The sequence below is a fragment of the Nesterenkonia sp. PF2B19 genome, from assembly GCF_001758425.2.
Lineage (GTDB): Bacteria > Actinomycetota > Actinomycetes > Actinomycetales > Micrococcaceae > Nesterenkonia > Nesterenkonia aethiopica.
This window is the reverse complement of sequence record NZ_MDSS02000008.1, coordinates 1-56,627: the sequence shown is the minus strand read 5'-3', so window position 1 is coordinate 56,627 and position 56,627 is coordinate 1. Positions and strand designations below refer to the sequence as shown.

The following is a 56,627-nucleotide window of genomic DNA, read 5'->3' as shown; positions in this document are numbered from 1 at the left end:
AGCGCTTCGGCATGAACTGGTCGCTGCGGGCCGCTGATGCCAAGCCCCGTGTGCTGGTGATGGTCTCGAAGTTCGAACACTGCCTCAACGACCTGCTCTTCCGCACCCGGAAGGGTGATCTGCCCATCGAGATCGTCGCGGTGGTGTCCAACCATCCGGATCATCAGCGGCTGGTCGAATGGCATGATGTGCCGTTCGTCCATATCCCGGTGACCCCGGAGACGAAGCCGCAGGCCGAGCAGCAGCTGCTGGACCTGGTGGATCGCCTGGAGATCGACCTGGTGGTGCTGGCCCGGTACATGCAGATCCTCAGCGACTCCTTGGCCACTCGCATGGAGGGACGGGTGATCAACATCCACCATTCGTTCCTGCCCAGCTTCAAGGGAGCCAAGCCCTACCACCAGGCCTTCGAGCGCGGTGTGAAGACCGTCGGCGCCACGGCGCACTACGTGAACAGCGAGCTCGATGAGGGTCCCATCATCGCCCAGCAGGTGCTGGATGTGGACCACACCCACGGACCTGAGGACCTGGTGGCCGCCGGACGGGACACCGAATGCAAGGCGCTCTCCGATGCGGTGCGCTGGCACGCCGAAGGCCGGGTCATCCTCCACGGCGGCAAGACCGTCGTGCTCCGCTGAGCTGCGGATCAGCCGCAGAGCATCCGCGCCGGTGAGGGCGGGCCCCTGAACCGCTCAGGTTCAGGGGCCCGCCCTGTCTGAACAGGGCCGCGTGGCCCCCGCGGACGCGGCTGGAGCGGTCACTCGAGCATGGCGTTGACCCGCTCGTTGAGGTCGGCCAGCGTCTCGGCGTCCCGACCACCGATGTAGATCTCGTCCATGGCCGGTGTCATCAGCGCATCGATCGAGCCGAACTGGTCGGTGACCGGGTAGAACATGGTGTGCCCGGCCTCCACCAGGTCCGTGAAGGGGGCGACGTCGATGCCGCGCTCACCGAAGGCCTCGATGGCCCGCTCGGTGGACTCGGGTCGAGCCGGGAGCACGACGGCGGCGTCGCCGACGATGTTCTGACAGGTCTCCGAGCCCAGGAAGGCCACGAACCGCGCCGCCTCCTCCGGGTGATCCGTGTCGGCGCTGATGGAGTCGGCCAGCCCGTTGTACATCGACACCGGGTGACCCGCGGGCCCCGCCGGAAGCCGAGCGATGCCGACGTCGACGCCGTCGAGCCGGGTGTAGGAGTTCAGCATCCAGGAGCCGTCGGTGGACATGGCGGCCTGTTCGGAGCCGAGCTGCTGCTGGGCGTTGGCATCGCCGCCCACCTCCTCGTAGGAGGCCAGGTACCCCTTGTCCACGAAGCCGAACAGCCACTCCAGAGAGTCATGGAGTCGAGGATCGTCGAAGTTGTACTCCTGGCCCCACACATCGGCGTCGGTGAAGCGCCATCCGGTGGACCCCGCAGTCCAGGACCACATGGTCTGCCCGGAGGTGCCGCCGGAGCCCTGCGAGGCCAGCCCGTAGACGGCGACGTCGTCCGGGTCGAAGTCCTCCTCGTCTCCGCGGTTGCCGTCGGAGTCGACGGTGAGGCGGGCGACGATCTCTTCGAAGGAGCCGCCGTCATCGGGGTTCCAGTCCAGGTCCTCGAGGTCGGCGGGCGTGAGCCCGGCGTCGGCGAGCATCTGCTCGTTGTAGAAGATCGCCACCGTGTCGAAGTCCTTCGGCATGCCGTACCAGCCGCCGTCCTCGCCGACCCAGAGGTCCGCCAGACCGTCGTGGAACTCCTCGGCGTCCACCGCCGCGGTGGCCTCCAGCGCGTCGAGGTCCAGCAGCAGCTCCCGCTGCACGTACTCCGGGTACCGGGAGAGATGATCGGTGAACACGTCCGGGGCGGTGCCGGCGACGAAGCCGGCGGTGAGCTTCATCCAGTAGTCGTCGAAGCCGTACTGGCTGATCCTGACCTCGATGTCCGGGTTCTCCTCCTCGAAGGCGTCGACGCAGTGCTGATACGGCAGCAGCTGGTTCGCGTCCCAGAGCCAGTAGTCCAGGGCGAGGGTGTCCTCACCCAGGGCGATCCCGCATCCGGTGGCGGAGGTCGCCGCCAACGCGGCCAGCCCCAGTCCGACGCCGCGGCGTGCGGCACGTGACGAATGTGCGCGTCTCATCTGTGGTCTCCTCATTTGATCCCGCTGAAGCCGATGGAGCTGACGATCCGTCGGGCGAAGAGCATGAACAGCAGCAGCATGGGCAGAGCGGCGACCAGCGTCGCGGCCATCAGTCCGGCCCAGTCCGGCCCGGTCTGCGGGCTCTGCTCCGTGAAGTTGCCCAGTGCGACGGTGAGCACGCGGGAGGCGTCCGTGTAGGAGACCATCAGCGGCCACAGGTAGTCGTTCCAGGCGGTGATGTAGGTCAGGATCGACACGGTCGCGATGGGCCCCGCCGTCATCGGGATGATCAGGGTGAAGAACACCCGGACCCTCCCGGCGCCGTCGATCAGCGCCGCCTCCTCCACCTCGGTGGGGACGTTCATGAAGAACTGTCGGAGGAAGAAGATCGCGAACGGCGTCATGAACATGCTCGGGAGCATGATGCCCAGGAGGGTGTCGATCAGCCCCAGCTCGCGGACCAGGAGGAAGTTCGGCAGCAGGGTGAAGATGACCGGAACCATCAGGGAGAGGAGGAACAGCCCGAAGACGACGTCCCGGCCCTTCCACTGCAGCCGGGAGAACGCGTAGGCGGCCATGGCGGAGAAGAAGACCTGGCACACGGTGATCCCGGTGGCGACCAGGACGGTATTGACCAGGTAGCGCCAGAAGTCGATCGAGGCGCCGGAGCCGCCCTCCGCGATGGCCTGCTCGGTCTCCTGAAGTCCGAAGACCCGCTGGAAGCCTCCCAGGTTGGCGTCGGCCGGCATCAGGGAGACGGCTTCGGCATAGAGCGCGGAGTTGCTGGACAGTGCGGTGCGCAGCATCCAGAAGAAGGGGAACAGTGTGATGATCAGCAGGATGATCATCACTGTCCAAGCCAGGACGCGTCCTGGAGAGAGCCGGCGTCGGGATGTGCCTGACGGCGGCCGTGCGGCGGGGCGCGCCTCCTCGGCGCCGCGGGCGGTGGCGGTGGCTGCGGTGCTCATGATCGTCCCCTTCCTCAGTTCAGGTCCGTCTGGCCGGCCCGGGTCACCCGGTACTGCAGGACGGTGACCACCATGAGGATCACCAGCATCGCCACGCTCAGCGCGGCGGCGTACCCGAAGTTGAACTGGCCGAAGGCGTTGTCATAGATGTAGAGCTGCAGCACGCGGGAGGCGTCGACGGGGCCGCCGCCGGTGGTGACCGCCACGGTGTCGAAGACCTGGAACGAGCCGATCACCGAGATGATCAGCACCAGCCCCAGGATGGGCCGCAGAAGCGGCAGGGTGATGGTGAAGAACTGACGGATCTCGGAGGCGCCGTCCACGCGCGCGGCCTCGTAGAGGTTGCCGGGGATGGCCTGCAGACCGGCGAACAGCAGCAGGGCGGTGTATCCCATGTGGCGCCACACGTTGACCAGCGCGATCGTGGGGATCACCCAAGCCTCGGTGGTGAAGAAGCCGACCCGGCCCACGCCCAGCCATTCCAGGAAATGGTTCCCGATGCCGAGTTGGAAGTCCAGGATCCACAGGAACACCAGGGCGGCGACCACGTTGGAGACCAGGAACGGCGTCAGCACCAGCGAGCGCAGCACGATCGAGCGGCTCAGACGCTGCATCAGCACCGCCAGCACCAGGGCGACCACGGTCTGGATCCCAATGTTGATGACCACGTACAGCAGGGTCACCCGCACCGCGTTCCAGAAGACGGGGTCGGAGATCATCTCTTGGTAGTTGGCCAGTCCGACGAACCGGGCCGGGGTCAGGATGTCCCAGGAGGTGAAGCTCAGCCAGATGCCGCGGACCAGGGGCCAGAAGTAGAAGAGCAGCAGGCCGACCAGGGCGGGCAGGATGAACAGCAGGGCGAGCCGGGTGTCATCCCGGCGGCCGACGGCGCGTTTCGGTCGGAGTCGGTGGGCGCCGGACGACGTCGGGGCCGGGGCAGGGTTCTCGACAGCACTCATCACGGGTCTCCCTCAGGTCTCCGGACGCCGTTCAGCGGCCGGGTCCGTCGCCGAAGTGCGGGATGTCCATCCGGGTGCCGCCGTCGCGGGCGGAGGCGTGGGCCACGATGCCGGGGGCGGTGAACTTCGCCGCCAGCCAGGCGTTGACCGGGGGGAGCTCTCCGGTGACCACGGCGCGGACGAAGTCGTCCGCGAGGAAGTGGTGCGCGCCCTCGTGACCGTTCGGCGCGCCCTCGAAGGTGTGGGGCAGACGCGACCGGTCATGGACGGGCGCGGTGCCGGAGGTGAAGGCCGCACGCAGCGCGGGGTCGACGTCGCTCAGGTCCGTGTCCCCGCTGCTGTCCCGCACCGGCAGGAAGTCTGCGGAGATGTCGCGGGACTCGGTCTTGTCGTTCCACACCGTCTGGTGGGCGAGCTGCTCGAAGCTGGCCTCGGTGCCGAAGAACCGGAAACGGGATTCGCGGATGTGGCAGGGGTAGCCGACCCGACGCATCTCATTGGTGCGCAGGCAGCCTCCGTCCGAGAGCTCGAAGAGGGCCGTGGCATTGGAGACGTCGTTGTCGAACATGCTCACCTCGCGGTCGAAGACCCCGTCGTTCCGGCGGTCCTTCACCCCCAGGCAGCTCACGCTGACGGCGTGGGCGGGGAGGGCGCCGAGGACCCCGCCGAGCGCGTGGGTGGGGTAGAGCATGGGCGGGTAGCTCGCGGTGGCCTTCCAGTTCTCGCCGCCGCTGTACTGATAGGCCGCGTAGAAGCCGAGGTCCATGTCGTGGACGTAGTCTCCTTCGGAGTAGAAGACCTGGCCGAGCTCGTCGGAGCGGATCTTCTCCCTCATATACACGGTGGCGGGGTTGTAGTAGCTGGTCTCGCCCATCATGTAGGTGAGTCCGGTGCGCTCCACGGCGGCGATGATCTGTTCGATCTCGGTGAGCTCCACGGCCATGGGGACGGCGGAGTACACGTGCTTGCCGGCCTCCAGGGCGGCCAGGACGAGCGGGCCGTGGGTCCAGCGCTGGGTGAAGATGGCCACGGCGTCGACGTCGGAGGCCAGCATCTCCTCGAAGCTGCCCACCACGGTGGCGCCGTCGTAGTGGGCTGCGAGCTGTTCGGCGCGTTCGGGCTGCAGGTCCGTGACGGAGAGCTGGGAGACGTTCGGGTGGAGGTCCCAGAGGGTGGCGAAGCTCTTGGAGAACTGGCCGGCGCCGACGACGCCGATGCTCAGGCTCCCGGCCTCGGGGGCGAGGGGAGAGGTGGGCTCAAGGGGCAGCTGGTTCATCAGGGGGTCCTTCCGTCGCGACGAGGTGGGTGGGTATTTGTCAGGATGTCTGAGAGATCGAACATGCCTCAACATTTGCGCTCAACTATCAACGAAAAGGAACGGTGTGTCAAGGCTCACATATCGTCTGATCAGGTGAAACGATTGAATCCATCGATGTAATCATGAACAGGCCACATTTCCGCAGATGCCCGCGGTGACCAGAGAGCGGACGAGTGGGGTGGAATGCCTCAGGGGCGGCCGATCAGTAGGATCGGCCGCCCCTGAGGGGGATGCATCAGTGTTGAGTTGTGTGGGATCGACGATGTGAGGATGTCGCGGTGCCGGTGACCGCTTCAGCGCGCGGCCAGCTCGGCGACCTCCTCCGCGTCGAGTCCTCCGTGAAAGACCTTCAGCTCGTCGATCGCACCGTGGAACGGTGTGTCCCACCAGTTCACGCCGAGGGCGAAGACGCCGTCAGAGGTGGTGAACACCTCGGGGAAGCCGTCACCCGAGTGCACGAGGTCGCCGTCGAGGTGGACCTGTGCCTCGCCCTCGGACACCGAGACGGCGATGTGGGTCCACTCGTGCACAGGCAGCTGGGTGCCTGTATCACCGAGGTAAGGGGCCTGGGAACCCGACCACAGCGCAGTGTTCGATCCGGCGTCCGGACCGGCGTCGGGGACCAGGCTGACCCAGGCGGTGTCCGAGCGGGCGCCGAAGAAGGTCGTCGTGTAGGTGCTCACCGAGTCAGGGCGCACCCAGAAGCTGACCGCGTAGTCCGTGTCAGCGATCAGCCCGTCCGGCAGGCGGACCCCGGAGGTGCCGTCCAAGGCGAGCGCTTCTCCCGCGACGCCGTCGGTGAACTCGGCCGAACCGTCCTCGTGGAGGTCGTCGATCCGCTCACCGGTGAGCACGCCGTCGGCCAGGCTCGGAGAGGCGCTGGCGGGGCTGAGGTCGCCGTCGAAGGCGTAGTGAGCTACGAGCCCCGGTTCGGGACGGGCCGGCACCATGATCTCGAAGCTCGCCGACTCCTGCCGTTCGCCGAGGCTGACCTCGGCGGTCACGGTGACGTGTGCGTCCTCCTCTCCTGGGCCGGGGCGGGTGACCTGCCCGTCGGCGCCGATGACCGCCTCGTCGCTGCTGGACCAGGAGATCGTCGTCCCGCGGGTGCCGTGCTCCGGGAGATCCAGGTCCGACAGCGCCTCGTCGACGCCGTGCAGCGGCAGATCCGCGACGACGGCGGCCAGGGCGTCGTCGTCGCTCATCGGCTGCAGCTGGCTGCCCCACAGGGAGACGCCTTCCGAGGAGACGACGCTGAAGGTCAGCGCCCAGTCCTCGGCCGTGGCGTCCCATTGGTGGCTGAAGACGCCGGTGAAGATCTGGCCGTCGACGGTCAGTTCGGCGCCATGCTGTCCGGTCAGCTTCCAGCGGCCCGAGATCTCCCCGGAGATCCGGCCGTCCTGTTCCAGGGTGATGTCCACCGCCTCGGTGATCTCGTCGCTGATCGCTCGGCCGTGGTCGATGAGTCGGTAGTCGCCGACTACGTCGGGTCGGTGCACCTTCTGCGCCTCAGCCCCGGCGTAGCGATGGGGTGCCACCACGGGCCACCCGTCGGCAGTGAGGTGCATCTCATGGACGCGCACCTGGTGACGCTCGCCCTGGCCCGGGAATCGGGAGTGGAAGATCAAGTGCATCCGCCCGGTCTCCGGATCCAGATGGTGCGTGGTGTGGCCGGGGGAGACGTAGCCGACCCCGTCACCCTCGCCGGGGTCTCCCAGCTCCCGCTGGAAGAGGAAGTTGCCCATCAGTTTGGTGCCGTAGGGCTCGATGCTCTCGTCGTCGAAGATCGGCAGGTCAGGGTCGGCGGCCACCTCCCGCATATCGTGGCCCGCGGCGTCGTAGAACGGGCCGGCGGGGCTCTCGGCGCGTGCCACCCGCACGTTGTATCCGCCGAAGGAGTCGAGGCCGCCGAAGGTGGTGAACAGGTAGTAGTGGCCCGAGTCCGGGTCGTACATCATGTCGGGAGCCTCGATGCGGCTGTGATGGCCGCCCATCAGGTGCGTGCCGTACCCCTGATCCGGCTCCGGCAGGCCGGTGCTCTCGTCGAGCTCCAGGACGAAGATGCCGCCGGAATAGGAGCCGTAGACCATCCAGAGCTCGCCGTCCTCGTCGTAGAAGACGGCAGGGTCCACCACGTTCGGGTGGACGGTCGGGTCGTACGGGGTGCCGTCTTCGCTGGGCCCCTCGTCCTCGCGGTGCCCGGAGCGCAGGATGATGCCCTGATCCACATAGGGGCCCTCCACCTGCTCGGCGATCGCCACCCCCATGGCGGATCGTGGCGAATCTCCTCGGCACGCGTTGTAGTACATCGCGAACCGCCCGTCCGGCAGCTCGATCACATCCGGAGCCCAGAGCGTGTCCGTCTCGGCCCAGGCGAGGGCGTCAGCGAGCTCCTCGGTCACGTCGTCGAACAGCGGGTTCTCGGGGGTGACGTGGTTCGCCTGCTGCTCCCAGTCGACGAAGTCGGTGGTGCTCGCCGCGGCCAAGTGTGAGCCGAACACCCAGTGCTCGCCGCCAGCCGTGACCAGCGCGGGATCATGCACCTCCACCTCGGTGAACGTCGGCGGTTCGGGCAGGTCTGGGCCCGGCGGGCCCGGCGGGCCCGGCGGAGCGTGGGGTGCGGAGGACGCGGTGGGCGTCAGAGTCAGGGTCAGGGCCGCGGCGAGCATGGTCGCCGCGGTGGCCCGGGGGATGCTCCGGATGGTCACGGGGTTCTCCTCAGGGGTCGAGCGGTTGGGCAGGGTGCGACGACGGCGCAGCCGGTGACGCCGCCATCGCGTCGACGCCGCATCGCCGAGGCGGTGATGCAACGTTGTAATGTGATCGAGGTTACAACGTTGGACATCTGTGTCAAGGGTGAGGGGTGCACCCGCCGTCCGCTCCGGAGCCCGGGCGGGAGCGAGCTGCACCCCTCGCATGTGAACCCTGCGGTGATGCCGACCGAGGGAGGGTGTCAGCGGGCGGCGAGCACCTCAGATTCGAGTCGGGCATAGCTGGTCTCCATGCCGTCCACCATGCCGGTGCCCAGCACCGTGTCCCGCAGCTCCCGGTCCGGATAGGTGATGACCAGGCTCAGCAGTGTGCCGCCGTCGACCGGGGTCAGGGTGAGCTCGTTGGTCGTGCCGGGGCCGTCCATGCCGATCATCTGCTCGGAGGTCACCTCCCGATGGGGAGGCTGGGCCTCCAGCAGCTCCCCGGTGAAGCCGAAGCGCTGCTGACCGTCCTCCGACTCCCATTCGTAGCGATAGGTGTCTCCGGGCTCCTCGGCGACCTCGCAGACCGGCATGGTCCACCCGTCGGGGCCCAGCAGCCAGCGCTGCAACAGGTCCGGGCGACGGTGAGCCTCGGAGACGTCCTCCAGGGACCCGGAGATCACCCGGCTGACGCGCACCTGGGTGTCGTTGAGCAGCTGGGAGCGGGCGGGCCGAGGTGGCGTGCGGTCGCCCGCATCGTCGAGGACCTCCTCGATCTGGCTCATCGCGGAGACGGTGCCTTCCTCCATGCCCATCCTCAGCAGCTCGTCCAGATCCTCGGCGGAGGTGAACACCGCACGGACGACCAGGCGGGATCCGTGGGCCGTCTCCTCGAAGGTGAATCTCATGCGGGTGGTGGGCATGTCCTGGGCCGGCTGGCCGTCAGGGCCGGCGAATCCGTCCAGGACTTCGAAGGCGTGCGGGGGCTCTACGTCGAGGAACTCCCACCATCCGCCGGCGCTCTCGCCGTCGGGACCGGTCATCACGTAGTGGGAGCGCCCGCCGGGGAACATGTCATGGCGGGTGAAGGTGGCGGGCCATTCGCGCGGCCCCCAGAACCGCTCGAGCTGCCGGGGGTCTGCGTAGGCATCCCAGAGGCGGCGGACCGGCACGGGGAAATCGGCGGTGATGGTCATCGTCAGGGCGTCGAGGTCCTTCTCGACTGCGGTGATGGGCATGGTGCTGCCTTTCAGGCGGGCTCAGTCGTCGGCGAGCAGCTGGTCGAGCCGGTCGATCCGGTCTCGCCAGAGCTGTTCGTACTGCCGCAGCAGGGACTGGGCGTGGCGGATGGTGTCGGGGCGGGCGCGGACCCGGCGCTCCCGGCCGTGGGCCGTCTTGTCCACGAGACCGGCAGAGACCAGGGTGCTGACGTGCTTCTGGACGGCGGCGAAGGACATGTCATAGGTCTCCGCCAGCGATGAGATGGATTCCTCCTCGATGAGTGTGCGGCGGATGATGTCGCGCCGCGTGGCATCCGCCAGGGCGCGGAAGATCCGATCGACGACCTCCGACGAGGGTGGTTCGGCGTCGAGGGCGACCGTGTCGTGAAATACAACCATCAGGTTGCACGTTAGGCGGTAGGGGTGGGTCCGTCAAGAGGTGTTCGCCTCGGGATCCGATGAGAAGGGGGATGAGAGGGAGTGGCCGTCCGGCGCTCGCTTTCTGGCTCGGCCGCCGTCGCCGTAGACTGTCGGGGTGACTCCCGAAGAACTCTCCGCAGCAGTGACCCGTGTGCTCTCCGAGGCCGTCGAGGCCGGCGAGCTGGCCATCGAGATCCCTGAGACGATCATCATCGAGCGACCCAAGAACAGGGAGCACGGCGACTGGGCCTCCACGGTGGCGCTGCAGCTGGCCAAGAAGGCCGGCATGGCGCCGAGGCAGCTCGCCGAGCTTCTGGCCGCCCGCCTGAGGGAGACCGACGGCGTGGCGGCGGTGGACATCGCCGGTCCCGGGTTCATCAACATCACCCTCGACGCCGCCGCGGCCGGAGAGCTGGCCCGCACCATCGTGGAGACCGGAGGCGGTTTCGGCCACAACGAGGCGCTGGCCGGGCACGTGATCAACATGGAGTTCGTCTCCGCCAACCCCACGGGCCCGCTGCACCTCGGCCACACCCGGTGGGCCGCCCTGGGCGATGCCCTGGCCCGCCTGCTGCGGGCTTCCGGCGCCGACGTCACCAGCGAGTACTACATCAACGACGCCGGCAATCAGATGAACGTCTTCGCCTCCTCCGTCCTCGCCCGAGTCCACGGCGAGGACGTGCCCGAGGGCGGCTATCCCGGGGAGTACACCCGGGAGCTCGCCGAGGAGGCGCTGGCCGCGCGCGCCGACCTCCGCGACCTGCCGCGGGAGGATGCGCTGCCCGTCGTCCGGGAGCTCGCCTATCAGGCGCAGCTCGGGCAGATCAAGGACACGCTTGCCGAGTTCGGCGTGCATTTCGACGTCTACTACTCCGAGCAGTCGCTGCACGACGAGGGTCGGATCGCGGCCGCGGTGGACACCCTCAGGGCCCAGGGGCACATCGAGGACCGTGACGGCGCGGTCTGGCTGCGCACCACCGACTTCGGGGACGACAAGGACCGGGTCCTCTTCAAGGCCGACGGCGAGCCCACCTACTTCGCCGCCGACGCGGCCTACTACCTCTCCAAGCGGGAGCGCGGCTTCGAGGAGAAGATCTACCTCCTCGGCGCAGACCACCACGGGTATGTGGCCCGGCTGAAGGCCATCGCCGCCTGTGCGGGAGACGACCCCGAGCGCAACATCGAGATCCTGATCGGTCAGCTGATGAGCGTCAAGGGCGCGAAGCTGTCCAAGCGCGCGGGCAACATCATCGAGCTCGCCGACCTCATCTCCTGGCTCGGCGCTGACGCCCTGCGCTATACGCTGGCCCGGTACCCGGCCGACTCGCCGATCGACATCGACCCGGAGCTGCTGCGCTCGAAGTCCAATGACAATCCCGTCTTCTACGTCCAGTACGCGCACGCCAGGGCGTGTGCGGCGGCCCGCAACGCGGTCGAGGCCGGAGTGGGACGCGACGGCTTCGACGCGTCCCTGCTGACCCATGCCACCGAGGAGGAGCTGCTCGCGCACTTGGGCCGGTTCCCCTCCGTGGTGGCTCGGGCCGCCGAGATGCGGGAGCCGCACCGTGTGGCCCGCCATCTGGAGACGGTGGCCGCGGCGTACCACTCCTGGTACGCGACATGCCGCATGGTGCCCCGCGCTGGCGAGGAGATCACAGACACCAACCGCACGAGGTTGTGGCTCAACGACGCCACCGTGCAGGTGCTGCGCAACGGGCTCGCCCTACTCGGGGTCTCCGCGCCGGAGAGGATGTGAGACCCATGACCGAGACAGTCGCCGGGCCCCACCCGCTGGCCCCGGAGTGGCTCCGGCCGCTCACCGACAGCGCTGCGCTGGAGGACAAGCTGTTCCCGGCTGACGCTCATCGGGACGACCAGGGGCGTCTCGTCCTCGGTGGAGTCGACGTCGAGACGCTGGCGGCACAGCACGGGACGCCGCTGTATGTGATCAGCGAAGACGATTTCCGGAGCCGCGCCCGGGCCTTCGTCGAGGCCTTCTCCGAGGCGTTCGCCCCGGAGACCGACGTGGACGTGTTCTATGCGGGCAAGGCCTTTCTGAGCACGCACGCGGCACGCTGGGCTGCCGAGGAGGGCCTGTGCGTGGACACTGCCTCCGGTGGTGAGCTCGCCGTGGCGCTGGCCGCCGAGGTCGAGCCCGCCCGCATCGGCCTGCACGGCAACAACAAGTCCGATGCCGAGATCGTCCGCGCACTGAAGGCCGGCATCGGCCGGATCATCGCTGATTCGCTCGACGAACTGGCGAGGATCGATCAGCTGGCGAGGTCCGCCGGCGTCACCGCCCCGGTGATGCTGCGGCTCACCCCCGGGGTGCACGCCTCGACCCATGAGTACATCGCCACCGCGCATGAGGACCAGAAGTTCGGACTCTCGCTGACCCCGTCCTCCGACGCCGACACCGACCAGGAGAACCCCTACGCCGGCTCGCCGGCCTGGTCCGCAGTCGAGCACGCCCTGGCGGCCGAGCACATCGAGCTGCGCGGACTGCACTGCCACATCGGCTCGCAGATCTTCGAGCCGGAGGGCTTCGAGGTGGCAGCCGCCAAGCTCATCGGCCTGCTCGGTCGGGTGCGGGCCCGGCACGGGGTCGAGCTGCCGGAGCTCGATCTCGGCGGAGGCCATGGCATCGCCTACACCGAGGCCGACTCCCCGCGGCACCCCCGGCAGATCGCCCAGGCCCTGGCCGGTGCGGTACGCACCGCCTGCGACGCGAGGGGATCGAGGTGCCACGGATCTCCATCGAGCCGGGCCGGGCGATCGTCGGTCCTGCCGGGGTGACCCTGTACCGGGTGGGCGTGCAGAAGGACGTCCAAGTGGACGGGCCTTCCGGCCAGACGCTGTCCCGTCGGTATGTGGCCGTGGACGGCGGGATGAGCGACAACGCCCGTGGGGTGCTCTACGACGCCGACTATTCCGCCGTGCTGGCGGGTCGGAAGGTGACCGGGAACCATGTGCTGTCTCGCATAGTGGGCAAACACTGCGAATCCGGAGACATCGTCGTGCGGGACGTATACTTGCCGACGACGACGGCGCGGGACGACCTCCTCGCGGTCCCCGCGACCGGTGCCTACTGTCATTCGCTCTCGAGCAACTACAACCTCCTGGCCCGTCCCGCTGTGGTCGCGGTGAAGGACGGGGCCTCCCGGGTGCTCATCCGCCGCGAGACCGAGGAGCAGATGCTCCGCCGCGACACCGGCTTCGCCGCGCAGGACTGAGTCCGATCGGCCCAGCAGGCAGGTCGACTCGGCGCTCGAGGCGACGGCAGCCCCAGACGACCTGACCACGACCGCACACAGAACGGGGTGACCATGGCCAGCGCTGCAGAACCGCTGACGATCGGCCTGCTCGGAGCAGGGAACGTCGGTGCCCAGGTGGCACGGACTCTGGTGGAGGAGCGAGAGCTCATCAGCGCTCGCGTGGGAACCCCCGTCCGGCTGATCGGGGTCGCCGTGCGCGACGTCGAGGCGCCCCGTGACTGGCGGATCCCCGGGGAGCTGCTCACCACCGACGCTGAGTCGCTGGTGGACCAGGCTGACCTGGTCATCGAACTGCTGGGCGGGCTGGAACCGGCCGGCAGCCTGATCGAGCGGGCGCTGCGCCGCGGAGCCGCCGTCGTCACGGGGAACAAGGCCCTGCTGGCCACCCGCGGCGGGGAGCTCTCCGCCGTGGCGGCCGAGACCGGCGCTCCGCTGCACTTCGAAGCCTCGGTGGGCGGGGCCATCCCGATCCTGCGTCCCATCCAGGAGTCCCTCTCGGGCGACCGCATCACCAAGGTGATGGGCATCGTCAACGGGACCACCAACTACATCCTGGACCAGATGGACACCACCGGTGCGGCGTTCGACGATGCGCTCACCGAGGCTCAGCGACTGGGCTACGCCGAAGCCGATCCGACCGCTGACGTCGAAGGCCATGACGCCGCCGCCAAGGCCGCGATCCTGGGCACGCTGGCCTTCCACGCCCCGTTCACCATCGATGACGTCCACTGTGAGGGCATCACGGCCGTCTCTGCGGCGGACATCGAGGCCGCCGCCGCCTCCGGCTACGTCATCAAGCTGCTCGCGATCGCCGAGATCTTCGACGGGGAGGGCGCCGTGCTGCGGGTCCACCCGACTCTGCTGCCACGCACCCATCCGCTGGCCAGTGTGCGGGGGGCGTTCAACGCGGTCTTCGTCGTGGCCGAGAACGCCGGGGAGCTCATGTTCTACGGCCAGGGCGCCGGCGGTGTGCCCACCTCGTCTGCCGTGCTCGGGGACCTCGTCTCCGCCGCGCGGCTTCTGCGTCACGGCACCACGGCCCTGGAGCCCTCCGAGCCGACCGAGACCGTGTCGGCGCTGCCCATCGAGAAGGCCCGGACCCAGTACTACATCGACATGGAGGTGGCAGACGAGGAGGGCGTGATCGCGGAGATCGCGCGGGTCTTCGCCGACCACCACGTCTCCATCGAGGCCATGCGCCAGCCGGGCATCGTCTCCGTCGACGGGGAGGTCGACACCGAGCAGGACAACGGCGCTGTGCTGCAGGTGGTCACGCACCCCGCCCAGGAGAAGTCCCTGGCTCAGACCGTGGCCACGCTGAAGGCCCTCGACGTCGTGCGTGCCGTCACCTCGGTGCTGCGCGTCGAGATCGAGCAGTAGCACCTGGGCCGCCCCACCGCGGGCCGCCTGCCCACCCGATAGAACCGCAGGAACAGGAGAGCAACGCTGTGGCGCATCAGTGGCGCGGAGTGATCCGCGAATACGCCGACCGGCTTCCGGTCGACGACGACACCCGCATCATCACCCTGGGGGAGGGCGGCACTCCGCTGGTGCATGCGCCCGCGCTCTCCGAACTGATCGACGGCGACGTGCACCTCAAGGTCGAAGGCATGAACCCCACCGGGTCCTTCAAGGACCGGGGCATGACGATGGCGATCACCGCGGCCGTCGCCCAGGGCGCACAGGCGGTGGTCTGCGCGTCGACCGGCAACACCTCGGCCTCGGCCGCGGCCTACGCCACGCAGGCCGGTCTGACCTGTGCCGTGCTCGTCCCCGCCGGCAAGATCGCCATGGGGAAGCTGAGCCAGGCCGTGGCCCACGGCGCCGAGCTGATCCAGATCGACGGCAACTTCGACGGCTGCCTGGACATCGCCCGCAAGCTTGCCGAGGCCTATCCGGTCTTCCTGGTGAACTCCGTGAACCCCGCGCGCATCGAAGGGCAGAAGACCGGGGCCTTCGAAGTCGTCGATGCTCTCGGTGACGCTCCTGACCTGCACCTTCTGCCCGTGGGCAATGCCGGCAACATCACGGCGTACTGGAAGGGGTATCAGGAGTACGCCGCCACCTGGACCAATCCGCATCAGGGCCAGGCCGCCCAGCCGCTGAGCCCTCGGGCCACGCGCACGCCCGCCATGTGGGGGTTCCAGGCGGCCGGCGCTGCGCCGATCGTGGCGGGCCACCCCATCACCGAGCCGGACACTGTGGCCACCGCGATCCGCATCGGCAACCCGGCCTCCTGGGAGAAGGCCGAAGCCGCCCGCGAGGAGTCGGGCGGCGTGATCGAGTCGGTCACGGACGAGGAGATCCTCGCCGCCCATCGGTGGCTCTCCTCCAAGGAGGGCGTCTTCGTGGAGCCGGCCTCGGCGGCCGGTGTCGCCGGGCTGATCCGCAAGCATGCCGCCGGTGAGGTGCCCTCGGGTCTCTCGGTGGTCATCACGGTGACCGGGCATGGGCTGAAGGATCCTGACTGGGCGTTGAAGAACGCCGACGGCAGCGACGTGGAGCCGACGAGGCTGCCGCAGGACGTGGAGACCGTGGCTCGCCAGCTGGGCCTGTGAGCGGCGTCGGCGGAATGCAGGATCCGCGGGAACCGACCGGCGACGACCGCGGCAGGCCTGACGCGCGACTGACAGAGCAGGAGAACATGGGCATCACATTGGGCCAGGGCTTCGGCGCCGAGGAGGCGCTCACCGGCGAGTCACGGTCAGCACAGCACCCGGGGTCGCCGGCGGCCCCGTTGACGGCGCCGCTGACGGCGCCGCGCAGCTTCCGCCTGCGTGTGCCCGCGACCTCCGCCAACCTGGGGCCCGGCTATGACTGCATGGGGCTCGCGCTCGATCTGCACGACATCATCGACGTCGTCGCGACTCCGCGCCGGGACGGGGACCGCCCGCAGGTCACCGTCAGTGTGGAGGGTGAGGGCGCGGCGACGCTGCCCCGCGACGCCACCCACCTGGTCGTTTCGCTCATCGAGAGGATCATGGCCCGACACGGCGTCGGGATGCCCGACCTCGAGGTGCGTGCGCACAACCACATTCCGCACAGTCGCGGCCTGGGCTCCTCGGCGGCGGCGGTGGCCTCCGCCGTCATCATCGCCGACGAGCTGCTCCCGGACGGGCTCACTGACGAGGAGAAGCTGCAGATCGGCTCCCGCGTCGAGGGGCACCCGGACAACTATGTGCCCGCCCTGCGCGGAGGAGTGGCCCTGTCCTGGCAGGAGGGGGACCGGTTCCACACCGTACCTCTGATCCCGCACGAGGAGCTGCGCACCGTCCTGGCCGTGCCCGACGTCGAACAGTCGACCGCCGAGGCCCGGGGTGTGCTGCCGGAGGTCGTGCTGCATGCCGATGCCGCGGCGAACTCCGCCCGCACCGGACTGCTGGTCCATGCGCTCACCTCCGCTCCAGAGCTGCTGCTCGCGGCCACCTGCGACCGTCTGCACCAGGAGCAGCGGCGTGCCGCCTTCGCACCGTCCATGGCCCTGGTGGACTCGCTCCGGGAGGCCGGTCACGCCGCCGTGATCTCCGGAGCCGGGCCCTCGGTGCTGGTGCTGGCGGCCGGGGACTCTGCGGCGCGCGCGGCCCGGTCGCACATCGCGGACCATGCCGCCAGGACGGACGACATGTGGACCCCGGCGATCCTGCCGATCAGCCGCGCAGGTGCTACAGTGGAGGAGTACCCGCGGTGATCACCGCGGTGTGCCCCACGGCAGCAGGCCATGCGACGATCGGTCGCATGCGGCTCTCCCGTGCACGGCGCCCCGCATCGTCACCAGGCCATCATCACCGGTCCTGGAGACGATCACCGCACTTCTTCCGCGCGAGTCGCCTTCTTCTCTGTGCGCATCATGTCCAGACTCCGGGTTTCGGCTCGGAGTGGGACGCGTCTCGCGATGTCATCATGACGTTCCGAAGATCCCAGAGAGGGTCTCTCTCGACTGTGGACGTGCGGAAGAGGACGAACAGACCGACGGCCATCTGACGAGCCGTTGAAGACACGATGCAGGACGACGACGTCGGAACGCGCCCCGAGCAGAGCTGATCTGCCCCGGTTCGCTCCGCGCCGCTCCTGCCTGACGAGGGGGAAGGAATCCTTCGTGACAGACACCACCGCTGAGACCACTCAGGCTCAGGGAGCCGAGACCGCCGTGACCGGCGGCTCGACACAGACCACCGCCGCAGCGGCCGAGGGATCGGCGCCCGCGGAGAAGAAGACGACCCGTCGTCGGGCCACGGTCCCTAAGGCGGCCCCCAAGACGGCGGACCAGGCTCCGGACCAGGCTCCGGCCTCCGGCGACGACGGCAAGGGAGGCGGGCTGGCCGGTCTGAAGCTCGCCCAGCTGCAGGCGCTGGCCCAGCAGCTCGGCATCACGGGCAGCTCGCGGATGCGCAAATCCGCGCTGGTCGAGGCGATCTCGGCTCATCAGCGCGGCGGCGCCGTCGCCGACCGGGAGGATCGTGCCAAGAAGGACGCCGGCAAGGACACAGACAAGAGCTCCGGCAAGGGCTCCGAGAAGCCTGCCGAGAAGGGCGCTGGCCAGGACACGGCCCAGGGCTCGGAGAAGGGCTCGGAGAAGTCTGAGAAGCAGGGTGGCCGCGGCGGACGCAACGGCCGTGCCGACTCGGATGCCCGCGGCAGCTCGAAGTCCCAGGACAAGGGCCAGGACAAGGGCCAGGACAAGGCTCAGGCGAAGGGCCAGGGTACCGACGCGCAGGACCAGCAGAAGCAGGACCAGCAGAAGGGCCGCGGGCGACGCGGCGACGACCAGTCCCAGAAGGGCGGTCAGGACGGCCAACGTGACCGCCAGAAGGGCGGCCGGGACGGCCAGAAGGACGGTCAGCGCGACCAGAAGGACGGTCAGCGCGGCGGTCAGAAGTCCCAGGACGAAGGGCGCGGCGGCCGCGATGGTGGTCGCGACGGCGGTCGTGACGGCCGCGATGGTCGAGACGGTCGCGATGGCGACGGCGGTCGGCGCAACCGTCGCAACCGCAACCGCAACGAGCGCGGGAACCGTCGCCGCGGACGGGGCAACCCGGAGGTCGATGACACCGAGGTCACCGAGGATGACGTCCTGGTGCCGGTCGCCGGCATCCTGGACGTCCTGGACAACTACGCGTTCATCCGGACCTCCGGCTACCTGCCGGGCCAGAACGACGTCTATGTCTCGCTGGCGCAGGTCAAGCGGTACAACCTGCGCAAGGGTGACGCCGTGCACGGCAGCATCCGGGCGCCGCGGGAGGGCGAGAACCAGAACAAGCGTCAGAAGTTCAACGCGCTGGTGAAGCTGGAGGCGGTCAACGGCCGTCCCGCGGAGGCGAACACCGACCGCGTCGACTTCACCAAGCTGGTGCCCCTGTACCCGCAGGAGCGGCTGCGCCTGGAGGGCGACCCGAAGCTGGTCGGTCCCCGGGTGATCGACCTGATCGCCCCCATCGGCAAGGGCCAGCGCGGCCTCATCGTCTCCCCGCCCAAGGCCGGCAAGACGATGATCCTGCAGTCCCTGGCCAAGGCGATCAAGACGAACAACCCTGAGGTCCACCTCATGATGGTGCTCGTCGACGAGCGCCCCGAGGAGGTCACCGATATGCAGCGCACGGTCGACGGCGAGGTCATCGCCTCGACCTTCGACCGTCCGGCCGACGATCACACCACCGTCGCGGAGCTCGCCATCGAGCGTGCCAAGCGGCTCGTGGAGCTGGGCAAGGACGTCGTCGTGCTGCTGGATTCGATGACCCGTCTGGGCCGCGCCTACAACACCGCGGCCCCGGCGTCCGGCCGGATCCTCTCCGGCGGTGTGGACGCCAACGCCCTCTACCCGCCGAAGCGCTTCTTCGGTGCGGCGCGCAACATCGAGAACGGCGGATCCCTCACGATCCTCGCGACCGCCTTGGTCGAGACCGGATCCAAGATGGACGAGGTCATCTTCGAGGAGTTCAAGGGCACCGGCAACATGGAGCTGCGCCTGTCGCGGTACCTGGCCGACCGCCGCATCTTCCCGGCCGTGGACGTCAACGCGTCCTCGACCCGCCGCGAGGAGAACCTGCTCTCTCCCGACGAGATCAAGATCATGTGGAAGCTGCGCCGTGTCCTCTCGGGCCTGGAGCAGCAGCAGGGCCTGGAGCTGCTGATCAACAAGCTCAAGGAGACCGGTTCGAACGCCGAGTTCCTCATGCTGGCCAACAAGACCACGCTGGGGGACAAGAACAAGAAGGACTAGCGTCCCGACGTCGAACGACGGCGCCGGGAGAGGGCGCGCAGCCCTCTCCCGGCGCCGTCGTCGCATCATGTCCCACGTTCCTGTCGACCCGCAGCAGAAGGCCTTCACCCCATGGCAGCCCCAGACCCCTCTCTCGAGAAGCGCATGTTCGACTCCGTCGACACCCTGTTGGCGGAGCATGTCGAGTTGCAGACGCGGCTCTCGGACCCTGACGTGCACGCCGATCAGGCGCTGGCGCGGCGGCTGGGCCGTCGCTACGCCCGGCTCAACGGCGTCGTCGAGGCCCATCGACGCTGGTCCAGACTCACCGAGGACCTCGACGCCGCCCGGGAGCTGGCGGAGGAGGACTCGGACTTCGCGGAGGAGGCGGAGCAGCTGCGCCTCCAGCTCGACGCCGCGGCGGACCGTCTGCTGCGCATGCTCATCCCACGAGACGAGAACGACGCCCGAGACGTGATCATCGAGGTCAAGGGCGGCGCCGGCGGCGACGAGGCGGCGCTCTTCGCAGGGGATCTGCTGCGGATGTACACCCGCTACGCCGAGTCGAAGGGGTGGAAGACCGAGATCATCTCCTCGACGCCCTCCGACCTGGGCGGATACAAGGACGTCCAGATGTCCGTCCGTGCCGGTGCGACCGACCCGGCCCAGGGGGTCTATGCGCACCTGAAGTTCGAGGGCGGGGTGCACCGCGTCCAGCGCGTCCCCGAGACCGAGTCCCAGGGTCGCATCCACACCTCGGCCGCCGGGGTCCTGGTGCTGCCCGAGGTGGACGAGCCCGAAGAGATCGAGATCCACCAGAACGATCTCAAGATCGACGTCTATCGGTCGTCGGGGCCCGGCGGACAGAGCGTCAACACCACCGACTCGGCGGTCCGCATCACCCATCTGCCCACGGGAATCGTCGTGGCGATGCAGAACGAGAAGTCGCAGCTGCAGAACAAGGACGCCGCCATGCGGGTCCTCCGGTCGCGGCTGCTCGCCCACCAGCAGGAGCAGATCGACGCCGAGAACGCGCAGGCGCGGAAGTCCCAGGTCAGGACGATGGACCGGTCGGAACGCATCCGGACCTACAACTACCCGGAGAACCGCGTCGCCGATCACCGCACCGGATATAAGGCGTACAACCTCGACGCGGTCATGGACGGCGACCTCGAGGCCGTCGTCCAGTCCTGCATCCAGCTCGATGAACAGGAGCGCCTGTCCGCACTGGCGGAGGGTCACGGGGCATGACCGCCGAGGTCTCTCCGACGCAGGTGTCCCTGGAGGACCTCCTGCGGGACGCCGTGGGGCGGCTCCGCGACGCTGGGGTGCCGTCTGCCCGAGTGGACGCCGAGATCCTGCTGGCCCATGTGCTCGGCGAGAGCCGTGGCCGCGCCGCCGCCCTGGCGCTGGCCGGGCGTCGGGCGGATCCCGAGACGGCAGAACGGCTGCGGTCCCTGGTGGACGAACGCGCCCGGCGGGTCCCTCTGCAGCATCTCACCGGCCTCGCTCCCTTCCGCGGACTGGAGCTGCGGATCGGCCCTGGCGTCTTCATCCCCCGTCCGGAGACCGAACAGGTCGCCCAGGCGGCGTTGGACCGTCTGCAGTGCGTCAGGGTCTCCCGGCCCCGGGTCATCGACCTGGGCACCGGCTCGGGGGCGCTGGCGGCCGCCATCGCGGCCGAGCATCCCGCTGCAGAGGTCCACGCGGTGGAGCTCAGCGAGCAGGCGGCGGCCTGGGCGCGGGTGAACCTCGAGCCGCACGGGGTCACCCTGCATCGGCAGGACCTGCGCGAGGTGCCGGCAGAATGGGAGGCCACCTTCGACGTCGTGGTCTCCAACCCGCCCTACATCCCGCCGGGGATGGTGCCCACGGAGGTGGAGGTGCGGGAGCATGATCCGGAGCTGGCCCTCTACGGCGGGGGCCCCGACGGCCTGCAGGTGCCGTGGGCGGTGGTGGACAGTGCCGCGGCTCTGCTGTCCGCCGGCGGCTGGATGATCATGGAGCATGCCGAAGTGCAGGCTGCGACGATCGCGGCGCGGTTGGCCGAGGATCCACGGTTCGCCCAGGTGCGCACCCACCAGGACCTGACCGGACGGGACCGCGCCACAAGTGCTGTGCGCACGGACACAGCTGCTCGCCAGAGTCCGTTCGACGCCATAGACATGGGAGAATGACGCGCGTGACCCAGATTGTCGACTGTCATGAACTCGATGCCCGTTCCGCAGGGATCGCCGCGGCCACGGAGGCCGTGCGGCGCGGAGAGTGCGTGGTCATCCCCACCGACACGGTCTATGGGATCGGTGTGGATGCCTTCTCCCCGCAGGCGGTGAGCATCCTGCTGGCGGCCAAGGGCCGCAACAGGACGATGCCGCCCCCGGTGCTGATCGGGCGACAGGCGGTCATGGACGCCCTCGCCGATGAGGTGCCGGAGGCCGCCCGCAGCCTGGCAGAGGCGTTCTGGCCCGGCGCGCTGACACTGATCCTGCAGGCCCAGCCGTCCCTCGCCTGGGACCTGGGGGAGACGCGGGGAACTGTGGCGCTGCGCATGCCTGCCGACGACCTCGCCCTGGAGCTGCTGAACCAGACCGGCCCGATGGCGGTCTCCTCGGCCAACCGCACCGGACTGCCCGCCGCCACGGAGGTCGCCCAGGCCCGCGAGATGCTCGGTGAGGCCGTCAGCGTGTATCTCGACGACGGCGTCCGGGACACCACCAGCCCGTCCACGATCGTGGACTGCACCGTGGAGCCGCCTCGAGTGGTCCGGGACGGGGCGATCAGCCTCGCCGAGCTGCAGGCCGTCGTGCCGGATGTGGCGTCGGACGTGGCTGGCGACGCTGCGGGCGACGCCGTGGACGAGGGCTGAACGGCCGACTGACTGCCCCATGATCTATTTCCTCATCGTGCTCACCATCTCAGCGGTGGTGACCTACGCGATCACGCCCCTGGTCCGCCACGTGGCGCTGACCCTCGGGGTGTACACCCCTGTCCGCGCGCGGGACATGCACCGTCAGACCCTGCCCCGCTGGGGCGGGGCAGGGATGTTCGTCGGCATGGTGGTGGGCCTGGCGACGGCCGCAGCGGTCCCGTACCTCAGCGGGATCTTCGCGGATCTGACCCCGGTGCGCGGAGTCTTCGCCGCTATGGTGCTGATCCTCATCGTGGGCATGGCGGATGATGCCTGGGACATCCACTGGTTCTTGAAGCTCCTCGGGCAGATCGGTGCCGGCGTGCTGCTCGTCGTGCACGGCGTGCGGCTCGAGGTCATGCCCGTGGGCTGGCTGGGCGTGGGGGACGTCCCCGTGCAGTCGGCGCTCACAGTGTTCCTCGTGGTGCTGACCATCAACGCCTTCAACTTCATCGACGGGCTGGACGGGCTGGCCGCCGGCGTGGCTGCGATCGGCGGCAGCGCCTTCTTCATCTACAGCTACCTGCTGACGCTGTCGATCAACGCCTTCGACGCCTCCAACCTGGTGACCCTGCTCATGGCGGTGATGGTCGGCGCATGCCTGGGCTTCCTGCCGCACAACTTCCATCCGGCCCGCATCATCATGGGGGACACCGGGGCCATGCTGCTGGGGCTGGTCATGGCCGCCGGTGCGGTCGCGGTCACCTCCGACGTCGGCCAGCTCACCGAAGGCTGGCGCTTCCGGAACGTGCCCGCCTACATGCCCGTGCTGCTGCCTCTGGCGGTGACCCTGCTGCCGCTGCTGGATCTGGCCCTGGCGGTGATCCGGCGCACCGCCCGAGGAGCCTCGCCGTTCAGCCCGGACCGGGGCCATCTGCACCACAAGCTGGTCGACGGCGGCTACTCCCATCCCCAGGCGGTGCTGCTGCTGTACCTGTGGTCCGGTCTCTTCGCCTTCGGCGCCGTCTCCTTCAGCTTCCTGCCCTGGTGGTTCGTGAGCCTGAGCATGTTCGTCTCCCTCGGGGGAGCCACAGCGTTGACGCTGTGGCCGTCCCTGCGCCGCCGGGCCCGGCGGCTGAATCGTCAGGCGGCCGAACGCGCACTGCGCTCCCGACGCGAGGGCTCGGCATGAGCGGGCGGATCTTCCCCCGTGCCACCGGCTGGCGCCGCGTGCTGTGGCTCGCCCTGACCACCGGCGGGGCGATGACGGTGGCCGCCGTCCTGCTGGCGTTGGCGGTGGCCGGCGTCGACGCCGGGATGAGCGCCGCACTGGGCGGTTCGATGGTGCTGGTCCTCTCGGCGGTGAGCCTCGTGCTGGTCGACGTGGCCGAGCGGGTCATGCCCAGCCAGGCCATCACAGCCTTCATGCTCGCTTCGCCCTGAAGCTGGCGGTGCTCGCCGTGGTCCTCTCCTCGGTGACGGCCCCTGGGTGGGTGCTGCCGGGGTGGACCGTGGGGGCGCGGCCGCCGTCGTCATCGCCTGGCAGTCCGGCGAGATCGCCGCCTTCCTGCGCCTGCGCACGCCGATCGACCCGGAGAGTGGCAGGAACGGCTCCGGCTGACGTCTGACGTCATCGACGAGCAGTTTTCTACACGGCGTAGTACAGTGGACTCCGGTGTGAGAGGCATGCCGTGAGTCACGTCGGTCTTTGATAAGCTTGCCAAGGGCCGCATCACGGTGATGGATTCTGTCCATCCACCGCTCCACAGCTTGACCTTGCTCTGAGGTTGAGGGATGTCTCTGTGTGCTTGTCACCGGAGAGAATCCGCCGATTGCGCCTAGAACGACGTAGAGACGGAGACCCTCCGGCTCGATCCATGCCCGGGGCTTCTGGCCCCTTGTGCCCGATGACGGACACCGCAGAGAGGACCAGCGTTGCATTCGCTTGCGCTCGCAGCCGACGACGAGGGTGGTTTCGCCCCGCCCACCATCAGTGAGACCCACCTCCCCGAGATCTTCCCGTGGATGGCGGAATGGGGGAGCGGCTTCGGCAAGAACATGCTGATGGTCGTCCTGGCCGTGCTGGCCATCTGGTGGTTCTTCTCCTTCGCCATCCGCAAGCAGGCGCTCGTGCCGTCACGACTGCAGTTCGTCGCCGAAGGCGGCTATGCCTTCGCGAGGAACACCCTCGGACGGGACATCCTCGGCGAGAAGCACTTCAAGCCCTGGGTCCCGTTCCTGTTCACGGTGTTCTTCTTCGTCCTGTTCAACAACCTGTTCGGAGCCATTCCGTTCCTGCAGATGCCGACCTTCTCCCACGCGGGGTCGGCCTACGCGATCGCGGCGATCATCTGGGTCACCTGGATCTTCATGGGCTTCAAGCTCCACGGAGGCCGCTTCCTCAAGCTGATGACGGTGCCCTCGGGCGTGCCGAAGTGGCTGCTTCCGCTGCTCATCCCGATCGAGTTCCTCTCCAACTTCCTCATCCGCCCGCTGACGCATTCGCTGCGAATCATGGCCGTCATGCTCGCCGGCCACATCATCGTGATGCTCGCCGGTTCAGGTGCGGAGTTCCTCATCGCGCAGCAGGAGGGCATCGGCAATGCCAGCCTCGGCGTCCTGATCCTGCTGGGCTCCATTCCGCTCTACTTCCTCGAGATCATCATGATGGTCCTGCAGGCCTTCGTCTTCGCGCTGCTGACCGCCATCTACATCCAAGGCTCCATCGAGGCCGACGCCCACTGAGCGGAGGCCCTTCCCGAGCGCTCCGGTCTTGCGCCGAGGCGACCGGGAAGGCTACAGACAACTTCACACACCGGGCGCCGCGAGCGTCCGCCGAAGAGAACGAACGTCCGACCGGCTGCGCCGGACGGGCGGACACACAGAGACAGTCCCGGTGAGACGCACCGGGATCGAGACAGAAAGAGAGAAACTCCATGGATGGATCCCTGAACATGCTCGGCATGGGCATCGCCGGCCTCGGTGCTGCCATCGCCATCGGTCTGGTCTTCGCCGCCTACATCAACGGTGTGGCCCGCCAGCCCGAGGCGCAGCGCGTGCTGCAGCCGATCGCCATCCTCGGCTTCGCCCTGGCAGAGGCGGTCTTCGTCCTCGCCATCGTCTTCGCCTTCGTGCTCTGAGGCGGGTCAGAGGCAATCCGTGAACGGGGCGCAGCGGCGCTGGGCCCCCTCCAGACCGTCTGACTAGTGAAAATGGGTGAACACATGATCAGCACTTCACTGATCCAGGCAGCCGCCGAGGACGCCAACCCTCTGGTGCCCAACCTGTGGGAGACGCTCGTCGTCATCCTGGGCTTCCTGGTGCTGCTGTTCGTCGTGGTGAAGTTCATCGCTCCGGCCTTCGAGAAGGCCTACCAGGATCGTCGCAACGCGATCGAGGGCGGCCTGAGCCAGGCCGAGGAGGCCAAGGCCGAGGCCGAGGCGATGAAGGCCGAGTACGAGCAGAACCTGGCGGACTCCCGCGCCGAGGCCAGTCGCATCCGCGAGGAGGCCCGCGCCGAGGGTGCCCAGATCGTCGCTGAGCACAAGGAGAAGGCGGCCGCCGAGGCGGCACGCATCACCGAGCAGGCTCAGCAGCAGATCGCCGCCGAGCGCCAGCAGGCCGCGGTGACGCTGCGCCAGGACGTCGGCACGCTGGCCACACAGCTCGCGAGCCGGATCGTCGGCGAGGCGCTGGAGGACGACGCCCGTTCGCAGCGCGTGGTCGACCGCTTCCTGGCCGACCTCGACGCTGAGCAGTCGAACAGGACAGGAGCGGCACAGTAATGGCTGCGGTGACCGGTGAATCCCTCGCCACCCTGCAGGAACAGCTGTCGGAGACTCTCGCGGCCAGCGAACTTCCCGTGGCGGATGAGCTGTTCGGCGCGCTCGACGTGTTGGACTCTTCGGCGGGTCTGCGCCGCAGCCTGACCGACCCTGCCCGTGAGGCGCAGGAGCGGGCAGCGTCGTGCGCGGCCTCTTCGGAGCCAAGGCGCGTCCGGCCACAGTGACGGTCCTCGAGGCGATCGCCTCGCAGCGCTGGAGCCGGGAGCGTGACCTCGGCGACGCGGTGGAGCGCCTGGCGGTGGCCGTCGTGGCCGCGCAGGCCGAGAAGGACGGGCTGCGGGGCCTCGAGTCGCTGGAGTCGGAGCTGCTGGCGTTCCGCCGGGCGGTGCTGTCCTCCCACGAGGTCCAGCGGGCGCTGACGGACAGCCAGGCTCCGGCCGAGTCGAAGCAGAAGCTGGCGGCGCGCCTCTCACCGGAGGCCGGCGCCGAGGCCCGCCTGCTCATCGACCGCGCGGTCTCGACTCCTCGCGGACTCCGGCCGGAGGCGCTCGTCGAGCGTTTCGCCGAGCGCATCGCGGCACGTCAGCAGCGTTGGATCGCCCAGGTCACCGTCGCCAAGGAGCTCGACGCCGCCCACCGGCAGCGTCTGAGCGCCAGCCTCGACCGGTACTTCGGCCGAGAGCTCAGGCTCGACGTCGTCGTCGACCCCTCCGTTGTCGGTGGGATCCGGGTGCAGGTCGGTGACGAGGTGGTGGACTCCACGGTCGCCACCCGACTCAACGACCTCCACCGGAGGCTCGCCGGCTGATCCGGGCGACCCGGAGCAGCGCACGCGTCTCGCAGCGCCGTTGACATCCAGCGCTGATGGCGCTGACATACACGTGAATCTTTGAACCAGACGGCCGCAGCTGCGGCCACGACACAGGAGAGCAGGGACTGCAGATGGCCGACTTGACCATCAACGCCGACGACGTCCGCAATGCTTTGAACGAGTTCGCAGCGTCCTACGACCCGGGGCGCACCGAGCGCGTCGAGGTCGGACGGGTGATCTCGGCGGCCGACGGCATCGCCCGCGTCGAGGGACTTCCCTCGACCATGGCGAACGAACTTCTCCGCTTCGAGGACGGGACCCTGGGCCTGGCCCAGAACCTGGACACCCGTGAGATCGGTGTCGTCATCCTCGGCGAGTTCTCCGGGATCGAGGAGGGTCAGGAGGTGCACCGCACCGGCGAGGTCCTCTCGGTGCCGGTGGGCGACAACTTCCTGGGTCGCGTCGTCGACCCGCTGGGCCAGCCGATCGACGACCTCGGCGCCATCGAGCCCGAAGGCCGCCGTGCCCTGGAGCTCCAGGCGCCGTCGGTGGTGCAGCGCAAGTCGGTGCATGAGCCGCTGCAGACCGGCATCAAGGGCATCGACGCCATGATCCCGATCGGCCGCGGCCAGCGTCAGCTGATCATCGGCGACCGCCAGACGGGCAAGACGGCCATCGCGATCGACGCGATCCTGAACCAGAAGGCCAACTGGGAGTCCGGCGACGTCGACAAGCAGGTGCGTTGCATCTACGTGGCCGTCGGACAGAAGGCCTCGACCATTGCGGCGGTGCGCCAGACCCTTGAGGAGCAGGGCGCTCTGGAGTACACCACCATCGTGGCCTCCCCGGCCTCGGACCCGGCGGGCTTCAAGTATCTGGCGCCCTTCGCCGGCTCGGCCATCGGCCAGCACTGGATGTACGGCGGCAAGCACGTGCTCATCGTCTTCGACGACCTCTCCAAGCAGGCCGAGGCCTACCGTGCTGTCTCGCTGCTGCTGCGCCGCCCGCCGGGACGCGAGGCTTTCCCGGGCGACGTGTTCTACCTGCACTCCCGCCTGCTGGAGCGCTGCGCCAAGCTCTCCGACGAGATGGGCGCGGGCTCCATGACGGGCCTGCCGATCGTCGAGACCAAGGCGAACGACGTCTCCGCCTACATCCCGACCAACGTCATCTCCATCACCGACGGTCAGATCTTCCTGCAGTCGGACCTCTTCAACGCCAACCAGCGCCCCGCGGTCGACGTCGGCATCTCGGTGTCCCGCGTCGGTGGTGCCGCGCAGGTCAAGGCGATGAAGAAGGTGGCCGGCACGCTGAAGCTGGACCTGGCCCAGTACCGCGACATGCAGGCCTTCGCGATGTTCGCCTCGGACCTGGACCCGGCCACGCGTCAGCAACTGGTCCGCGGTGAGCGTCAGATGGAGCTGCTCAAGCAGCCGCAGTACACCCCGTACCCGGTCGAGGAGCAGGTCGTCTCCATCTGGGCCGGTTCGAAGGGCCACCTGGACGACGTCGAGATCAACGACGTCGGGCGCTTCGAGCAGGACTGGATCGAGCACCTGCGCCGCAAGACCTCCGTGCTGACCAACATCGCGGCCTCCGGCAAGCTCGAGGACGACACCGTCGCCGCGCTGGAAGAGGCGATCGTCGACTTCAAGCGTTCTTTCCACGCGGAGGGGCCGCAGTCGATCGTCGGCAACGAGCAGGCCGAGGCGCTGTCCGCGGACGATATCGCTCAGGAAGAGATCGTCGCTCAGGACCGCTGAGTCGAGCTGACTCCGACCCCAGCCGCCGACGTCGCCGAGCCTCCGGGCCCGACAACGACCCACCGCTCAGCGACGTCGGCGCTGGAGCCGACCACTTCAGGGAAGGACAAGCATGGGAGCCCAGATCCGGGTCTACCGTCAGAAGATCGCATCGACGTCGTCGATGAAGAAGATCTTCAAGGCGATGGAGCTGATCGCGACCTCGCGGATCGGCAAGGCCCGCCAGCGTGTGCAGGCCTCGCTGCCGTATTCGGAGGCCATCACCCGAGCAGTCTCGGCCGTGGCCTCGCAGGACGACATCGAGCACGTGCTCACGCAGAAGTCGGAGAACCCGACCCGCGCGGCCGTGCTCATCATGACCTCTGACCGCGGCCTCGCCGGCGCTACTCCACCAATGTGCTCAAGCGCGCGGAGTCGCTCGTCGCCTACCTCCGTGAGGAGGGCAAGGAGGTGCGTCCGTACCTCTACGGCCGCAAGGCTCAGGCGTACTACGACTTCCGTGAGCGGGAGTACGACCAGGTCTGGACCGGCGGAACTGACTCTCCGTCCGTGGAGACGGCCCGGGAGATCGGCGACGCGCTGATCGAACGGTTCGTCCAGGACTCCGCCGACGGCGGGGTCGACGAGCTGTACCTGGTCTACACCGAGTTCAAGTCGATGATCAGCCAGGAGCCGGTGGTCCACCGCATGCTGCCGCTGGCCGTCGTGGAGAAGGAGGTCGAGTCCGAGGACGAGATGCTGCCGCTCTACGAGTTCGAGCCGAACCCGGCCGAGGTGCTGGACGCCCTGCTGCCGCGTTACGTCGAATCGCGCATCTACTCGGCCATGCTCGAGGCCGCGGCCTCCGAGCTGGCGGCCCGTCAGCGGGCGATGAAGTCCGCTGCGGACAACGCCGACGAGCTGATCCGCAAGTACACGCTGCTGCGCAACAATGCCCGCCAGGCCGAGATCACCCAGGAGCTCACCGAGCTCATCGCCGGTGCCGACGCTCTGTCCGCGAGCTGACCGCCACGGGACGGCCGCGACGGCCTCCTGAACAGACCGCTTTGACATCATCCAACATCAAGTGAAGTGAGAGAGATGACTGCCAGTACTGCAGAACAGTCCGCCGTGGCCGTTCCGTCGGGTGCGATCGGTCGTATCGCCCGGGTCATCGGCCCGGTCGTCGACATCGAGTTCCCGGCGGACGGCATGCCGGAGATCTACAACGCGCTGACCACCGAGGTGACCCTCGGCGGCGAGACGAAGAAGATCACCTTCGAGACCGCCCAGCACCTCGGGGACAACCTCGTGCGCGCCATCTCCATGCAGGGTGCTGACGGCCTGGTCCGCGGCCTCCCGGTGCAGGACACCGGCGCCGCGATCTCCGTGCCGGTCGGCGATTCCGTCAAGGGCCACATCTTCAACGTCCTGGGGGAGACCCTGGACATGCCGACCTCCGAGCTCGAGGTGGAGGACCGCTGGCCGATCCACCGCCAGGCCCCGAACTTCGCGGCGCTGGAAGGCTCCACCGAGATGCTGGAGACCGGCATCAAGGTGATCGACCTGCTGACCCCCTACATCCAGGGCGGCAAGATCGGCCTCTTCGGCGGTGCCGGCGTGGGCAAGACGGTCCTCATCCAGGAGATGATCACCCGTGTGGCCCGCAACTTCGGCGGCACCTCCGTGTTCGCCGGCGTCGGCGAGCGCACCCGTGAGGGCAACGACCTCTGGGTGGAGATGGAAGAGGCCGGAGTGCTCAAGGACACCGCCCTGGTGTTCGGCCAGATGGACGAGCCGCCGGGCACGCGTCTGCGCGTGGCCCTGTCGGCGCTGACGATGGCGGAGTACTTCCGTGACGTGAAGAACCAGGACGTGCTGCTCTTCATCGACAACATCTTCCGCTTCTCCCAGGCCGGCATGGAGGTCTCCACCCTGCTGGGCCGCATGCCCTCCGCCGTGGGCTACCAGCCGAACCTGGCCGACGAAATGGGTGTGCTCCAGGAGCGCATCACCTCGACCCGCGGCCACTCCATCACCTCGATGCAGGCCGTCTACGTCCCCGCCGACGACTACACCGACCCGGCGCCGGCGAACGTGTTCGCCCACCTGGACGCGACCACCGAGCTCTCGCGTGCGATCGCCTCGCGTGGTCTGTACCCGGCGGTGGACCCGCTGACGTCGACCTCCCGCATCCTGGACCCGCAGTACATCGGCCGGGAGCACTATGACACCGCGACGCGTGTGAAGCAGATCCTGCAGAAGAACAAGGAGCTGCAGGACATCATCGCGATCCTCGGTGTCGACGAGCTCTCCGAAGAGGACAAGATCGTCGTCTCGCGTGCCCGCCGCATCGAGCAGTTCCTGTCCCAGAACACCTACACCGCGGTGCAGTTCACCGGTGTGGAGGGGTCGACGGTGCCGATCAAGGACACCATCGAGGGCTTCAACGCGATCTGCAACGGCGACCTCGACCACATCCCGGAGCAGGCGTTCTACAACGTCGGCGGCCTGGACGACGTCGAGCAGAAGTACGCCGAGATCCAGAAGAACTCCTGAGTCTGTCGACTCAGGCAGGGAAGGAACAGATCATGGCTGAACTCGACGTCCAGGTGGTCTCTCAGGACCACGCGGTGTGGTCCGGGCCCGCGAAGGCGGTCCGGGGCCGCACCATCGAGGGCGACATGGGCATCCTGCCCGGTCACACCCCGGTGCTCGCACTGCTGGCCTCCGGTGAGCTGCTCATCGAGCCCGTGGACGGGTCTCCGGTCCGGGCGAACGTCAGCGGCGGCTTCTTCTCGGTCGACTCCGACCGGGTGACGATCGTCGCCGACGACGCCCAGCTGGTCACCGACTGACCGGCACTCTCACTTCACACAGCTGAGGCCGCCGTCGAGGTCCCCGTCAGGGACTCGGCCGCGGCCTTCGGCGTGTCTGGAGAAGCGCGGGGGCACGGGGTCCTGTCCGGGGGCCGGCGTGGTCAGAAGAGGCGGGACTCCGCGTCGTCGAGGCCGCGCATCTCGTCGTAGTCCAGCACCACGCAGCGGATACCACGGTCCTCTGCCAGGGTGCGGGCCTGGGGCTTGATCTGCTGCGCGGCGAAGACGCCTTCGACCGGTGCGAGCAGCGGGTCCCGGTTCAGCAGGTCCAGATAGCGGGTGAGCTGCTCCACGCCGTCGATGTCGCCGCGGCGCTTCAGCTCCACGGCGACCGTGCCGTCAGGTCCCTTGGCCAGGATGTCCACCGGGCCGATCGGTGTGGGGTACTCCCGTCGGATGAGGCGGTGTCCTTCTCCGAGCCGATCGATCTGTTCGGAGAGCAGGCGCTGCAGATCGGACTCGACGCCGTCCTTCACCAGGCCGGGGTCCGTACCGAGGTCATGACTGGAGTCGTGGTGGATCTCGGAGAGGGAGATGCGCAAGGTGTCGTCGCTCTTGTCCGCCTTCACGGTCCATATCTCGGTGATGCCGGCCTCGGCCTCCTCGGCGTCGGGCGCGGAGACCCGCAGGGTGGCCGGCGGGGACATCCAGTTCAGCGGCTTGTAGGAGCCGCCATCGGAGTGCACCAGCACCGCCCCGTCGGCCTTGACCATCAGCAGGCGCGTCGCCTGGGCCAGGTGGGCGTTGAGTCGTCCGGAGTACGTCACGGAGCAGGTCGCAATCACCAATCGCACGGTGGTCGATCCTACCGTCTCCCCGCCTGCGTCGCGCACTGCGCCATGCGGCGATCACGCATCCGTCGCCTCGCCGGGGCCGGAACGGCCAGGCCGCCCGTCCGATGAGGTCCCCGATGCTCGAGACCTGCTGAGCCTCTGGAAGAATGGGAGCTATGGGCAAGGGGTCTCGGGGTTCACGGCGCGGCGGCCGGCGGGGACCCTCCAAATGGCAGCAGGAGCCCCGCCCTCTGGACGAGAGCCTGCTCTCGCCGGGAGGCTTCGCCGCAGGCCGAGTCGCCAAGCGGGACGGCGAATATCACGTCCGCCGCATCACCGCGGCCGGAGCGACGAAGTCCTATGTCTGCCCCGGATGCCACCATCGCATCGAACCGGGAACTCCCCATGTGGTGGCCTGGCGGGCGGACTCGATCTTCGGCGACGAGCGTGCCGCCGCGGAGCGTCGCCACTGGCACAGCCACTGCTGGCGCATCGGCTGAGGTCGACGGTCGGACCCGGCGCGAGGGTTCAGCGACTGTCCTGGTGCGTGATGAGCACTTCCCGGATGAGAAGCATGAGGGCGGCCGCCGTCGGAATGGCCATGAGCGCTCCGAGGACGCCCAGCAGCGTGCCACCCGCGATGACAGAGATCACGGCCACCGCGGCGGGGATCCTCACGGCGCGAGCCATGATGCGCGGGGACACCAGATAGGCCTCGATCTGCAGATAGACGAAGTAGATGGCCGCGAACGTCACGGCGGTCTGCCAGTCGACGGTGAGCGCCATGAGCGTCACCAGAGAGCCGCCGGTGACCGGACCGACCAGCGGGATGAAGGCCAGCACCCCGACGACGACGGCGAACAGCGCCCCGAAGGGCACGCCGGCGATGGTGATCGCGATGTAGGCGACCACCCCGTTGAGGAAGGCCACACAGGCCTGACCGATGACGTAGTAGCCGACCCCGTTGAGGATGCGATCGCCCAGATGCTGGATCCTGGGCCGTCGGGAGCGGGGGACCAGCCGGTAGCCCCAGGCCTTCATCGTGGGCAGGGAGGCGAGGAAGTAGAGCGCGAGCACCGCCACCACGAGCATCCCGAAGCCGGTGGTGAGCACGGCGGCCCCGACGCCGAAGAGGCCGCCCAGCGCGTTGGTGATGTTCGACGGATCGGCGACGAAGCGGGCAACCTCGTTGTCGATGATGTCCTGGACCTGGAAGTCCTCGTCGAGCCGTCGGAACCAGGGGGAACGGGAGATGTCGTAGACGATCTGCGGGATCGACGTCACGAAGTTCGACATCTGCTGCGTGACGGCTGGGGCGAGCCAGGCGATGAAGGTGGACACGGTCGTGACGAAGGCCAGCATGGTGGCCAGCACGCCGGCGGGCCGGGGCAGGCCCAACCGCTCGAGCGCCCGGACGACGGGGTCGAGACCGAGGGCGATGAACAGCGCGGCACCGATCCAGATCAGCAGCTGCGTGTTGGTCTGGCCGATGTAGAAGATCAGCAGCGCCAGGCCGACGCCGACGGTGAACATGAAGCCCGTGTACACCGGTCGGGTGATCTGGGTGACCTGCTGCAGCGTACGGGACGGCGTCGGCTCCTGGAAGTGTGCCGTCTCGCGGGACGCGCCCTCCTGGTCCCCTGCGGCGGATGTGGGCCCGGCCGCCGACGTCGGCCGCGGCCTCGTCCGTCCTGGGCTCCTGCGGGTCCTGGGGCGGTCTCGTCTCCGGGCCGGATTCGGGCGGAAGCCCGTAGGCGTCATAGCGGAGGACCGGCTCGTCGGGGTCGACGATGATGGGCTGCAGGGCCCGGCGCAGACCGGAGAACCGTCGACGACGGGGCGCTGGCTCTGACGCGGACGGAGCTCCTCCCTCGGTGGGGCCCGCGTCCTGGGGACCCGGCATGCTGCGGCGCGGATCGGACACTCCACGGCCTCGACCACGGGAGGCCAGCCGTCTCAGGCGGCGCTGCAGGAAGCTCACATGACCACCCTAGCGGCGACCTGATGATCTGCGCGTGAGGCTGGAGACGCTCCACATGAGGCTGGCGGGGCCGGATCGGGGGTGAGTCAGGGGACGCCGGGTCGCCCGGGGCAGGCGGAGGACGATCCGGAATGCCGGTCGGTGCGTGACGCCTCGCGGCGTGACCGTATCGTTATCGTGGGCTAATCTAGAGAGTCGGGCCGTCTGTCGTCGGCCTGCCCGTCATCGTGCCCCCGCCTCAAAGGACACTCCGCCTGTGCGCTTCCTGTCTTCGCTCCTCGCCTTCCTGCTCGGACTGGCCGCTCTGGCGATCGGCATCGGCCAGCTGACCGTCTGGGCGCCTCAGGAGACCGTGACGGCGCACTCTCCTGAGCTCGAGGACGCCCCGCTGACCGTGATCACCGACGGGATCGTCGACCTGGACGACGGCCGCGAGGAGTTCACCCTCGAGGCCGAGGGGGAGTACACGATCGCCCTGGCACGTCTGGACGACATCGAGGCGTGGGTGGACGACGCCGCCCATGTGCAGATCTCAGGCGTCGACGAGCCGTCTCCCGAGCAGGACGCGCAGGTCGTGGCGGAGCACGTCGCGGGTGAGTCCGAGGTGCCGGACCCCTCCGATTCGGACCTGTGGGTGGCCACCGAGACCGCTGAGGGGCCGCTGGTCTACCGCTGGGTGGCCCCGGATGACAGCGGCGACTGGGCACTGATGATCTTCCGTGACGGCGAGGAGCCCGCCCCGTCGGCCGTCGCCGTGGAGGTCGAGCAGCCCGTGGACAGCACGTGGGGATCGCCCTGATCATCGTCGGCGGACTGCTGATCCTTCTGGCGCTGGTGCTGTTCTACCGGGCGTTGGCGGCTCGGCGGAAGGAGCGGGATGTGCTCGCCGCCGCCTATGACGGGGAAGTCGTGGCCGACGACGACGTGCCTGTCGCGGCGGGCACCGATTCCGCCGCCGAGACCGAGACGACGGCCTCTGCGGAGGCGCTCGATGACGAGGCGCCCGAGGGCACGGCGCCCGAAGACACGGCACCCGAGGGCTCAGCTCCCGAGGGCAACGCGTCCGAGGGCGAAGCCACTGAGGTCGATGAGCCCGAGGCCGATGAGCCCGGCGTTGATGAGCCCGGCGTTGATGAACCCGGGGCCGAGGAGCCCACCACCGTGGTGCCGGCCGTGGAGGCGCCCTCCTCCGACGTCGCCGACGACGAGGCCGCAGACACCGCCGCAGAGACCGCCGCAGACACCGCCGCAGAGACCGATCCCGCCCTGGCGGACGCCGAGGTCGATCCTTCGCCCCGGGAAGCGGACGAGGGTGCCGACGCTGAAGGCGCCACGTCTGCCGACGAGCCTTCGGAGACCGAGACCGACGAACCAGCCGACGCGCACCCTGAGGGCGATGAGGACGACGAGGAGGTCCAGGTGACCGAGCCCACCGCTGAGTCCCCGGAGCCCCGCCGGCGATCCTTCTGGTGGCGCAGCTCGTCGGTCGCCCTGCTGGCCGCCGTCGCCGTCCCGGCGGTGTCGGGGGTCGACATCGCCGCTGATCTGCAGGCCGCGCCGGAGGAGGAGCAGGCGGAGGACGAGGCCGCAGAGGATGCGGCCGCTGACGCTGAGGACGCTGAGGACGCTGAGGACGCTGACGACTCTGACGGCGCTGACGACGGCGAGGCTGCCGATGAGGACGCCGAGGAGGGCGCCGAGGAGGGCGCCGAGGAGGGCGGCACCTCCGGCACCGGAGAGGCCGGCGACCTGCCGGAGGCCGGGGAGTACTCCGTGCTGCTCGAGAGTCAGCTGCAGCGCATCGTCGACGACATCGCGGAGGTGGTCGAGGCCGGCGACGAGGAGCAGGACGTCGACGTCCTGCAGGAGCGCGTGGCGGGCAATGCCTTCGAAGTCCGTGAGCTGACCTACCGGAACCAGGAGATCGCTGACGGCTCAGCGTCGGAGCCCGTCGGCTCCGAGGTGCTGGCCGCCGCCGTGACCTCCTCCGGTGAGTTCCCGCGTCAGGCAGTCGTGATCACCCGGCACGAGGATTCGGAGATCCCGCAGGTGCTGGTCATCGAACAGGAGTCCGCGCGGGACAACTACCGCCTGACCCAGGCGGTGATGATGATGCCCGGCACGGAGTTCCCGGCGATCTCCGCTGAGGAGGGCGGTGTGGTGCCGGTGGACCCCGATGCGGAGGTGGCGCGGTTCGCCCCCGACTTCGCCATGGTGCGCACGGCGGTGTTCCTGAACAACCGGGACTACTACTTCGGCATGCACGTCGAGGACAACCCCTACATCGAAGACCTGCAGTCCTACCAGGAAGAGGTGCAGGAGTCCGCGGCAGACATCGACATCTCCTACACCCGGCCCCTGGCCGAGGAGGGCACCACGGCTCTCCGGCTCCCGGACGGCTCCGTGCTGGCCGTCGGGTCCTTCGACTCGACGATGCAGCTGCGCCCGCACGAGCCGGGGGACCAGATCATCTTCGAGGACGAGACGCTCGCCGAGCTCGCCGGCACGAGCTCCACCACCGCCGACGCCGACGTCGTCAGCCGGGAATCGATGATCCTCCACATCCCCGCCGAGGACGAGGACCCGGTCGTCCTGCTGGGCGTGCACGATATCGTGAATGACGTGCACATCCTCGACTGAGGCGGCCGCGGGCCCGCGCACGGCCGGGCTCCGGTCATGAGGAGCAGCAACCGATGAGCAGCACTGATGGAGGAGTGAGCGCTGTGACCCAGCCAGGACCCGAATCCCAGACCGAGGCGCACGCGTCGGTGAACACGCGCGGCGCCGTCGACCTCTCCCAGCTGGGCGGCGGCGGACCGCAGCCCGATCCCGGCCAGCCCGGCGGCGAGCACGCGGCCGGCGCCGACAGCTGGGTCGTGCCGATCCGGCCCGAGCAGCTGCAGCAGATCGTCCAGCTCTCCGCACAGGCCCCGGTCCTCGTCCTCATCCATGGTGCGGACGAGGCCTCGGCGACGATGCGCACGACGCTCGCCGACCATGTGGATGCTCAGCAGGGCCGCGTGCTGCTGGCCGAGGTGGACGCCTCGACCAGCCCTGAGCTCGCCCAGGCCCAGGGTGCAGACCAGATCCCGGTGGCCACCGCCTTCATCGGCGGACGCCCGGTGGGAGAGTTCGACTCCACCGTGCCGGCGGATCAGCTCGGCGAGGTCGTGACCCAGATGGTCCAGCTGGCCACCCAGAACGGCATGACACAGAAGCTGCCCCCGCAGAGCCGCCGTGCGGGAACTGCCGGCGAGGGGCCCGAGCTGCCGCCCCTGCATCAGGAGGCGCACGACGCCCTGGAGCGTGGGGACCTCGAGGCCGCTGTGGCCGCCTATGAGAAGGCGCTGCGGGAGAAGCCCGATGACTCCCAGGCTTCGCTGGGACTGGCCCAGGTGAAGCTCATGCGGCGCACCCAGGACCTGGACGTGCAGCAGACGCGCACTGGGGCCGCCGAGAACCCCGACGACGTCGACGCGCAGATCGCCGTGGCCGACGTGGACGTCCTGGGCGGCCATGTGGAGGACGCCTTCGCACGGCTCATCGGCTTCATCCGGGCGCACACCGGTGATGACCGAGAGAAGGCCCGAGCGCATCTGGTCGAGCTCTACTCGATCGTCGGAGACACCGATCCGCGGGTGAACAGGTCCCGCCAGCAGCTCGCCCGCGCTCTCTTCTGAGCCCGTCGCCGGCGGACACCGACCTCCTGGATCATCCCGAGGGTGGATGCTCGACATCCGATCGGGCCAGTAGCCTGTGGCCCATGGCAGACATCGCTGAGACACCGTTCCCCGCTCCGGCCGGCTCGCCCCGCCAGGATGCCGGCGTCGCGGCCCTGCGGCTGCGAGGCCTCACCAAGCGTTTCGGCGAGAAGCTCGCGGTGGCCGGCCTGGACCTGGAGGTCCCCCGCGGATCCTTCTACGGCTTCGTGGGTCCCAACGGCGCCGGCAAAACGACGTCGCTCTCCATGGCGACCGGGCTGCTGCGCCCGGACCAGGGCGCGGCGGAGGTCGGCGGCATCGACGTCTGGGAGCGGCCTCTGGCGGCCAAGAGGCGCATGGGCGTGCTGGCCGACGGCGTCGTGCTGTTCAATCGGCTCACCGGTGAGCAGCTGGTGACCTATGCGGGGCTGCTGCGCGGCATGGATCGGGAGACCGTGGCTCAGCGCTCCGCTGACCTGCTGCGCGTGCTGGGCCTCGCCGACGCCGCGGACACGCTGGTCGCCGACTACTCGGCAGGCATGACCAAGAAGATCGCCCTGGCCTCCGCGATGATCCACGCCCCGGAGCTTCTGGTGCTCGACGAACCGTTCGAAGCGGTCGACCCGGTCTCGGCCCGCACCATTCGCGGGCTGCTCGACAGCTATGTGGCCTCCGGCGGCACCGTGATCCTCTCCAGCCACGTGATGGACCTGGTCGAGCGCATGTGCACGCATGTGGGCGTCATCACCGAGGGACGGCTCCTGGCCTCCGGCACGGTCGAGCAGGTCCGCGACGGCCAGGACCTGGAGAGCCGCTTCGTGGAGCTCGTCGGGCTCGAAGGCGGCGAACAGGAGCTGTCATGGTTGCGACTCTGATCCGGCTCAAGCTCACGCTGTCCGCCAACAGCTTCAAGCGATCCGCCTGGCAGGTGGTCGGCACCCTCTTCGCCCTGCTCTACGGGGTGGGCATCACGGGACTGGTCGTCGCCGGGATGGTGGCCGGCGGGTCACCTCTGGTGGGCCTGGAGCCGGAGCTGCGCCAGACGTACTCGGTGCTGCTCGGTGCGGGCGTGATGCTCCTCTGGCTGCTGGTCCCGCTCTTCCTGACCGGCGGAGACACGGTGATGGATCCGAAGCAGCTGGTGACCTACGGGCTGCCGCGGCGCACCCTGGTGGTGGGTCTGCTGCTGTGCGGGCTGGTCTCGATCGGGTCGGTCCTGACGCTGCTGTGGCTGATCGGCTACATCCTCTACTGGCGGGCGGAGCCTGCCGCGCTGGTCGTCGCGTTCGTCAGCGCGCCCGTGCTGCTGCTGACGTTCTCCCTGGTCAGCCAGGCCGCGGTGACGGCGGCCAGCGCCTGGCTCGACGGGCGCCGGTTCCGGGACCTCATGGCGATCCTGGGCCTGGGGCTCGCCATGCTCATCTGGCCGGCGATCACCATGGTGCAGAACACCGCCGGAGGTCTCGCCGAGGCGATGCCGACGATCGCCGGCGTGGTGTCCTACACCCCGCTCGGCGCGGGGGCGGCGCTGCCCGGGGACGTCGCCGCCGGTCGCTGGGGAGCCCTCGCGCTGCACCTGTTGGTGCTCGCTGCAACGATCGCGGCGGCCCTGCTGGTGGTCCGGGCCGGTCTCGTCACGCTCACCGAACGACCGCCGGCACCGAAGACACGACGACGATCCGCTCAGCAGGGCAGGCTGGGTCTCTTCACGATCTTCCCCGACCGCCCGTGGGGCGCAGTCGCGGCCCGGTCGCTGACGTACTGGCTCAAGGACCCGCGGTATGGGGGATCGCTGGTGGTGGTCCCCGGGCTGGTGATCCTGGCGATCTTCCTGCATCTGCAGACCGGCCAGACGGTCTTCCTCTACGGCCTTGGACCGTTCCTCGCCTTCACCCTCGGCTATGCGATCTCCGCGGACGTCTCCTATGACCACACGGCCTTCAGCCTGCATGTGACCGCCGGGATCCGCGGCGTCGACGATCGCGCGGGTCGGGCTGTCGCCCTGCTGACCTTCGCCCTTCCGGCGACGCTGCTCGCCGCGATGGTCCCTTCCTGGATCGCCGGTGGCTGATGCCGATGGTGCTGACGACGACGGTCAGCGTCGGGATGCTGCTGACCGCTGTGGGCGTCTCCTCCCTGGTCTCGGCGCGCTTCACCTACCCGGTGCCCAAGCCGGGGGACAGCCCGTTCAAACAGCCGCAGGGCGCGCTGGGGCGGGTCATGGTGATCCAGCTCCTCTCCATGGCGGCCATCGGACTGCTCATGGTCCCGGAGCTGGTGGGCTGGATCGTCTGGACGTTCACCGGCATCGGCTGGGTGGGCGCGGTGACGGCGACGGTCGCCGTGCTCAAGGGAGCTGGCATCCTGGGGGCGGGACTCCTCCTGGGCGCACGGGTCTTCGACCGCAGCCAGCCGGAGCTGTTCCAGCAGGTGCAGGCCCATGCCTGAGTCCTCACCCGCGCAGTCGGGCTCCCGGCCCCGTCTGCGGCTGTCCCGGCTCGAGAACCTGCGGGACCTCGGGGGGCTGCCCGTCCGCGGAGGGAGACTGCGTCCGGCGCGGCTGTGGCGCGCTGACGACGTCGCCCTCGCCTCGGCGGACCAGCTGGCAGAGCTGACCGCCACTGGTCTGCGGAGGATCATCGACCTGCGCTCGGACCAGGAGCTGCGGGCCACGGGCCCGGGTCTGGCGGCCGACTATGGCATGCGCAGGCATCATCTTCCGCTGACCCAGGAGGTGGCCGACCCCGAGGTGATGGCGGCGGTGTTCGAGCAGACGACGAGCCCTGAGGGCGCCGGCCGCTGGTACGCCTCGCTGGTGGACGGACGGGCCGCCGATCTGGTGCAGGCGGTGCGGCACGTCGCGGAGCATCCGGGAGGTGCCCTGGTCCACTGCGCGGCGGGCAAGGACCGCACCGGTGTGGTGGTGGCCGCCGTGCTGGCAGCTCTGGGGGCCCGGACCGAGGACATCGTCGCCGACTACACCGCCACCGATGCCAGAGTTCCCGCCGTGCTGACACGGCTGAGGTCGGCAGGCCATGTCGCGGCCCCTGACGGGCGCATGCGGGACGTCGACCGGAACCACGCGATGCTGCGGGCCCCGGAGGCCACGATGCGGGCGATGCTGGAGCAGCTGGGCGGCCCGGAGGGACTGCGTGACCGACTGGAACGCGCCGGCCTCGACGCCGCCCTGCACCGGCGACTGCGCGCCCACCTTGTGGATCCGGGGTGAGCGACGCCGACGTCGCCTGCTCCCCGCTGTCAGGGTGGACCGGTAGAATGGCGGCCATGATGGTTCACCAGCACAGCCTCCGCCCGTCCCGTGAGGAGGACCTCGGCGCTGCCGCGGCCCGGGTCCCCTTCGGCATGCACACTGCGGACCCGTCCTCGGCTCCGTCGCCTGGCGGCGCGGCGACGATCGAGCGGGAGCACCAGGAGCAGCTGTCCGAGCCGGGCGACCACGAGCGCTTCTCCCACTACGTGAAGAAGGACCGGATCATGGAGTCCGCCCTGGAGGGCGGCGCCGTCGTGGCCCTCTGTGGGAAGGTGTGGGTTCCGTCCCGGGACCCCAAGAAGTTCCCGGTCTGCCCCGAGTGCCAGGAGATCTACGAAGGACTTCAGGGCGGCGGCGACGGCGACGGTGAGTCCGGCGGTCGTCGAGGCGGCGGCTTCTTCGGCTTCGGCCGGAATCGCTGAGCCTGCCCCATCATCGCGGCTCCTGGTGCACTGATCCGATCTCGCCCCGGTGTGCGTGCCTGTCGGGGCATCGTCAGCGTGTGCCCTCCACCGGGCCGCCGGGTGCGCAGTGCGCCGGCGCCATGAGCAGATCCTTCGCGGCGCAGACCCGCGCCTGCGGCCGTCCCAGCCGCCTCTCGTCATCACCGGAACTCGACCATCAAGGGTGCAAGTACAGCCGTGACTGATTCCTCAGGCGTTCAGACCGAGTCGCTGTTCGACGTCGGCACCGACGTCGGGGCCTCGATGCCGCCGGTCTATCCGCACCGTGCCGCCCGCGGCACCGCGCCGAAGCTGCGCCAATGGCAGCAGGAGGCCCTCGACCTCTACATCCAGAAGTCTCCGCAGGACTTCATGGCGGTCGCCACGCCCGGGGCCGGCAAGACGACCTTCGCTCTGCGTGTGGCGAAGCTGCTGGTGGACTCCGGGGAGATCAATCGCATCTGTGTGGTGGCGCCCACCGAGCACCTCAAGCATCAGTGGGCCGATGCTGCCTCCCGCATCGGCCTGGCCATCGACCCGAACTTCAAGAACTCCGACGGCCGTCACGGCCGGCAGTACATCGGAGTCGCGGTGACGTATGCCCAGGTGGCGAACAAGCCGGCCCTGCATCGGAACAAGACCGAAGCAGGACGCACCCTGGTGATCCTGGACGAGATCCACCATGCCGGGGACGCACTCTCCTGGGGCGACGGCATCCGCGAGGCCTTCATCCCCGCCAGGCGCCGGCTCGCCCTGACCGGCACACCGTTCCGCTCGGACACCTCACCCATCCCGTTCGTCGACTACGTGGAGGATGCCGATGGTGTGCGACGCTCGAAGGCGGACTACTCGTACGGCTACGGACCTGCGCTGAAGGACAAGGTCGTGCGGCCCGTGGTCTTCATGGCCTACTCGGGCAACATGCGCTGGCGCACCTCCGCCGGTGAGGAGATGGAGGCCCAGCTCGGGGCGGCCGCCACCAAGGACATCACCAATCACGCCTGGCGCACGGCGCTGAATCCCGAGGGTGAGTGGATCCCCGCTGTGCTCTCGGCCGCCCATCGGCGGCTGCTGAACGTGCGGGAGAAGGTGGAGGACGCTGGGGGGCTGGTCATCGCGACCGACCACGAGACGGCACGTGCCTATGCCGCCCAGTTGGACCAGCTCACCGGTCAGAAGACGACGATCGTCCTCTCGGATGACAAGGAGGCCTCGCAACGCATCGAGGACTTCTCCGCGGACGGCTCGCGGATGTGGATGGTCGCGGTCCGGATGGTCTCCGAAGGCGTGGACGTGCCTCGGCTGTGCGTGGGAGTCTATGCGACCTCGACGTCGACGCCGCTGTTCTTCGCCCAGGCGATCGGTCGCTTCGTGCGTCGCCGCCAGGCCAACGAGGTCGCCAGCGTCTTCCTGCCCTCCGTGCCGGTGCTCACCGAGCTGGCCAACGAGATGGAGGAGGAGCGGGACCACGCCCTGGAGGTGCCGCAGGCCCACGATGAGGAGGGCGAGATCCCGGAGCAGGACCTCCTGGACGAGGCGGAGAAGGAGGACCGCGCCTCCGAGGAGCTGACCAAGGGGAAGTTCGCCGCGCTCCACTCGAACGCCGCCTTCGACAAGGTCCTCTTCGACGGTGACGAGTTCGGCCTCGGAGGGGCCGTGGGCTCCGAGGAGGAGATGGACTTCCTGGGCATCCCCGGGCTTCTCGAGCCGGAGCAGGTCTCCACCCTGCTGAAGCAGCACCAGGCCCAGCAGCTCAAGCGCCGACCGGAGGCGGCCCGGGAGCGGCCGGCCGACGTGGTGGACCACCGGCAGCTCAAGAAGCTGCGCAGCCAGCTCAACTCCTCGGTCTCGGCCTACTCGGCCAAGACGGGCATGCACCAGGGCACGGTGCACAACAAGCTCCGGGAGGCCTGCGGCGGGCCTCAGGTGGGCCAGGCCACCCAGGCGCAGCTGGAGGCTCGGCTGAAGAAGCTGCAGAACTGGTTCGTCGGCCGGAGATGAGCAGACTGCGGCACCGTGCATCCCGCCGGTGCCGGCAGGGCCGGCCGTGCGGGGCTCACAGGTCGTCGAGGCTGAGGATCTCCACGTCCGCCTCGGCGAACTCCTCCCAGGCCTCTGCGGTCCTGTCCGGGTCCACCCCTGCGGTCAGCTCCCGGATCACCCGGACCTGATACCCGTTCTCCACGGCGTCCAGGACCGTGGCGCGCACACAGTGGTCGGTGGCCAGCCCCACCACGGTGACGGTGTCGATCTCCTGCTCCGTCAGCCAGGCGTGCAGGTCCGGCGCGTCCTCGGCCACGGCGTCGCCCGGGGTGACCTTGACGCCCTTCTCGCCCTCCAGGGTGCCGACCCGCTCCGGGTCTCCCAACATCCCTTCGAAGCCCGAGTAGCCGTCGGAGTACAGCCCCTTGAGGAAGCGGGCCCCGACGTGCTCGGTGTCCAGGTCGTCGTGCAGCTCGGCTCCGCGCTCGCCCGCCACACAGTGGACCGGCCAGCTGGTCCGGAAGTCCGGGTCGGCGGAGAAGTGGCCGCCCGGGTCGATGTGCCAGTCCTGAGTGGTGGCCACGGCGTCATAGTCCGCGTGGGCGACTTCCAGGTGCTCGCTGATCTCGCCGGCCACCTGGGCGCCGCCCTGCACGGCGAGCGCGCCGCCTTCACAGAAATCTTGCTGGACGTCGACGATGATCAGAGCGTCGGCCATGGAACTCCTCCTTCGACGGTGGGCGTGGGATCGTCCACGTGGTGACCACGCTACTGCACCGCCGAGGGAGGGGTCACGTGCGCGATGCGAGGGCTCCTGGCGTGCCGTCGAGCGCGGCGTCCTGCTGCTGGGCGGTCTGCTGGGCGAGGTCGAAGTCTTCGGTCACCAGCGCCATGTTGGCCCCGGCGCCGGCCATGGTGCCCCCGCTCATCGACACCACCACATTGGCTGCCGGGCTGGCCACGTTCCCGGCGGCCAGATGCGTGGGTGGCTGGTGCGGCCGGTGGCGTCGACGGCGAGGACGTCACCCATGGGGCTCGGGGTTCGGTCCAGCTCGAAGCCGGCGAGGAAGCCGTCATGGGGGCGCAGCGCCCCGAGGGTGAACAGCGCGTCCACCGGCACGTGGCGCCCGTCGGCCAGGATCACCCCGGAGAGCGCATCACCTGCCCCCTCGACCTCCGTGACCTCGACAGGCTCGATCCTCACGCCCCGTGCGCTCAGGCGGGCGGCGGTCTCCTCGGAGAGCTCTCCGGCGCCGGCGCTGAAAAAGGTGATCCGGTCGGTCCACTGGCGCAGCAGCTCGGCGTGGTGGAGGGCGAACGGGCTTGTGGCCAGCACGCCGATGCGCTGTCCCCGGACCTCCCAGCCGTGGCAGTAGGGGCAGTGGAGCACGGAACGGCCCCAGCGCTCGGCCAGGCCGGGAATCTCCGGGAGCTGGTCGGCCAGGCCTGCGGCGGCGATGACGACGCCGCCGAAGACGGTCCGGCCGTCCTCCAGGGCGGCGACCATGGACGCGGGGCCGGCACCGGTGGCCTCGGCCAGCCGGGTGACGCGCCCGGAGATGATGTCGGCCCCGTAGCTCAGCGCCTCCTGGCGGCCGCGACGCAGCAGCTCGGCGGGATCGATCCCTTCGTGGCCGAGCACCGTGTGCATATGGGAGGCGAAGCGATTGCGCGGGGCTCCGGCGTCGATGATCAGCACCCGCCGCAGGGAGCGTCCCAGGGCGACGGCGGCGCTGAGCCCGGCGGGGCCGCCGCCGATGACGAGGGCGTCATACTGCTCTCCCTCGGCGGTGGAGGGGGAGTGGTCGGTGGACGGAGTGATGTGAGGAGTGTCTGTGGTCATGGCTCCATGGTCCTCCTGCGACACGTTCTCAGAAAGACATCTTGCAGAAACTGCAAAAACTGGGCAGGATCGAGGGGACAGGACGTGTCGTCGGAGAGGATGGCCGCAGATGAAGGAACTCGCCCAGGTCGGCATCAGGCTGCGGGCCGCCCGGACGGGACGCGGCTGGACTCTGGACCGACTGGCCCGTGCCTCGGGGATCTCCGCCTCGACGATCTCGCGGCTGGAGTCCGGAAAGCGGCAGGCCAGCCTCGAGCTGCTGCTGCCTCTGACGCGTGAGCTCGGGATCGCCGTCGACGACCTGCTGGTCCTCCAGACGCCGGACCCACGGGTATGTCGCCCCGGATGGCGCACCGAGGACATGGTCGTCCAGCCGCTGTCCGAGGAGCGGTCCCCGGTCAACGCGTTCCGGATCACCTACGCGGAACGTCCCCGGCAGGAGCAGCTGCACACCCATCCGGGCTATGAGTGGTTCTATGTGGCCTCCGGCCGATTGCGGCTGCAGCTCGGCGACGAGGAGCTGATCCTCGGCCGCGGAGAGGCCGCCGAGTTCGACACGCTCATCCCGCACAACCTCAGCGCGGCCGGCCCGGGAGAGGCCGAGATCATCAGCCTCTTCAGCGAAGAGGGTGTGGCACCGCACACGGCCGCCGACGGGGCCGACCAGTGACGGCTCCGGGCCGGTCAGCTGCGGGCCGGTCAGCTGCGGGTCGGTGAGCCCCGGGGCCTCACGAGAAGATCGTGGGCAGGACCGGCTCGCGTCCTGCAGCCGGGCGGCCGCGGGCGGCAGCTCCGCCACCGAAGCCCGGTGACGCTCGCGGGCGCGCTCGACCCCCGGCGCGCCGGTGTGCTCAGTGCGGATCTCGCCGTCGACGACCAGCGGCACCATCAGCTCGCGGAACGAGTCCGTCTCCAGCCGCGGGGCGTGGCCCACGCCGATCACCTCGGCGTCGGCCACACCGTCGCCGTCATAGGTCCGCACCGGATGCTTCGTGCCGCCCACACTGCGTTTGCCCACCGCCGTCTTGGCGACCGGAACCGGGGCGCCGTCGTCGTCGGTGCGCTCCACCAGCTTGTAGACCATCGAGGCGGTGGGAGCCCCCGATCCGGTCACCAGCTGGGTGCCCACCCCGTAGGAGTCCACCGGAGCGGACTGCAGACGGGCGATCGCGTACTCGTCGAGATCCGAGGTGACGATGATGCGGGTCTCGGTGTTGCCCAGCGAGTCCAGCAGGGCGCGGACCTGATGGGCCTGCTCCACGAGGTCGCCCGAGTCCAGGCGGACCGCGCCCAGTTCCCGGCCGGCGATCTCCACCGCCCGCCGCACCGCCGCCTCGACGTCATAGGTGTCCACCAGCAGCGAGGTGCCCGCGCCGAAGGCCTCCACCTGGGCGGCGAAGGCCTGCTCCTCGGAATCATGCAGCAGGGTGAAGGCGTGCGCCGCGGTGCCCAATGTGGGCAGCTGCCACCGGCGTCCGGCCTCCAGGTTCGAGGTCGCGGAGAATCCGGTGATCACGGCTGCGCGCGCCGCGGCGACCGCTGAGGACTCCTGGGTGCGGCGGGAGCCCATCTCCACACAGGGCCGATCGCCCGCGGCCATGGTCATGCGGGACGCGGCCGAGGCCACCGCCGAGTCATGGTTGAGCACCGAGAGCACATAGGTCTCCAGCAGGGTCGCCTCGGCGAAGGTGGACTCCACGCGCAGCACCGGCGAATGCGGCAGGAAGATCTCACCCTCGGCGTAGCCGTGGATGCTGCCGCTGAAGCGGTAGCCGCGCAGGAAGTCCAGCGTCGCATCGTCGACGATCCGATGGTCCGCCAGGAAGCCCAGCTCCTCGTCCCCGAAGCGGAAGTCCGCCAGTCCCTCGAGCAGACGACCCGTGCCGGCGACGATGCCGTAGCGGCGCCCGGCAGGCAGGCTGCGGGTGAAGACCTCGAAGGTGCAGCGCCGGTGCGCCGCGCCCGAGTGCAGCGCGGCCTGGAGCATGGTCAGCTCGTACTGGTCGGTCAGCAGGGCGGTGGACGAGCTCGGGGCCGGGGACGGGCCGGAGGCCTCGCGGCGGAATGAATCTGTCACGCCCTCCAGCGTAGAATACTCGCCATGAGCTCCGTGGAAGGGTCGACGCTCACCCGTGAGGAGACCGATCTCGAGGCCGAGTTCTCGTCGCTCCCTGAGGTGCAGCGTCCGTATCAGGTCGTCGTCTGGAACGACCCCGTCAATCTCATGTCCTACGTCGCCTGGGTGTTCCGCACCTACTTCGGCCATCCGCGAGAGCGGGCCCACCAGCTGATGCTGCAGGTCCACGAGCAGGGGCGCGCCGTGGTGGCCACCGGAACCCGCGAGCAGGCCGAACGGGATGTCACTGCCATGCATCACTACGGCCTGCAGGCCACCCTCGAGGAGTCCTGACCCGTGGCCACCGCATTCCGCGCCTCATCCCGCGGCTACCGCGCCGATCTGGACGCCCATGAGCGACGCCTGCTCAGCTCGCTGTGCGCCGACGTCATCGAGCTCCTGGAGGCGCGCACCGCCGAGCTCGCCGACGCCTCCGATCCAGCCGGTTCGGGACCCCCGCTCAGCGAGGAGCGGGCTGAGAGCACCGAGGAGGCCTCCGTCTTCGCGCACTTCCGCGCCGAGCTGGCCGGACTCGACGCCTCCGAGAGCCTGGAGGCGCCCCAGGACGAGGTCCTGGCCAGACTCCTGCCGGACGCCTCCGGCGACCCCGAGCAGGCCGCGCAGCTGCGCCGGCTCTCCGAGGGCTCGCTGCGGGAGTCGAAGATCTCCGACCTGCGCACCGCCCGCATGCTGCTGGAGACCTCCCCGGTCCATGTGACCGAGGAGCAGGCCCCGCCGTTCGGACGGGCACTCAACGACGTCCGGCTCACCCTGGCCACCCGCCTCGGGATCCGCACCGAAGCCGACGCCGAGACCATCCACCAGTCCGCCGTCTCCTCCCGGGCCAAGACCACCGAGACGTTCATGGCCGAGATCTACACCTTCATCACCTGGCTGCAGGAGACGCTCTTCACCGCCATGGTCGAGCTCCTCCCCGAGGAAGATGAGCAGGACGAGCAGGACGAGCAGGACGAGCAGGACCCCGGCGGGACCCCCGACGCCGACGGCGGGGACCGACGGTGACGGCCCCGCCGCGACCGGAGGCTCCCATCGGCATCTTCGACTCGGGTGTCGGAGGGCTCACCGTGGCGCGCGCCGTGCTCGACCAGCTGCCCGGCGAGTCTGTGCTCTACATCGGCGACACCGCCCGCGGGCCCTATGGCCCCCTTCCCATCGCCAAGGTGCGGGCGCAGTCGCTGGGCGTGATGGACGAACTCGTCGACTCCGGCGTCAAAGCCCTGGTCATCGCGTGCAACTCCGCCTCGTCGGCGGTGCTGCGGGACGCCCGCGAACGGTACACCGCGCGGTACGGCATCCCGGTGGTGGAGGTCATCCAGCCGGCGGTCCGCCGGGCGGTGGCCGCCACTCGGACCGGACGCATCGGCGTCATCGGCACCGAAGCGACCATCGGATCCCGGGCCTACGAGGACACCTTCGCCGCGGCCCCGCACCTGCAGATCACCTCGGCGGCCTGCCCCCGGTTCGTGGAGTTCGTCGAAGGAGGCATCACCGCCTCGCCCGAACTGATCACCCTCGCCGAGGGCTACACGGCACCGTTGCGCGAAGCTCACGTTGACACGCTCGTCCTGGGTTGCACGCACTACCCGCTGCTCACCGGCGTGCTGTCCTATGTGATGGGAGACGCCGTGACCTTGGTCTCCTCGGCGGAGGAGACCGCCAAGGATCTGTTCCGGGCGCTGACCCGCCACGGCCTGCTCAGAGACGACTCCGCCGGCGCGGGGGAGCACGTCTTCCTCTCCACCGGGTCGGCGGCGTCCTTCCATCGGCTGGCCCGCCGCTTCCTGGGGCCCGAGGTCGGGGACGTCCGTCAGCTCGACGACGTGACGGAGACGTATCCGACCGGTGTGATTCCGCAGGTCACCGACGCTATGCTGGCCCGTGCGGCCGCGCAGGCCGGTCCATCGACACCGGCCGCGTCGCCCACCGTCGGCGGAGACACGACCTGAGGGGACGGGGCAGGACATGGAACTGACGATCATCGGATGCAGCGGCTCATTCCCCGGGCCGGAGTCCCCGGCGTCGTGCTATCTGCTCAGCGCCGAGCACGACGGGCGCACGTGGCGGATCATCCTGGACCTCGGCAACGGCGCCCTGGGCAAGCTGCAGCAGCACATCGCCCTGGAGGACCTGGATGCGGTGTGCCTGAGCCACCTACACCCGGACCACTACATGGACCTGTGCGGCCTCCACGTGGCCATCCGCTGGCGCCCCGGGGGCTGGCCGGGCCCCCACCTTCCGGTGTTCGGGCCGCTGAACACCGATCAGCGCATCGCCAACGCCTACGGCATGGAGCCCGACCCTGGCATGCACCCGGACTTCGACTTCCACAGCTGGAACCCGTGGCAAGTCGAGCAGATCGGGCCCTTCCGCATCACGGCGATCCCGGTGCGGCATCCCATCGACGAGGCCTATGCCCTGCGCGTCGAGGCCCCGGGAGCCGATGGTCGCCTGAGGACGCTGACCTATTCCGGCGACACCGACGCCTGCGACAACCTCGTAGAGGCTGCGCGCGGCACGGACCTGTTCCTGTGCGAGGCCGCCTTCGAGGACGGCCGTGACGACCACATCGAGGGCGTCCACCTCAACGGCCGACGCGCCGGTGAGATGGCCTCCGCCGCCGAGGCGGGGCGCCTGCTGCTGACCCACATCCCCGTATGGACCTCCAAGAAGGTCCTGCTGGAGCACGCGGCCGCCACCTACGACGGCGACATCGCCGTCGCAGTCGGCGGCGTCACCTATCAGGTGGGCGCGCCGACCCCGGCCGTCACCACATTCGTCGCATCATCCCGAGAGGACCGTGAGACCACAGCGTGACTGAGAACCTCCTGCGAGCCGACGGCCGCGCACCCGACCAGCTGCGTGAGATCACCATCACCCGAGGCTGGTCCGGACATGCCGAGGGATCCGCCCTCATCGAGTTCGGTGACACCCGCGTGCTGTGCACCGCCTCCTTCGAGTCGAACGTCCCTCGATGGCTCAAGGGCCGCGGCACCGGGTGGGTCACCGCCGAGTACGCGATGCTGCCGCGGGCCACCAACACCCGCTCCTCCCGCGAATCCGTGAAGGGGAAGATCGGCGGCCGCACCCACGAGATCTCGCGACTGATCGGACGGTCCCTGCGGGCAGTGGTGGACACGGCCGCACTGGGGGAGAACATGATCACCCTGGACTGCGACGTCCTCCAGGCCGACGGCGGCACGCGCACCGCCGCCATCACCGGCGCCTATGTGGCGCTCGCCGACGCGGTGGCGTGGGCTCGGGAGCAGGGCCACGTGGCGCGTCGCGCCGAGGTCCTGACCGGATCCGTGGCCGCGATCTCGGTGGGGATCCTGCCAGACGGCACGCCGGTGCTCGACCTGCCCTACTCAGAGGACTCCACGGCGCAGACCGACATGAACGTGGTCGCCACGGGCGACGGAGAGTTCGTGGAGGTCCAGGGCACTGCTGAAGGAGCCCCGTTCCGCCGGGACGAGCTGGACTCCCTGCTGGACCTGGCTCTGACCGGCACTGCGCGGCTGACTCGACTGCAGCAGGAGGCGCTGGCCTCGTGAGCACCACCTCCGCCCCTCATGGAGCCCGCCTCGTGCTGGCCACCCACAACGCCGGGAAGGTCCGTGAGCTGCGTGCCCTGCTCGCCGACGCCCCCGGGCTGCAGGGTCTCGACCTGGAGGCCGCCGTCCTCGACGCCGCGGCCGCCGGCTGCCCCGTCGTCGCGGAGACGGGCGTGACCTTCGAGGAGAACGCCCTGCTCAAGGCCCGGGCCGTGGCCGACGCGACCGGCCTGCCGGCAGTGGCCGATGATTCCGGGCTCGCCGTCGACGTCCTGGGAGGAGCGCCGGGGATCTTCTCCGCCCGATGGGCGGGGGCGCAGTCCTCCGATGCGCGGAACCTGCACCTGCTGCTCGAACAGCTGGCCGACATCACCGCGGAACACCGCGGGGCGGCGTTCGTCTGTGCGGCGGCCCTGGTGACCCCCGATGGCCAGGAGACCACGCGCATCGGCCGCCTCGAGGGGACGCTGCTGGGCGCGCCGCGAGGCGAAGGCGGCTTCGGCTATGACCCCATCCTCCAGCCGACGGGGGAGACCCGCAGCTGCGCGGAGCTGACGATGGCGGAGAAGAACGCGATCTCTCACCGGGGGCAGGCCTTCGCCGCCCTGCGTGAGCACATCGTGGCGGCCCTCCAGGGGGCCGGCCAGCGGTGAGCCTGAACTTCACCGCGGTCGACTTCGAGACGGCCAACGGGTTCCGGGGATCGCCCTGCTCCGTGGGGCTGGTGCGGATCCGCGACGGTGCCGAGGCGCAGACACTGTACCGCGAGCTGAGACCGCCGGAGGGCTACGACCGCTTCGATCCCAAGAACGTCGCGGTGCACGGGATCACCGCCGAGGCCGTAGCCTCTGCGCCGCGCTTCTCCGAGGTGTTCCCCGAGGTCATCGACTTCATCGGCGATGACACCGTGGTGGCGCACAACGCCTCCTTCGACGTCGAGGTGTTCCAGGCCGCCCTGGAGGTCAGCGGCATGGACTCCCCGGGTCTGGAGTCCTGGTGCTCCGTGCAGCTGTCCCGAGCGGTCTACGACCTGCCTCCCACGCCTTGCCTCGCGCCGCGGCCGAAGCGGGGCATGTGCTCAGCCGTCACCATCATGCGCTCGAGGACGCTCGCGCCTCGGCGGCGATCGTCTGCGACATCGCCTCGCGGACCGGGGCCGCGGACCTCGAGGAGCTCTTCCTCGCCCAGGGCTTGGAGCGGCTGCGGCTTCCTGCCTGGTCTGGGGCACCGGACCGTGTCTCCCGTGCCACCACGCAGGTGCGGGCCATGGGGCCGATCTTCGACTCTCGACTGCGCACGGTGCCGGACGAGGCGCTGCCCGACCTGCTGCGCTGGCAGGACGAGGGCCGCAACCTCCCGCCCGCCGCGGACGCGGATCCCCGGCATCCGCTCTACGGCCAGCACGTGGTCTTCACCGGCGGACTCAGCATTCCCCGACCTGAGGCGAAGCGGCTCGTGGCCGCCCACGGCGGTCAGACGACGTCCCGGGTGACCGCCGGCACCACGATCGTCGTGGTCGGTGACGGGTACACCGTACAGGGGCCCGCGGATCAGGAGCAGCTGCACACGAACAAGGCCCGGGACGCGCTGCGCCGGCGGGATCTCGGGCAGCCGCTCCGGGTGCTCGACGAGTCCGAGTTCCGCGGCATGCTGGGACGCGCGTGGCCCGCCGCGACCGAGCCGCCGCCGACGGCGGCCGTGCGGCTCACGCCGGAGCGGTGACCTGCTCCCAGTCCGTGAGCAGAGATGTCCTCAGAACGTCCTCGAGCTCCTGAGGGAGCACCGGAGCTGGTGCGGCACCGACGCGGGCGGCACTGTCCTCCGGGCTGTTCTGCTCCACCGGCTTGTCCTGCTCCATCGGCTTGTCCTGCTGCATCGAGGCGGCTGCCGCGGCGACCTGGGCCCGCACGACGGCGCGGGCGCCGTCGTCGGCACCGGCCATCAGGTCATCGGCCCGCCGCACGGCCGCCTGTCGCTCGGCCTCGGGCATGTGCGGACGCTGAGCGATGCTCCGGATCAGGCTGATCAGCTCGCGCGCGGAGCTGAGGACCTCGGGATGCCCCTGGGTCAGGGCCAGTGCCTGCTCCGCCCAGCTGAGCAGCATCTGTTCCTCCACATAGGGCACCAGTGCCAGCGGCACCAGACGCACCAGTCCGGCGGCATCGCGGGCGGAGGGCTGGGAGGGCGCCGAGAGGTAGGCCATCTCGCCGTCGGCGAGACCCGCCAGGGAGACCCCACCGGTGTCTGCCTGCAGGCGCAGGCGCGGATGCGGTTCCTGCAGCAGAGCGGCCAGACCGGCGTCGAGCGGTCGTCGCGGAGGCTCAGGGGCTCCATCGGGGAAGGCCCCGGTCAGCAGCCGGTGCCACCGCAGGGAGCTGAGCCACAGGCAGGCCAACGGGTCGGCGGGGACACCCTGGCGCGTCCAGTCCAGCAGCTCCAGGAGGCCGTCCGCGAGGCACAGCTGATGGGCGGCCTCCGCGTGCAGGAGGTGCGTCTCCCGGTCGGGAGCCAGCGCGGCGCTGAGGCCCGCCCGCAGCACCGGGCCCAGACGGCGGATCAGCAGGGCATCGGGGGAGGGTGCGGCGTCTGCCGCGGCAGGACCAGCGGTGGACGGGCTCTGTGCTGACGGGCTCTGTGCTGACGGGCTCTGTGCTGACGGGCTCTGTGCTGACGGGCTCTGATCACTGCTCACGCCCCTACTCTATCGACCCTGTGCTGGCGATCCTGTGCTGTCGATCCTGTGCTGTCGATCCTGTGCTGTCGATCCTGTGCCGGCGAGCTGCTGCGCGCCGTGCGGCGGACGGGTCACACCGTGCGGATACCGTGGTGGCATGCGATGGCTCCACACCTCCGACTGGCACCTGGGACGCGGATTCCACGGCACTTCGCTGCACGACGCGCAGCAGGAGATGCTGGACACCGTCTGCCGCACCGTGGAGGAGCACAGCGTGGACGTGCTGCTCGTGGCCGGCGACGTCTACGACCGGGCCCTGCCTCCCGAGTGGGCGGTCAGCATGCTGGAGCGTTGCCTGCTGCGTCTCGCCGAGGCCGGGACCACGGTGATCATCACCTCCGGCAACCATGACTCCGCCCAGCGGCTGGGCTTCGGCCGGGGACTGATGGCGGCCTCAGGTGTGCATCTGCGCACCGCGCTCGACGACGCCTGGTCCCCGGTGGTGCTCGAGGACGGATCCGAGACCGTGCTCGTCTACGGCGTGCCGTATCTGGAGCCTCAGCTCGTCAGCTCCCGGCTCGAGCTGCGGCGCGCCACCCACACGGCGGTGATGACCGAGGTCATCGCACGTATCCGTCAGGACGTCGAGCGCCGCCGACGGGAGCTGACGGAGTCAGGGCCGGTGAGGACCGTGCTCATGGCGCACCTGTTCGCCGCCCGGGGAGTGGGATCGGATTCAGAACGGGTGATCGGCGTGGAAGCCCCAGCCGGGGAGCCCGTGGAGCACTCCGAGGAGAGCTCCGGAGGGCTGGCCGTGGTGCCGCTCGAGCTCTTCGACGAGTTCGACTACACGGCCCTGGGGCACCTCCACGGCCGCCAGAGGCTGGCCCCGCGGGTCAGATACAGCGGTTCTCCGCTGCGCTACTCCTTCTCCGAGTCGCGCCAGGCCAAGGGGGCCTGGCTGTGGGACAGCGCGGACTGGGAGGCGATCACCGCGGTGGACTGGGCCATCGGGCGGGGACTCGCCCAGCTGAGCGGGCCCTTGGAGGAGATCCTCGACGAGGAGATGGTCCGCCGCCATCGGGAAGACTTCGTCCAGGTCACCGTCACCGACCCGCAGCGCCCCGAACGCGCCTTCCAACGGACCCAGGAGGCCTATCCGTATCTGGCGACGTTCGTGCATCGGCCTCCGGAGCGTCAGGGCGCGGCCCTGACCTATGCCGAGGCGATGCACCGGGCCGAGACGCCGGGGCAGGTGGTGGAGTCGTTCCTGGAGCACGTGCGGGGTCGCGGGGCCGATGGACAGGAACGGGAGATCCTCGACGACGCCGTGGCGGCGGTGCGGAGGGAGCTCGCCCGCAGCGGGACCGCTGCACCGGGGAAGGAGATTCAGCCATGAGGCTCCACCGACTGACCCTGACGGCCTTCGGCCCGTTCCCGGGCACCGAGGAGATCGACTTCGACGCGTTGAGCGCCGACGGCCTGTTCCTCCTCCACGGACGGACGGGATCCGGCAAGACGACGGTGCTGGACGCCATCACCTTCGCCCTCTACGGCGACGTCCCCGGCCAGCGTGACGTCAATGGGCTCCACAGCCACCATGCGCCGCCGGAGCGCGAGCCGGCGGTCGAGCTCGAGTTCACCCAGGCAGACCGACGGTGGCTGATCCGCCGCACCCCGCCGCACCGACGGCCCAGCCGCCGGGCGAAGTCCGGATTCGTCGCCCAGAACCAGACAGTCGTGCTGAAGGTCCACGACGGTGCTCTGTGGCGCGAGGTGACCAGCGGCGTCCAAGCCGCCTCCCAGGAGATCCAGGACATCCTGCCGCTGGACCGCCACCAGTTCACCAAGGTCATCCTGCTGCCGCAGGGAGAGTTCGCACACTTCCTCCATGCGACCAGTACGGAGAAGCAGAAGCTGCTGCAGAAGCTCTTCGACACCAACCTCTACCAGCGTCTCGAAGCTGAGCTCAGCGATCGTGCCAAGACTCTGCGCCAACGCATCGTGGAGGCTGAGCATCGGGTGGAGGTGACCGCAGACACCGTGCGGGCACAGGCCGAGTCCATGCTCGAGCCGGTGCTGGGAGCGGAACTCGCCCGCTTCACCAGCGTGCCGCCCGAAGACCTCGAGGAAGCCGTCCGACTGCTGGGGGCGTGGATGTCCCGGGATCTCGAGCAGCGCGTCGAGCTGGCCTCAGCGGCCGCGGAGAGCGCCTCCGAGCGGGCTGCGGACCTGCAGCGCCGCCGTCGTCTGCTGACTCTGCTGAGCGACCATGAGCAGCGCCAGGCCGACCATGAGGCCCGGCGCGAGGCGGTGGACCAGATCCGTGACCAGCTGGAGCAGCACCAGAAGGCCACCGAAGTGCGCCGGTGGTTCCAACACGCTCAGCAGCTCGCGGAGCACACCGAAGACGTACGGCGCAGGTCGCTGGATCAGCTCCGCGACCTGCGGGACCGGCTGGCCGATCAGGACGACGTCGACGCGTCGTCCACGGCCGCCTCGACACTGACCACCGAGGCCGGCGACCCCGCCCCCGACGCACTGCGGGACCTCATCGCCGAGGTGACGGCCCTACGGGGAGGGTTGGAAGACCAGGACGCCGCCCGTCTCGAATCCCAGCGGCGTCAGACGGCGACTGCACTGACCGCCGCTGAACGCCGGCGTGACGAGCAGAGAGCCGTCCGGCAGGCCGCCGAGGAGGCGATCGCCGCGCTGCAGGAGCAGGAGACGGCGCTGAACGCCCAGTGGCAGGATGCGGAGGAGCTGGACTCCCATCGCGCCGCGTGCGAGAACCTCATGGAGCTCACCCGGCGACGGGTGGAGCTGGTGGACCAGCTGGAGGGCCGGCGGGCCGCCGTCCGCCAGGCGCAGGAGGCGGCCCACCGTGCGGAGCAGGCGGAGCAGATGGCGGAGTCCCGGCGTCGGGAGCTGCTGGCGGATCATCTCCAGGCGGTGGCGCGGCGACTGGCCGCCGATCTGCGTCCCGGCGTCCCGTGCCTGGTCTGCGGAGCCACCGAGCACCCGCGGCAGCCGCGCCGGC

At 69.5% G+C, this 56,627-nt stretch carries 53 protein-coding genes and 4 pseudogenes (1 of these 57 running past the window's edge); 43 read left to right on the top strand and 14 right to left on the bottom strand.

Going from position 1 to position 56,627, the window contains the following annotated elements:
- A protein-coding gene (gene purU / locus BCY76_RS04040; protein WP_070162140.1) for a formyltetrahydrofolate deformylase crosses the window boundary here: on the top strand, positions 1-638 show its 3' portion. 232 nt of this gene lie to the left of the window's left edge; 638 of the gene's 870 nt are visible here — the last part of the coding sequence; the start codon falls outside the window, past its left edge; its stop codon occupies positions 636-638.
- A gap of 119 nt (positions 639-757) precedes the next feature.
- Here the strand turns inward: purU and BCY76_RS04035 are convergent, their stop codons facing one another.
- The 7 genes from BCY76_RS04035 to BCY76_RS04005 all read right to left on the bottom strand — a co-directional run bounded on the left by BCY76_RS04035 (position 758) and on the right by BCY76_RS04005 (position 9,673).
- Positions 758-2,116, bottom strand: a complete 1,359-nt coding sequence (locus BCY76_RS04035; protein WP_085437195.1) for an ABC transporter substrate-binding protein — start codon at positions 2,114-2,116, stop codon at positions 758-760.
- A gap of 11 nt (positions 2,117-2,127) precedes the next feature.
- Positions 2,128-3,084, bottom strand: coding sequence for a carbohydrate ABC transporter permease (locus tag BCY76_RS04030; RefSeq protein ID WP_070162138.1), 957 nt, complete (start codon positions 3,082-3,084; stop codon positions 2,128-2,130).
- Positions 3,085-3,098: 14 nt separating this feature from the next.
- Positions 3,099-4,043: a carbohydrate ABC transporter permease gene (locus BCY76_RS04025; RefSeq protein WP_070162136.1), complete on the bottom strand. Its 945-nt coding sequence runs from the start codon at positions 4,041-4,043 to the stop codon at positions 3,099-3,101.
- 31 nt (positions 4,044-4,074) lie between these two features.
- Positions 4,075-5,319, bottom strand: coding sequence for a Gfo/Idh/MocA family protein (locus BCY76_RS04020; protein ID WP_070162134.1), 1,245 nt, complete (start codon positions 5,317-5,319; stop codon positions 4,075-4,077).
- A 335-nt stretch (positions 5,320-5,654) separates the two neighbouring features.
- Complete coding sequence (locus BCY76_RS04015; RefSeq protein ID WP_237089955.1) at positions 5,655-8,069, bottom strand: LamG-like jellyroll fold domain-containing protein; 2,415 nt, start codon at positions 8,067-8,069, stop codon at positions 5,655-5,657.
- A 245-nt stretch (positions 8,070-8,314) separates the two neighbouring features.
- Positions 8,315-9,292 (bottom strand): SRPBCC family protein, encoded by a 978-nt coding sequence (locus BCY76_RS04010; RefSeq protein ID WP_070162132.1) that lies wholly within the window; start codon positions 9,290-9,292, stop codon positions 8,315-8,317.
- A 21-nt stretch (positions 9,293-9,313) separates the two neighbouring features.
- Positions 9,314-9,673 carry an ArsR/SmtB family transcription factor gene (locus tag BCY76_RS04005; protein ID WP_070162130.1) on the bottom strand — a complete coding sequence of 120 codons (360 nt, stop codon included), beginning with the start codon at positions 9,671-9,673 and terminating at the stop codon, positions 9,314-9,316.
- Between the two features lie 136 nt (positions 9,674-9,809).
- On the opposite strand from BCY76_RS04005, the gene argS reads away from it, so the two are divergent.
- The 21 genes and pseudogenes from argS (at position 9,810) to BCY76_RS03910 (ending at position 31,209) form a co-directional block, all read left to right on the top strand.
- Positions 9,810-11,450 carry an arginine--tRNA ligase gene (gene argS / locus BCY76_RS04000; RefSeq protein WP_070162128.1) on the top strand — a complete coding sequence of 547 codons (1,641 nt, stop codon included), beginning with the start codon at positions 9,810-9,812 and terminating at the stop codon, positions 11,448-11,450.
- A gap of 5 nt (positions 11,451-11,455) precedes the next feature.
- Positions 11,456-12,927, top strand: a pseudogene (lysA, locus tag BCY76_RS03995) (diaminopimelate decarboxylase).
- Positions 12,928-13,020: 93 nt separating this feature from the next.
- The gene (locus tag BCY76_RS03990) at positions 13,021-14,349 is read left to right on the top strand and encodes a homoserine dehydrogenase (RefSeq protein ID WP_085437193.1); all 1,329 of its coding nucleotides are present in this window, start codon (positions 13,021-13,023) and stop codon (positions 14,347-14,349) included.
- Positions 14,350-14,417: 68 nt separating this feature from the next.
- Positions 14,418-15,527, top strand: a complete 1,110-nt coding sequence (gene thrC, locus BCY76_RS03985; RefSeq protein ID WP_070162125.1) for a threonine synthase — start codon at positions 14,418-14,420, stop codon at positions 15,525-15,527.
- A gap of 86 nt (positions 15,528-15,613) precedes the next feature.
- Complete coding sequence (gene thrB / locus BCY76_RS03980; RefSeq protein WP_070162160.1) at positions 15,614-16,657, top strand: homoserine kinase; 1,044 nt, start codon at positions 15,614-15,616, stop codon at positions 16,655-16,657.
- Between the two features lie 627 nt (positions 16,658-17,284).
- Entirely contained in the window at positions 17,285-19,186 is a 1,902-nt protein-coding gene (gene rho / locus BCY76_RS03975) for a transcription termination factor Rho (protein WP_237089957.1), read from the top strand.
- Positions 19,187-19,330: 144 nt separating this feature from the next.
- Positions 19,331-20,416 (top strand): peptide chain release factor 1, encoded by a 1,086-nt coding sequence (gene prfA / locus BCY76_RS03970; protein ID WP_070162123.1) that lies wholly within the window; start codon positions 19,331-19,333, stop codon positions 20,414-20,416.
- Positions 20,413-21,342, top strand: coding sequence for a peptide chain release factor N(5)-glutamine methyltransferase (gene prmC / locus BCY76_RS03965; RefSeq protein WP_070162121.1), 930 nt, complete (start codon positions 20,413-20,415; stop codon positions 21,340-21,342). The genes prfA and prmC overlap by 4 nt, the downstream gene beginning before the upstream one ends.
- A complete protein-coding gene (locus BCY76_RS03960; protein ID WP_070162119.1) occupies positions 21,339-22,031 on the top strand; it encodes an L-threonylcarbamoyladenylate synthase in 693 nt (230 codons plus the stop codon). Before prmC ends, BCY76_RS03960 begins: the two co-directional genes overlap by 4 nt.
- A gap of 19 nt (positions 22,032-22,050) precedes the next feature.
- The gene (locus BCY76_RS03955; RefSeq protein ID WP_085437191.1) at positions 22,051-23,205 is read left to right on the top strand and encodes an MraY family glycosyltransferase; all 1,155 of its coding nucleotides are present in this window, start codon (positions 22,051-22,053) and stop codon (positions 23,203-23,205) included.
- Positions 23,202-23,456, top strand: coding sequence for a hypothetical protein (locus BCY76_RS03950; RefSeq protein WP_070162118.1), 255 nt, complete (start codon positions 23,202-23,204; stop codon positions 23,454-23,456). Before BCY76_RS03955 ends, BCY76_RS03950 begins: the two co-directional genes overlap by 4 nt.
- A gap of 46 nt (positions 23,457-23,502) precedes the next feature.
- Positions 23,503-23,634 (top strand): hypothetical protein, encoded by a 132-nt coding sequence (locus BCY76_RS19805; protein WP_272896811.1) that lies wholly within the window; start codon positions 23,503-23,505, stop codon positions 23,632-23,634.
- Between the two features lie 314 nt (positions 23,635-23,948).
- Positions 23,949-24,758: a F0F1 ATP synthase subunit A gene (gene atpB, locus BCY76_RS03945; RefSeq protein ID WP_170922575.1), complete on the top strand. Its 810-nt coding sequence runs from the start codon at positions 23,949-23,951 to the stop codon at positions 24,756-24,758.
- Positions 24,759-24,949: 191 nt separating this feature from the next.
- A complete protein-coding gene (locus BCY76_RS03940; protein ID WP_070162116.1) occupies positions 24,950-25,153 on the top strand; it encodes an ATP synthase F0 subunit C in 204 nt (67 codons plus the stop codon).
- Between the two features lie 84 nt (positions 25,154-25,237).
- The gene (locus BCY76_RS03935; protein ID WP_085437205.1) at positions 25,238-25,798 is read left to right on the top strand and encodes a F0F1 ATP synthase subunit B; all 561 of its coding nucleotides are present in this window, start codon (positions 25,238-25,240) and stop codon (positions 25,796-25,798) included.
- On the top strand, positions 25,798-26,022 hold the full coding sequence (locus BCY76_RS18870) for a hypothetical protein (protein WP_237089954.1): 225 nt from the start codon (positions 25,798-25,800) through the stop codon (positions 26,020-26,022). Before BCY76_RS03935 ends, BCY76_RS18870 begins: the two co-directional genes overlap by 1 nt.
- Positions 25,980-26,606, top strand: coding sequence for a F0F1 ATP synthase subunit delta (locus BCY76_RS03930; protein WP_237089953.1), 627 nt, complete (start codon positions 25,980-25,982; stop codon positions 26,604-26,606). Before BCY76_RS18870 ends, BCY76_RS03930 begins: the two co-directional genes overlap by 43 nt.
- A gap of 134 nt (positions 26,607-26,740) precedes the next feature.
- Complete coding sequence (gene atpA, locus BCY76_RS03925) at positions 26,741-28,372, top strand: F0F1 ATP synthase subunit alpha (RefSeq protein WP_070162112.1); 1,632 nt, start codon at positions 26,741-26,743, stop codon at positions 28,370-28,372.
- Between the two features lie 112 nt (positions 28,373-28,484).
- Positions 28,485-29,377: pseudogene (locus BCY76_RS03920) on the top strand (F0F1 ATP synthase subunit gamma).
- A 75-nt stretch (positions 29,378-29,452) separates the two neighbouring features.
- Entirely contained in the window at positions 29,453-30,910 is a 1,458-nt protein-coding gene (gene atpD, locus BCY76_RS03915; protein WP_070162110.1) for a F0F1 ATP synthase subunit beta, read from the top strand.
- Between the two features lie 32 nt (positions 30,911-30,942).
- Positions 30,943-31,209: a F0F1 ATP synthase subunit epsilon gene (locus tag BCY76_RS03910; protein ID WP_070162108.1), complete on the top strand. Its 267-nt coding sequence runs from the start codon at positions 30,943-30,945 to the stop codon at positions 31,207-31,209.
- 122 nt (positions 31,210-31,331) lie between these two features.
- Here the strand turns inward: BCY76_RS03910 and nucS are convergent, their stop codons facing one another.
- On the bottom strand, positions 31,332-32,024 hold the full coding sequence (nucS, locus tag BCY76_RS03905; RefSeq protein ID WP_070162158.1) for an endonuclease NucS: 693 nt from the start codon (positions 32,022-32,024) through the stop codon (positions 31,332-31,334).
- 155 nt (positions 32,025-32,179) lie between these two features.
- On the opposite strand from nucS, the gene BCY76_RS03900 reads away from it, so the two are divergent.
- Positions 32,180-32,503, top strand: a complete 324-nt coding sequence (locus BCY76_RS03900; RefSeq protein WP_070162106.1) for a hypothetical protein — start codon at positions 32,180-32,182, stop codon at positions 32,501-32,503.
- Between the two features lie 28 nt (positions 32,504-32,531).
- On the opposite strand, the gene BCY76_RS03895 is transcribed toward BCY76_RS03900, so the two are convergent.
- Positions 32,532-33,536: an AI-2E family transporter gene (locus tag BCY76_RS03895; protein ID WP_237089952.1), complete on the bottom strand. Its 1,005-nt coding sequence runs from the start codon at positions 33,534-33,536 to the stop codon at positions 32,532-32,534.
- A gap of 704 nt (positions 33,537-34,240) precedes the next feature.
- Between BCY76_RS03895 and BCY76_RS03890 the strand changes: the two genes are divergently transcribed.
- From BCY76_RS03890 to BCY76_RS03850, 9 genes are all read left to right on the top strand, one after another.
- Entirely contained in the window at positions 34,241-34,783 is a 543-nt protein-coding gene (locus BCY76_RS03890) for a hypothetical protein (protein ID WP_070162102.1), read from the top strand.
- Positions 34,768-36,624 carry a hypothetical protein gene (locus tag BCY76_RS03885; RefSeq protein ID WP_085437187.1) on the top strand — a complete coding sequence of 619 codons (1,857 nt, stop codon included), beginning with the start codon at positions 34,768-34,770 and terminating at the stop codon, positions 36,622-36,624. Before BCY76_RS03890 ends, BCY76_RS03885 begins: the two co-directional genes overlap by 16 nt.
- Positions 36,625-36,677: 53 nt before the next feature.
- Entirely contained in the window at positions 36,678-37,664 is a 987-nt protein-coding gene (locus BCY76_RS03880; protein WP_139827600.1) for a tetratricopeptide repeat protein, read from the top strand.
- Positions 37,665-37,747: 83 nt separating this feature from the next.
- A complete protein-coding gene (locus tag BCY76_RS03875; RefSeq protein ID WP_070162096.1) occupies positions 37,748-38,560 on the top strand; it encodes an ABC transporter ATP-binding protein in 813 nt (270 codons plus the stop codon).
- Positions 38,545-39,756 carry a hypothetical protein gene (locus BCY76_RS03870; protein WP_085437185.1) on the top strand — a complete coding sequence of 404 codons (1,212 nt, stop codon included), beginning with the start codon at positions 38,545-38,547 and terminating at the stop codon, positions 39,754-39,756. The genes BCY76_RS03875 and BCY76_RS03870 overlap by 16 nt, the downstream gene beginning before the upstream one ends.
- The gene (locus tag BCY76_RS03865; protein WP_083277751.1) at positions 39,756-40,133 is read left to right on the top strand and encodes a hypothetical protein; all 378 of its coding nucleotides are present in this window, start codon (positions 39,756-39,758) and stop codon (positions 40,131-40,133) included. The genes BCY76_RS03870 and BCY76_RS03865 overlap by 1 nt, the downstream gene beginning before the upstream one ends.
- A complete protein-coding gene (locus tag BCY76_RS03860; RefSeq protein WP_083277750.1) occupies positions 40,126-40,914 on the top strand; it encodes a tyrosine-protein phosphatase in 789 nt (262 codons plus the stop codon). The genes BCY76_RS03865 and BCY76_RS03860 overlap by 8 nt, the downstream gene beginning before the upstream one ends.
- A 56-nt stretch (positions 40,915-40,970) precedes the next feature.
- Entirely contained in the window at positions 40,971-41,378 is a 408-nt protein-coding gene (locus BCY76_RS03855) for a DUF3039 domain-containing protein (protein ID WP_442935343.1), read from the top strand.
- A gap of 285 nt (positions 41,379-41,663) precedes the next feature.
- On the top strand, positions 41,664-43,400 hold the full coding sequence (locus BCY76_RS03850; RefSeq protein ID WP_070162150.1) for a DEAD/DEAH box helicase: 1,737 nt from the start codon (positions 41,664-41,666) through the stop codon (positions 43,398-43,400).
- Positions 43,401-43,455: 55 nt separating this feature from the next.
- On the opposite strand, the gene BCY76_RS03845 is transcribed toward BCY76_RS03850, so the two are convergent.
- The 3 genes from BCY76_RS03845 to BCY76_RS03840 form a co-directional block, all read right to left on the bottom strand.
- Positions 43,456-44,100 (bottom strand): isochorismatase family protein, encoded by a 645-nt coding sequence (locus BCY76_RS03845; RefSeq protein ID WP_070162094.1) that lies wholly within the window; start codon positions 44,098-44,100, stop codon positions 43,456-43,458.
- Positions 44,101-44,173: 73 nt separating this feature from the next.
- Positions 44,174-44,311 (bottom strand): hypothetical protein, encoded by a 138-nt coding sequence (locus BCY76_RS18865; RefSeq protein ID WP_237089951.1) that lies wholly within the window; start codon positions 44,309-44,311, stop codon positions 44,174-44,176.
- Entirely contained in the window at positions 44,308-45,225 is a 918-nt protein-coding gene (locus BCY76_RS03840) for an NAD(P)/FAD-dependent oxidoreductase (RefSeq protein WP_237089950.1), read from the bottom strand. Before BCY76_RS03840 ends, BCY76_RS18865 begins: the two co-directional genes overlap by 4 nt.
- Here BCY76_RS03840 and BCY76_RS03835 point away from each other — a divergent pair.
- Positions 45,224-45,895: a helix-turn-helix domain-containing protein gene (locus BCY76_RS03835; RefSeq protein WP_336581913.1), complete on the top strand. Its 672-nt coding sequence runs from the start codon at positions 45,224-45,226 to the stop codon at positions 45,893-45,895. The two genes, BCY76_RS03840 and BCY76_RS03835, sit on opposite strands and share 2 nt — an antisense overlap.
- Before the next feature lie 72 nt (positions 45,896-45,967).
- On the opposite strand, the pseudogene BCY76_RS03830 reads toward BCY76_RS03835, so the two are convergent.
- Positions 45,968-47,212 (bottom strand): annotated as a pseudogene (locus BCY76_RS03830) (nicotinate phosphoribosyltransferase); the annotation flags it as partial.
- Between the two features lie 114 nt (positions 47,213-47,326).
- On the opposite strand from BCY76_RS03830, the gene clpS reads away from it, so the two are divergent.
- The 8 genes and pseudogenes from clpS (at position 47,327) to BCY76_RS18855 (ending at position 52,635) form a co-directional block, all read left to right on the top strand.
- Positions 47,327-47,635: an ATP-dependent Clp protease adapter ClpS gene (clpS, locus tag BCY76_RS18490; protein WP_070162090.1), complete on the top strand. Its 309-nt coding sequence runs from the start codon at positions 47,327-47,329 to the stop codon at positions 47,633-47,635.
- Positions 47,636-47,638: 3 nt separating this feature from the next.
- Complete coding sequence (locus tag BCY76_RS03820) at positions 47,639-48,364, top strand: DUF2017 domain-containing protein (RefSeq protein ID WP_070162088.1); 726 nt, start codon at positions 47,639-47,641, stop codon at positions 48,362-48,364.
- On the top strand, positions 48,361-49,308 hold the full coding sequence (gene murI / locus BCY76_RS03815) for a glutamate racemase (protein ID WP_070162086.1): 948 nt from the start codon (positions 48,361-48,363) through the stop codon (positions 49,306-49,308). Before BCY76_RS03820 ends, murI begins: the two co-directional genes overlap by 4 nt.
- Before the next feature lie 16 nt (positions 49,309-49,324).
- Complete coding sequence (locus BCY76_RS03810; protein ID WP_083277749.1) at positions 49,325-50,176, top strand: MBL fold metallo-hydrolase; 852 nt, start codon at positions 49,325-49,327, stop codon at positions 50,174-50,176.
- Positions 50,173-50,913 (top strand): ribonuclease PH, encoded by a 741-nt coding sequence (gene rph, locus BCY76_RS03805; protein WP_085437183.1) that lies wholly within the window; start codon positions 50,173-50,175, stop codon positions 50,911-50,913. The genes BCY76_RS03810 and rph overlap by 4 nt, the downstream gene beginning before the upstream one ends.
- Entirely contained in the window at positions 50,910-51,566 is a 657-nt protein-coding gene (rdgB, locus tag BCY76_RS03800; protein WP_070162083.1) for an RdgB/HAM1 family non-canonical purine NTP pyrophosphatase, read from the top strand. The genes rph and rdgB overlap by 4 nt, the downstream gene beginning before the upstream one ends.
- Positions 51,563-51,880: pseudogene (locus BCY76_RS18860) on the top strand (exonuclease domain-containing protein); the annotation flags it as partial. The gene rdgB and the pseudogene BCY76_RS18860, both read left to right, overlap by 4 nt.
- A 77-nt stretch (positions 51,881-51,957) precedes the next feature.
- Positions 51,958-52,635, top strand: coding sequence for a BRCT domain-containing protein (locus BCY76_RS18855; RefSeq protein WP_237089949.1), 678 nt, complete (start codon positions 51,958-51,960; stop codon positions 52,633-52,635).
- Here the strand turns inward: BCY76_RS18855 and BCY76_RS03790 are convergent.
- Positions 52,619-53,605: an ADP-ribosylglycohydrolase family protein gene (locus BCY76_RS03790; RefSeq protein WP_139827599.1), complete on the bottom strand. Its 987-nt coding sequence runs from the start codon at positions 53,603-53,605 to the stop codon at positions 52,619-52,621. The genes BCY76_RS18855 and BCY76_RS03790 overlap by 17 nt on opposite strands.
- Positions 53,606-53,744: 139 nt before the next feature.
- On the opposite strand from BCY76_RS03790, the gene BCY76_RS03785 reads away from it, so the two are divergent.
- Positions 53,745-54,986 (top strand): exonuclease SbcCD subunit D, encoded by a 1,242-nt coding sequence (locus BCY76_RS03785; RefSeq protein WP_070162077.1) that lies wholly within the window; start codon positions 53,745-53,747, stop codon positions 54,984-54,986.
- On the top strand, positions 54,983-56,627 hold a 1,645-nt coding region (locus BCY76_RS03780), incomplete at its 3' end, for an AAA family ATPase (RefSeq protein WP_139827598.1). The genes BCY76_RS03785 and BCY76_RS03780, both read left to right, overlap by 4 nt.

Bases quoted from the DNA above. Each gene is read 5' to 3' on its own strand.
- BCY76_RS03955 (WP_085437191.1), top strand. From the start codon at position 22,051: ATGATCTATTTCCTCATCGTGCTCACCATCTCAGCGGTGGTGACCTAC.
- BCY76_RS04030 (WP_070162138.1), bottom strand. From the start codon at position 3,084: ATGAGCACCGCAGCCACCGCCACCGCCCGCGGCGCCGAGGAGGCGCGC.
- BCY76_RS03935 (WP_085437205.1), top strand. From the start codon at position 25,238: ATGATCAGCACTTCACTGATCCAGGCAGCCGCCGAGGACGCCAACCCT.
- BCY76_RS03990 (WP_085437193.1), top strand. From the start codon at position 13,021: ATGGCCAGCGCTGCAGAACCGCTGACGATCGGCCTGCTCGGAGCAGGG.
- BCY76_RS03900 (WP_070162106.1), top strand. From the start codon at position 32,180: ATGGGCAAGGGGTCTCGGGGTTCACGGCGCGGCGGCCGGCGGGGACCC.
- BCY76_RS03785 (WP_070162077.1), top strand. From the start codon at position 53,745: ATGCGATGGCTCCACACCTCCGACTGGCACCTGGGACGCGGATTCCAC.
- atpD (WP_070162110.1), top strand. From the start codon at position 29,453: ATGACTGCCAGTACTGCAGAACAGTCCGCCGTGGCCGTTCCGTCGGGT.
- prmC (WP_070162121.1), top strand. From the start codon at position 20,413: ATGACCGCCGAGGTCTCTCCGACGCAGGTGTCCCTGGAGGACCTCCTG.
- BCY76_RS04025 (WP_070162136.1), bottom strand. From the start codon at position 4,043: ATGAGTGCTGTCGAGAACCCTGCCCCGGCCCCGACGTCGTCCGGCGCC.
- BCY76_RS18870 (WP_237089954.1), top strand. From the start codon at position 25,798: ATGGCTGCGGTGACCGGTGAATCCCTCGCCACCCTGCAGGAACAGCTG.
- BCY76_RS03880 (WP_139827600.1), top strand. From the start codon at position 36,678: ATGAGCAGCACTGATGGAGGAGTGAGCGCTGTGACCCAGCCAGGACCC.
- atpA (WP_070162112.1), top strand. From the start codon at position 26,741: ATGGCCGACTTGACCATCAACGCCGACGACGTCCGCAATGCTTTGAAC.
- BCY76_RS03870 (WP_085437185.1), top strand. From the start codon at position 38,545: ATGGTTGCGACTCTGATCCGGCTCAAGCTCACGCTGTCCGCCAACAGC.
- BCY76_RS03835 (WP_336581913.1), top strand. From the start codon at position 45,224: ATGGCTCCATGGTCCTCCTGCGACACGTTCTCAGAAAGACATCTTGCA.
- BCY76_RS03960 (WP_070162119.1), top strand. From the start codon at position 21,339: ATGACGCGCGTGACCCAGATTGTCGACTGTCATGAACTCGATGCCCGT.
- prfA (WP_070162123.1), top strand. From the start codon at position 19,331: ATGTTCGACTCCGTCGACACCCTGTTGGCGGAGCATGTCGAGTTGCAG.
- BCY76_RS03910 (WP_070162108.1), top strand. From the start codon at position 30,943: ATGGCTGAACTCGACGTCCAGGTGGTCTCTCAGGACCACGCGGTGTGG.
- BCY76_RS03895 (WP_237089952.1), bottom strand. From the start codon at position 33,536: ATGTTCACCGTCGGCGTCGGCCTGGCGCTGCTGATCTTCTACATCGGC.
- BCY76_RS03840 (WP_237089950.1), bottom strand. From the start codon at position 45,225: ATGACCACAGACACTCCTCACATCACTCCGTCCACCGACCACTCCCCC.
- BCY76_RS03850 (WP_070162150.1), top strand. From the start codon at position 41,664: ATGCCGCCGGTCTATCCGCACCGTGCCGCCCGCGGCACCGCGCCGAAG.
- BCY76_RS03860 (WP_083277750.1), top strand. From the start codon at position 40,126: ATGCCTGAGTCCTCACCCGCGCAGTCGGGCTCCCGGCCCCGTCTGCGG.
- BCY76_RS03845 (WP_070162094.1), bottom strand. From the start codon at position 44,100: ATGGCCGACGCTCTGATCATCGTCGACGTCCAGCAAGATTTCTGTGAA.
- BCY76_RS18865 (WP_237089951.1), bottom strand. From the start codon at position 44,311: ATGAGCGGGGGCACCATGGCCGGCGCCGGGGCCAACATGGCGCTGGTG.
- BCY76_RS03950 (WP_070162118.1), top strand. From the start codon at position 23,202: ATGAGCGGGCGGATCTTCCCCCGTGCCACCGGCTGGCGCCGCGTGCTG.
- BCY76_RS03865 (WP_083277751.1), top strand. From the start codon at position 39,756: ATGCCGATGGTGCTGACGACGACGGTCAGCGTCGGGATGCTGCTGACC.
- BCY76_RS03810 (WP_083277749.1), top strand. From the start codon at position 49,325: ATGGAACTGACGATCATCGGATGCAGCGGCTCATTCCCCGGGCCGGAG.
- BCY76_RS04005 (WP_070162130.1), bottom strand. From the start codon at position 9,673: ATGGTTGTATTTCACGACACGGTCGCCCTCGACGCCGAACCACCCTCG.
- thrB (WP_070162160.1), top strand. From the start codon at position 15,614: ATGGGCATCACATTGGGCCAGGGCTTCGGCGCCGAGGAGGCGCTCACC.
- BCY76_RS03875 (WP_070162096.1), top strand. From the start codon at position 37,748: ATGGCAGACATCGCTGAGACACCGTTCCCCGCTCCGGCCGGCTCGCCC.
- BCY76_RS04020 (WP_070162134.1), bottom strand. From the start codon at position 5,319: ATGAACCAGCTGCCCCTTGAGCCCACCTCTCCCCTCGCCCCCGAGGCC.
- BCY76_RS03940 (WP_070162116.1), top strand. From the start codon at position 24,950: ATGGATGGATCCCTGAACATGCTCGGCATGGGCATCGCCGGCCTCGGT.
- BCY76_RS04010 (WP_070162132.1), bottom strand. From the start codon at position 9,292: ATGCCCATCACCGCAGTCGAGAAGGACCTCGACGCCCTGACGATGACC.
- BCY76_RS03855 (WP_442935343.1), top strand. From the start codon at position 40,971: ATGATGGTTCACCAGCACAGCCTCCGCCCGTCCCGTGAGGAGGACCTC.
- clpS (WP_070162090.1), top strand. From the start codon at position 47,327: ATGAGCTCCGTGGAAGGGTCGACGCTCACCCGTGAGGAGACCGATCTC.
- BCY76_RS04035 (WP_085437195.1), bottom strand. From the start codon at position 2,116: ATGAGACGCGCACATTCGTCACGTGCCGCACGCCGCGGCGTCGGACTG.